This is a genomic window from Desulforhopalus sp. IMCC35007 (assembly GCF_005116575.1).
GTDB lineage: Bacteria > Desulfobacterota > Desulfobulbia > Desulfobulbales > Desulfocapsaceae > Desulforhopalus_A.
Map to the genome: position 1 here is coordinate 115,344 of NZ_SWCN01000013.1, position 47,059 is coordinate 162,402.

A 47,059-nucleotide genomic window follows, 5' to 3' on the forward strand; every position below is an offset into this window, starting at 1 on the left:
ACGGGAGAAGAAAATGGGCACATCCTGATCCGGAAGATGAACGACAACCTTGTTGTTTAAAACCTCTTTTGCCGGTTTACCAAAAAGCCGTTCGAGAGCAGGTCCACGTATATAAAGGTCGGTTTGTTTTTCCATCTGTGGCCCCAGCTGAACGTGGGCGACAGTAAGTGCTGCGGAGGAGACGCCGGCAATAAGGCAGAGCACGACGACCATGCGTACTATATCATTCATTGTTTGCTCCCTTCACTTTTGGTTTGATCATATCCAGAAGGGGTGAACAGAGATTGGCCAGCAGTACAGCAAAGACAATCCCATCCACATGTTTCGAATAGCCTCTGATCAGCATCAGCAGTATGCCTGCTATCATGCCATAGAGAAACATCGGCACCTTGTTCACCGGCGATGTCGTGTGATCGGAAACAAGAAAAAATCCCATGAACAGGGTTCCACCGCTGAGCAGGTAGAATAGAGGTGAAGCTATAGCCTCTGGATTAAGTGTCCGTAAAAGGTAAGCAGTCGCAAGCAGGCTGATGATAAAACCTGCAGGCAGCTGCCATTGTATTTCGCGCATTGCGAGGAGAAAAATGCCACCAATAAGGATGAAGATAACCATGCCGCAAGCGGTACCGGAAACCTGCTGACCTATCAATAAATCCCAGATGTGGTATTGGGATTCAGCGCTCGCTCCTATAGATTTGAGCAGTCTGAGTGGTTCAACCATTGAAGTTGTCCAGTCCATGGAGCTAAGAGCTGCGGTGTAATCCATTCGGTGCGGCCATGAGAGTTGCAGCATCGCCACGGTGAGGACGGCCGGTTGAGCAGGATAGGAGCCTACACCACCAAAGAACTTCTTCCCCACAACCACCATGAAAAAACAGCCAATCAAAATCAACCACCAGGGTGCATTAACCGGGAGCATAAAGGCCAGGAGCAGTGCCAGGCTGACGCTGGACCAGTTGGAAGTCAGGTCACGGGAGGGTGCGAGTTTTTCCGCCATGAAATCGATGGCAACAGCAAAGCTTACCGAGAGTCCAAAGACCCTGAGGGCGTCAGAACCGAAATAATAAAGACTGGCGGCAATCGCCGGTATCAGCGCGATAACCCAGCGTTGATAAATTTCTGCAAGCCCTGAGCCGACTCTGTAATGAGGACCGACTGCCACATTGAGCATTCGGGGCTCAGCGCCTGCGGACTGTTCGTACATTTTTAATTCTTTCATGATTCATTGTCTCCGGTGATCCAGTTGTAACGCTCCCCGTGAACCATTTCATGGTTGCAGAAATGAAGGAGTTGAACGATGGGACGTTGTGCAGGGCAGACGTCGGCACATAAACCACACTCATGACAGGCTTCGGGTTGCAGGGCCCTTGCGTTTTTAAGCTCGCCGAATTCAATAATCCGGTTCACCAGGTGAACCTGGATGCCAACCGGACACACTCGGGTGCAGCGCCCGCAGTTAATGCAGGGGGCCAGGGGGTCAAAAGGGTTGACATCTTCTGCGATGAGGTGGAGCCCGTTATTGTAGGTAAGTGGCGTGGTGTCAGAAAATTGCGCGAAACCCATCATGGGGCCACCCACAACCGGTCGGGTGTAGTCGTCGATCTTCAAACCCTGGCTGGCCAGGATATGCCGGATTGAACTGCCAAGAGGGAAACGGACGGTCACGGCCTTGTCTAAACCGCTGCCGCTTATAGTCAGACACTTCTGGGTAAACGGAGATGTACCGTTCAGAGCATCGACCATGGCCAGCAGGTATTCAACGTCGAGGACAGCGATACCATGAAAGCGGTAACTCTCGCGGTTTGGGATTCGGCGGCCAAGAAAACGGGAAACAACTTCTCGTTCAATACGGCCGGTGTAATGTTCTGGTAAAAAGACAACCTCGGCCAGGCCCTCAAACTTTGTTGCAGCCCAGTTACGGTGAGCTTCAGGAGCTGTGAGGCAGATTCGGGCATCGGGAAGTAGCTCGCCAATGCATCTTAAGCCCTCGGTGACCTTATCCGCCTGTTGTTCCAGAAGAAGCTGGGAGGTGAGGATGGTTGTTTCCTGACGTACACCGGTAATTACCACGGTCGTAACGGGAGGGAGTTCTGGAAGCTTTTCCTCCTCGAGATACTCACGTCCGGACATGGCCCAAGGGGGGGCAACTCCTGCGGAACGCAGCCTGTCCATGGCTGCTTTAAGATCGTTGGTTGAGACCGGACCATCGAAACGTTCATACGCTGGCATGCCAGGGCTGCCATCATTTTCGATGACAATTGCCGCCGAATAAAAACTCTGGGCGGTCCAGATGCTGGTCATTTCTGTGACCTTGCCACTGATCGAGGCGCAAACACAGTTACCGATTCTAGATTTGCCGATAACCTGACCTTTGCTGACGAAGTCGCCAACTTCCACGGTGGGTTGGTACCGAACCCGTCCCGGGTAGACCAGAGGGATGACGACGTGATCCGGGTCGCTTAGCTGGTGAATTTCTGGATCATAGTCAGCCAGAAGAGGTACCAGCGGTTTTTTACTAAATAATTTCAACAGTCCCTGCATGACAACATCCTCATCGTAAATGACATGCCCCGCAGGACACGTCTCCACCTTTAGTGGTGAATCTGTCCGGAAGGGTCTCTAAGTGGCAGTTTATGCAATTTGTATGGTAAACCTCAGATACAGCTTGCGGTGTATGGCATCCCAGACAGGTGTGGTCTTCAATTTCAAGATACTCGTCATGCGCCATCATATCCGGGGTAAAGCTGTCATCGTGGCATTGGCTGCATTGGTTGGTATGGGTCTCGCTGGGCTGTGCTCCAGGGTGACATTCTCTACAGGATACCGGTTCAGGGCTCGCGGGATTTTCGGCGTGGCACTTACTGCAATCACGGCTATGGATTTCTTTGAGTTCCGCATGCTTGTACTCGCTGGGTACCACATCATCACCGTGGCACTCCTGACAGCTGGTTGCCTGGGCGGCAGAATAGAGGTCATGATGACATTTGGCACAGGATTCAGCGGAACCGCTATGCTGTCCATGGTCAAAGAGTACAGAGCCCGCCGTGTTTCTGAAATAGTGGCGGTCTGTTGTTGGCACATCCTTTTTGGCCATGCAGCCAATAACGGCCCCGATGACTGCGACAAGCATGACCATTGTCAGTGATCTTGTCCAGTTTTTACGATTATGATTATTACCACTCATGACTATCCCTTAAAATAAGTCGTTCATTGTCCTCATCACTCATTTTGTACCATCGGCAGGTACGACGAACGCAGACAACGAGGTTTAATTTTTTTGAATCTGAGACGGAAACGTTAAAGGCCATCATCTTGCAGTTATCCTGGATGCAGATTTCACCCGGCACGATAAATGAGGTGTCACAATGGGGGCATTGCACGTTGGCCAGCTCTTCGTGATCTTCTACCTGCATGGCGGTTTCCCGGTCCAGAACGTTGAGATACGGAGACATTCTGCTGATGCCGACCTCGCCGCTCTTACTGGTTATTTTGAAAACCGCCTTGTTACCCTCATTGAGAGCTTTTCCGCAATGGGGACACCAGCAACTGAGGTAGGTGTCCTTATTGATATGGGAGCGCTTCATCAGTGAATTCTCACTCCTAATCTCGTCTTTCATGCGGTTCTTTGCATCCGAATCTTTGTCTTTCATCGTGAACTCCGTAACTTGGTGTTTGCTGACTCTGATTGGTTAACTCGATAAACTAAAAAATAATAAAAGATTAAATCTGTAATATGTTGGTGATTTTTGTTCAAATGCACTGAAAGAGATGTCTTGAAAAGCAGATTTGTCACACCAGTTTAATCATCTAAAGTCGACGAACTTAGTCAATCCAAGCGATCAAAGCAACTTATTTTTTAAAGGCCAACTTGTTTTCGTTCCTTGGTTTTATTGAGTTAGCGGAGTGAATGAGAGTTTTTCTTTATACCATTCATGTAACTACCTGACTGGTAATATTTTGAATAGATTTATGACGGTACATTCTATCCTTGGGGCGTTAAATTCAACTCGAATAATGGCAAGAGCAAGGGAAACAAAATAGAAGAGATTATTATAGTGGTGCGGTTTATTCTTGTCAGGCTAAGCTGGCTGACAGTTCCGCAAATCATGTGCGTAATCTGCAGAAACAGAAAAAGGGATATCACTTTTACGGTGATATCCCTTTTAGCTGATTAATAAAATAATCCTTAATTACGGTAAATTAATCGTGTAGGCAGCGTTTACAGTCGTAGTTGTTGAGGCGTTTGGCCAGGCTGAACCGTTTGCGTCAGTATACTGCCTGAAGTTCCCTTTTTCAGCATCTGCTTCACCGTCGACCATGGTATCAATTGCGATTGCGAGGTCTGTAGGCATGCCGGTAAAGTAGAGCGCATTACGATATCTTAATTCTCTATGACTGTAGAGATAATATAAATGCATAGTCATGGTTGCGGACCCGGAGTAGGTGCCTGTGTAGGTGTACTGACCATTACTGGTGACGTTGCTGACAATCTCAGTGAGACCGACGGCTTTTAAGGCGTTGTTGATATTTGTAAAATCGGTTCCCGCTACATTGTCAAACTGGCCATTTTTTGTAGCTACAGATCCACCGTTGGCAGTACCGTCGCCTAGAAGATTTCCTGTGCGGTCAAAGTAGGAGGCTATGGATAGTTCCCACTCTTTCACAAATGTGGTGTAAAACTTTTTCTGTTTTGCGCTGTTGAGTACGTCTTTGCCTTTAATAACTGCACCAAGTATCAAGCCGATAATGACCAATACAATTGCCATTTCAATAAGGGTAAAGCCCTTATCATTTTTGAGTATTTTTGCTCGCATTTTTTCCCCCTGAAATTTTCATACTAAATGTTTGATCGAGCAGCAACCCGGCTATCCATTTCTGGACCCGTGGCTTTCCGTCCCCACTTTACAATGGGTTTGGCTTTTTCCGACACAGAGTAAATCCTGAAAGTATTATAGCACAAATGATGCCAGTAGTAGAGGAAGGAGGAAATAAAAAAACAAATGCTGTAAATACAGAACGATATTGGGTGTAATTGAACTGTTGGTTCCTGGCCAGGTAAAGAAATGGTAAAAAAATGTGAGTGTCTGTAGTAACTTATAATAGGAATAACGTAATTGTAATTACGAGAAAGTGAGTGATTGTAATTACCTTAATCCTCAGCCAGCGTGCATGAGGGGGGAACCTGCAAAAGCTTTATTCTTCCGTCCTGGTCACCATCAACAAGAAGGGCCGTGTCATAGTCAATTTCGCAGGTGGCATCAACGGTTACGCAGTTGTCTGTGGTTGAACCAAGGCTGAATTGCTGATTGTAATTAATAATTCCGACATCAGTATCATTGTCTATGGCTGCACCGTATGAGCATATGGTCTGTCCTGTCTGGTTGTCGAGGACAATTGTGCAGCTTATAAGTTGAGCGAGTTCGTCCACAGTAACATACTGTACGATATCATCAAATTGTTGCGTTGGATCGTTGAGGTCTACGGTGTACAGGTCAATTTCTGTTCCGTAATTGTAAATTCTCACCTCGAGATCTGCCCCGTTGCCGTCAACATTTACTGGTGCCTCCAGCTGTCTGTTGAAGTTGTGACCAACAGAGGAGATAACAAAGGCAATATTGTCTTTTTTCTTGCTGGTACAATCCCCGTCAAGACAAACGGCAAGTCCGGTCTGATCGGTGCCCCCGGCAAGCCAGGTGCAGATATCCTGACCTGCGAGCAGCGGTGACGGGATATAGACAAGGTTGTTCTGCCAGGGATCAATGGTGTGTCCGATCTCATTCAGGTTTACAGCAAGTGTCCGATTCTGGACAAAATCACCCTTTAGTTCGTCTCTTGCGGTGAGAACTATCTGTCGTCCTTCGGAGAGCTTGTTTTTCTTGGTCATCGAAATGATAAGTGGTGCGATTGTACCAAGGATCAGGCCCAGAATGACCAGGACGATGGACAGTTCAATAAGTGTAAAGCCTTGTTTATTTGTTGATTTCATAGATGAGTATGCTTTTGCTGGTGGCCCGGCAGAGATCGTCCCCGCCTGAACAATCCCATAGAGTTGTTGTTGAGCTGATGGTTATGGTTCCATCCGGCCCGCCGCTGGCGAGTATCCAGGCTGTATCTGGATGGTCGCCAGTTTCGTCTCTGAGCGTTTTTGTCGTAACCGCAGATACCTCCTGGTTATCGCCAGTGTTGTAGTAAATGATACTGTTGCCCCATGGGTCCAGTACCGCGCAGTGTCTGGTAAAGTATGCCTGGGGTGGGATAGTCCCCGAATGAATGACGTAATTACTCAGACAATCGGATACCGATGTGAGTGTGGTTTTCACAGCTGAGATCTGTTGAGATGTTTTCATGGACATCCAGGCTACAAGGCCAAAGCTGAGCAGCAACCCCATAATAGTTATCACCAAGGCAAGTTCGATAAGAGTGAACCCACGTTGTTGGTGATTTTGTGTGTCTGTTACTGAGAAATTATACAACAGTTTGCTCCCATCTAAAAGAAGTGTAGGCTCAGGTTGGGGTACAATGTACTCATTTACGGGACAACATCTGTTGAATTATACTGAGGTTAAGCCTGATATCACGGTCTTCAGGGGCTGCAATGCTTCCCGCTTTAAGTATTTCAAGAGCCTCTTCGGGGCGGTCGATCTCCATTAAGGCTGCCGCAAGATTGTTGGCAACATTGGGGTCTTTTGAGGTCTCCCATACTTTTCGATAGAGGGTAATTGCCCCTTCCCACTCTCCTTCATGGCGATACAGCTCAGCCTGGTGGAGCCACCTGCTCACCTTGGCCTTATCGTCGGCAAGTGCAGCAAGTCTTTGAGTCGGGAGAGGAGAGGGCTCGTCGAATATCTCCTCATCTGTAATTGCTTCAGCGATCTCAAGTTCATGAATATAAACGGTGGCACTACCTCCAGAAGGGTGCCTGGTAATTTCCACCTGAATTGAGGAGGGGTGTTTCTTGAGATCGTTGATGATATTTTCAAGGTTCATCACGATCGCATCTTGATTGGCGACATCAACACTCGTCAGGGCTGGCTGAGGGGCAACAAGTGCGGTCAGACTCTCTGTATTACCTGAAGTGACAGTGACCGCGGGTTGTTCTGGGCTGACGGGTGTCGTCTCCTCTTGTGCAGGGACAGGGGGGGGCGGAATAACAGGTTGCTCAACCGAGATTGGCGGTGTCGTGGATTGGCTAACTTTTGCCTGGTTTGTCGGTGGGATTGTGGGCGAGGTGTCTCTGGTAAACCAGTTCTGCCACCAGGCGGTAAGAGCGACGGCAATACCGCCAAGAACCACGAGGGCAAGGGCCAACAGCACGATTCTCAGCCACGGGGAACGGTTTTTTTTGTTAACCGTCTCGTCGCCTGCCAGGATAAATACAGGTTCCTGTTCATCCTGGGCTGCGACCTCCTCCAGGCGGCTTATGACATCGTAGAGTTTACTCATGATTCAATAACGTCAATTTTTAAAATGATAACCATCTCCACTGTCTCCTTGGATGTACTTGTTTCCTTGAAAAGCCGGCCAAGAAAAGGAAGGTCTCCGAGGATGGGCAGTCCTGTTTCCTCCTCCTGCTCCCGTTCCATGATCAGGCCGCCAAGGACAACAATATTTTTAGGATGAACATTGACTATGGTTGAGATCTCACGCAGGTTCACCGAGGGAAGGGTTATGCTGTACGAGTCGGTCTCACCGAGTTGCTGCTGATCTAAAGAGACGATTTCACTCTTTATCGGTACGATATGCAGGGTAACGGAGTTGTCATTTTTAATGATAGGTGTGACTCCCAGCAGGATACCATCAAAAATCGAACCGATCTCGGTGCTGATATCCTCAGTCTGGGTGTCCCCGCTTCCTTCAGTGGTTTTTGTCACACTTTTTAAATAAGATACTGATTGTCCGACACTTATTACGGCAGATTGGCCGTTCATAGCTTTTAGACGCGGATTGGAGAGAACTTTCAGGTTACCATATTTTTTCAGGGCACTGAAAACGGCATCGATTGAATAATCCTCGGTGTCTATGGCGATATTGTACAGAGATTCAGAGGCGTTGCCACTGACGTTAACCAGGGTCTGGGCAACATCGAGTATCGGTTCTGTACTTGTGTACAAAGAGAGGTTTTGCCAGTCAATTCCAAGTTTTTGGCTTTCGTTGAGGTCCACTTCGATTATCTGGGCCTCGATAACCACCTGCTTGGAATATTTTTTACGCAGGGTGTCAAGGTAGGCCTCCAGTTCGTAAATCAGGCGTGGGCGGGCTCTCATCATAATAGTACCCGTCTGCCTGTTAAGGAGAAACTCACCATTGTCTTTGAGTCGCTGGCCCACGGTTGTTTCAATGTTGGTGTAGATATCGGTGACCGACTCACTGATTGCACCCTGGACCTCGAATTTTCCGGTCAGGGGGCTTTGAACATCCTCACTGGAGCCACTGCTCCCACCAAGTACGTCTCCTCCTACGCTGAAGCTAGACTGGTTGATACCGGCAGCAAAATCCAAATGAACGGTTTTGGTAAGATACGGTTCGATAAAAAGGGTGGAGTTATCCTCTCTCCAGCCGACATTGAAAATTGTGCAGATCGCATCAAGTATGGTTCTGACTTTAATTTCCTGATATTCTGCTGTGAGTTTATTGTTGCCAAGAAGAGATTCCAGTTCGGGGTCAAGCACAAGATTGAGTCCTGCAGCCCGTGCCAGGATTTGAAAAATGGGTCGATAGCCCTCTTCGGTAAAGCTTGCACTGATACGTTCACTGTCTAGAGGCGACAGTTCTTTGAATTTTGGTTTCAGAATAATCTTTTCTGGCTCATCGATGGGGGTTGCGTATCTTTTCTTCGGCTTGGCTGAGGCCGGTTGCTCCTGACTGAAAAGGGAGGGCTCGCTTTCCGGGTAAATAGACGGTACAGGCTCTGCTTGAGGCACAGCTTGTTTTTGTGAACAACCCTGCATGAGCAACAGGATTACAATGAGCAGGAGGCTCCGCAGAATCCAGTTAGTGCAGAGTGCTGTACCATGAGACAACCGGAAAGGTTTGAAAAGCAGACAGCGTTTAGACCGATGATTCATAATGTGATCGTTCTCAGGTTATAATAATATTGTATGACAGAGGATGCAGTCGTGGCGGATTGTTCATTGCCTGCCTGCGTCTGGATTTTTCATACCAGCCTCTGTTGTTTTGTCGTCTCTGTGGATTAATTTACCCGATTCCAGGGTAACCTTTTTTCCTGGGGCCAGGTGAAAGGTCTGTATTGGAGTTGAAAAGACGACTTCTCGCTCATTTATTTTTTCTACCGTAAAGCCTTCTCCCTGTTGTCCTTCGTGGTAAATTTTACCATTGATAAGACAGTAGTTGCCAAGTTTTCCCTGGGCTATGGTTGTTAAATGTATGTCCTGAAGAATGGCCGTTATTGGATTGTCGACTGTTTCTACCGGATCAAGAGGCTGTGGGGTGGCAGGCCGGAAAAATGGATCCCGTCCCGCGGACATGACCTTTGGCAGGAAACTTTTGAGTTGAGCTGTTGTATCCTCTTCTGGAATGTTCATCAGTGCCTGATGTACGTGAAGTCTGGTTCCTGTGGAAAAAGGTCTGCTTTTACTGTTGAACCAGACTGCGACACAGACAGCTACCACTAAAAGGAGCAGTGGCAGTCCGGCAAGGACACTGGCGCGGATATTGTTTACTGGCATGGACATAGATAGTAACCCTGAAGATGGAAGATAAGTCTTCTGCTTTTCTGCTCCACCATGTTTTCTTGTGTCAGTTGTTCGTTATTCTGGATCTGGCTGTCTTCTGTTTTGATTGCCGCAGAAAAATAGTCAAGGATAAACGGCCTGTCTTGCCGGTAGAGGCTGCTCAGACGCTGCACCAGTTTATCGTAAGCGAGGTCATCCCATGTTTCATCAACTTTTTCCCATTGCGGTTCACCGAGATTTTTTTGGTAATATGGGCTTGAGTCAATAAATTTCATATACCTATCGACCTGTTCATACGCATGGTTAAGTTGTTGTTTTCTTTCCTGCAGATCTTTGAGGGCTACCGTATAATGCTTGTTTGTCTGAAATGCCATGATAAACAGATAAAGGCAGACTGCAAAGGCAATCATACAGGCGCATTGAATGCAAAGTGCAAGTGGTGATGGCTTTGGAAGTTCATAACTCATGGTTTAACCCTTTTGAGCTGAGGGAGAAGGCTGCCATGGAGGAACCCTGTTTGTTCAGCCTCCCGGTAATTCCAGGTAAGTTCTCCTACACCAAAGCTTTCGTTTAAGCTCGATGCTGTTTTTTCAAATCTGGTTGTCACCTCCGCATAACTCCCCTGACTGCTGCAGGTAAGAGCAAGGAGAAAAGCCTTATCCTGGATCTTTTCAGGAATACTTAATTCCTCTGTAGCCGAGCGTTCCTGGCCTGTTATAGGGTCGGGGCCGGGTGGCAGGGCGAGGGTATCTTCTGCCCCAAGTGCCTGACGCTGTATTTTTAACTCTGTAACGTGGACATTGGGCGGTAGGGCGTCGGAGAGTTGTTTGGCCAGGAGATCCAAGCGATAATCTTCGAGGGCTTTGGCCCGGATGTTTACCAGGCGCTCAAAATTATTGAGCATTGTGGTCTGGGGCATTCTCTGGGTGATATGCTCCCGAAGCTGGTTGAGTTCAGTGGTCGTAGAGCGGTAGCTGTTTTCCTGCTTCTTGAGTATGGGCTGGTAATACAACCAGCTGGCCAACAGACCCGTTGCCAGGACTCCAGCGCAGAGGGCTACAGTTTTTGATACGGATTGGAGCTGCCAGATTTTCCTGAAATCTTCTGGGACAAAATTGTAGGCAGGGTCTGCAAAATATACCCCGAAAAGCTGAGGGTTGTCTAAGACCGCCTCAGGGTCTGGAGTCTGTATGACTTTGCTGAAATCAGCTTGCCATTCATCTATCCCCAAATTTTTCAGGTTGATGGTGTTTCGTCTGGAGCCAAGGCAGAGGATGTTAAACTCCTCTATATTGTGCTCTTTTCTCAGGGTCACACGAGCAAAATCTACGGCATTTGGGATAAGTGCCTCTTCAACCTGTCCGGGGCCGGTCTGGGCAAGGGATTGGTTATAAACAGGGATACCGTTTTTTACTACGAGGAGCTGGCTATACCGCATGCCAATTACAAAGATGAGGACTGCTTTTGCTGTCAGAGTTTTTATAAGGCCTGCTATGGCTGTAGCGGCCGGCACAACAGAACAGGTTTTGACACCGGTAAGAGCACTGATCTGCGGGAGGCTTGCATTCAGGTCTTCTTCGTGGATGAAGATAGAATTGACAATGTTGTCCTTGCCTGCCATTGCACAGCTTTTATGGATCAGGCTTGAGGTATCCATGGCAATGCCAAGATCGGTGAATCTTTTCTTTACCTGCAGGGCAAGCAGCTCGGGTTTGAGTTTTGGAAAGCTGTCGGTATAGATGTGGTAGTCTTCCGGGGTGAACGTGTAGTGGATGTTGCCGTTATATTTCCTGCCGATGGTTTCGCTCTTAAAAAACCTGCTAAACCTGACTGTATCCTTTGTTTGAGAGAGCATCTGGGTTATGAAGTATCCCCCCTCAGGTCGTTGTTGAATACACCAATTTCTTGCGCGGATCATGAGGCGGTTCCTTGGGGTGGAAAGGAGAATATAAATTTTTCTGTCATTCTGGCGTAGCAGATGGTCGGAATATTGAGTTGCACTTTTTCTTGTATTGTCGAGGGAACAGTCGTAGTTATTCCGGGGAGAACTCCGCTGGCTCTATTAAAAACTAAAATGTAGATCAGGGCAGCTACAACGAAAAAAAACACAACGACAAGAGGAACGGCAATTAATTTATTTTTACGCCTGGTTTCATTGATATCCTTCATAGTGGTGATCGCAGTCTTCACATGTCTTTTAGAAAGACGTCTGGTTGCATCAAGGCTTGCGAGCAGCAGGGTGCGATCCATTATTCTGTTGATGAGCCTGGGGATACCATGACTGGCCTTGTGGAGCAACCTGCAACCTGATGTGGAGAGTTGGATTCCACGGCCTCCTGCGTGTTTGAGTCGATATGTAACATAATCTGCAACCTGGCTCCTGTTTAATGGCTCCAGCTGCTCGTGAACCACTATGCGCTGGACGAGTTGCCCCAGATTGGGAGCGGTCAGGACTTTTTCAAGGCCGGTCTGGCCTATGAGCAGAATCTGCATCAGTTTGCGTTTACCTGTCTCAAGATTCGAGAGCATTCGTAACTGCTCAAGGGTCTGGGGCGGCATATTCTGTGCTTCATCAACAATAATAAACAGTTCTCTGTTTTCTTCTGCCATTTTGAGAACATGGCTCTGGAAGCTTTGTAACAGCTCAGCCATTGATGTCTGGCTGTTGAATTCCAGTCCCATTTCGCCCAGAAGAAGCTGAAGAAGACCAGTTGCATTAACGGCTGGACTGAGGATAAGAACAGGAGTCTTCCTCTCGTCGAGGCCTTCAAGGAGCCGTCGCAGGATCAGGGTCTTGCCGAGCCCGGCTCTGCCTGTCAGCACCATGAAGCCTTCTCCGTTGTTGATGGCATGCTTGAGAATCTTGGCTGCGGCCTGGTGGGATGGGGCGGGATAAAAACATTCCGGATTAGGGCTAAGGCCAAATGGTGCCGTTCGAAGACCATAAAGGCTGAGATATTGAGCTGTTGGTTGTTTGGTTGCAGCCATTGTTATCCCAGTTGTGAAATCATATTATATACTGGACCAAGTAATCCCATGGCGATGATGGCAAAGATGAAGCCTGCCACAACAATGATAAGCGGCTCAATTGTCTTGGACATTGCCGAAACCAGCTTATCCACCTGTTTCATGTAGTGACTTGCCAGAAGTGCGAACTGTTCCGGCATGTTTCCGGTCTGTTCTCCCACTCGTACCATTCGTAAAACAAAGGGTTCAAAAAAGGCAAAGGATTTGATCGCCTCAGACATGGGATTCCCTTCACTGATCTCTTTACGCATCAGGCGAACACCGTTTTTAAGAATCTGGTTGGAGACCGATTGCTCCATCAGTTCCATAGAACGGAGAATATTAACACCGGCATCTGTGAGCATCGCCGTATATTCAAAAAAGAAGGCGAGTTGGGAGGCACGGATAACGTTTTTTATAAGAGGGACGTGGTTCCACATCTGATCCCAGATATACTGTATTTTGGGATTACGCTTTGTTAAAAGGTAAAAAATGACAAAGATTGAAATGAACAGTGGAATTACAGGCCACCAGCGGTCAAAAAAGTCCGTTGTTGCGATGAGAATTCTGGTGGGAAGCGGCAGGTCTTCAATGCCCATGGAGGCAAAAAGATCCATGAGCTGGGGCAGGACAAAAAGCATCCAGAAGGCGAGAGCACCGAACATCGCCAGGAGAACCACGATGGGATAGATCAGCGCTCGACGGGTTGAACTGATAATATAATCCACCCGGTCGATATGGTTCGCTCCATCTCTTAAGGTTCGATCGAGATTACCGGTTTCTTCTCCGATAGAGATGAGCGGCAGCATAATTTTGGGGATGATCGGTGGGGCTTCCCGCAGTGCTTCTGAAAAAAGTAAACCATCGTCTATACGCTTGTTGATGGCATTAAAGGTGTCACCAAGTACCGGGTGACAGGGCGGCTTGGTCATATCGTCCAGTGCTTCACGCAGAGGAACACCACCCTGGATCAGCAGCGCAAGGTTTCTGAAAAATTCTGCAAGGATCGGTCGTTTAAGAGCTCTGCCTGGACGAGGAAGTGGTGGAAACAGTTTTTTCCTGTAATCAACAAGGATTTCCCCTTTTCTTTCTACGGTGCCGAACAGATCCTCAAGAGACGAGAACTTCCCCTGATTTCGGGTCACCTCTCCAGCACTGTCCATGGTCTGGTAGCTGAAATGTGGCATTAGCCGATCACCCTGATGAGTTCCTCAATACTGGTGATACCGTTGCGAACCTTATTAATCCCCGAGGTGCGAAGATCGGTAAAACCCTCCTGCCTGCAGGCATCCTCAATGACATCCAGTGAGGCGTCTTTTGCAATGAGGCGCATGAGCTGATCAGTTACAGGAATCACCTCCGAGATGGCATCGCGGCCAAGATAGCCGGTGTCCTGGCAGTGAGAACAGCGCCCTGCCTTATAGTACTGCCCGGCGGGGTCGAGGCCGAATTCCTGAGCTGCTTCGGGGAGAATTGTGGTCGGCTCCTTACAGAAAGTACAAAGTCTTCTGATCAGTCGCTGGGCCATGATGCCTTTGAGTGAGGTGGACATCAGGTAGGGGGAAATTCCAAGATCTTTAAGCCTGGCAAGAGCCGCAATGGCGCTGTTTGAGTGCAGTGTTGACAGCACAAGGTGGCCTGTCAGCGCAGCTCTCACAGCCAGCATAGCGGTTTCTTCATCCCTGATCTCACCAATGAGCATTACGTCAGGATCCTGGCGGAGAAAGGTGCGTATGGCAGAGGCGAAGGTGTACCCGGCGCGGGCATTCACCTGGGTCTGGCGGATCATCAGGAGTTCATACTCGATGGGATCTTCAACGGTTAGTATGTTTTTGCCGATAGCGTCCTGTTCACGAAGAGCTGCATAGAGAGTGGTCGTCTTACCTGAGCCTGTGGGCCCGGTAATGAGGACCATGCCGTGGGGGAGTTGGAAGGTTTTACGCAGCACCTGTTGTTTTGCTTCTCCAAATCCGAGCTCATGGAGGTTAAAGGTGGAGGAGCCGCGCGACGGTAAAAGGCGCAGTACCAGGTTTTCTCCAAAATTTGTCCGAACAGAAGAGACCCTGATATCAAAGGTGTCTCCAAAAAAATCAAAGGACATTCTGCCATCCTGAGGTTTGCGCTGTTCGGCAATGTCCATTCCGGAATTCACCTTGATGTTGGTGGTCAGACGGCTGTGGAGGCTGACAGGAAAAACATAGATTGGTTTGAGTACCCCGTCGACCCGGTACATAACCCTTGATGAGATGTCACTGGGGGTGATATGGATATCTGTTACCCGGTAACTGATGGCGGAACCGATCAGGTTGTCGACAAGTTTCTGGACATCTACATCAAGGTTGGGGTTGATCCGGAGTTTATTGGTGATCGATTTGATCTCGTCTTCAATGGGATGTTCGATGAGATAGTAAAAACGTTCGATCATTCGTTGCAGCTGGTTGGCCCCGGCGACATGGACGTGGACGATCAACCCGGTGATCCTGTAGGCCTGTTCTTCCGCCAATTTGGAAAATGGATCAGCAATAGCGATATGGAGTTGGTTTTCCCGTTTTTCTATCACAAGAAACTGGTAATGGGCTGCCACCTTACCTGGGACAAGTGCAAGGAGTTTGGGGTCAGGCAGAAAGTTACGCAAGTCAATAAAAGGAATATTTCCCTGCTTTGCAAGCACGAGGGCGAGGTCAGAATCGGTGATAAGCCCCAGGCGCATGAGACACTCACCCATACGTTCTCCGGTTGCATTCTGTTCGCGGAGAGAAAAATCAAGTTGATCGTGGGTGATAAAACCCTGATCTATGAGCAGGTCTCCAAGTCTAGGTGATGCCCCCATTTGTACTGTTCCTGTTGGTTAAAAGTTTTGTGTATCTTGACCATTTTCCAGAAAAATGATCAGATGAAAACAACTCAAAATAAACATATCATAGCTCTCATGAAATGTAAAACGTATGGCTCTATTTTTAGACAAGAATTACAATGTGTTGTAAGTATGGGCGGGGCTGTGCTTTTGAGTAGGCAATGACCTGCCTTATTTTAGTAGTTATAAACAATGTTGTGAGAAGAAACGAGGAGTTACGATGCTTCAGAAGCTGAAAAGTGGTAAAATTGTCGCTGCGATTTTTTGTTCACTTTGTGTTTATTTAATTTTTTCAACTATTTGCCTGGCCCAGATGGTGACCATCCCCCTGACTCTGGACGAACAGCTTCTTACCTCGATTCTCGTGGAATCCTCCTTTAAAGGTGAAGGCAAAAGTGTTGATATCTATGGTAGGAAAGGTGATTGTACCCATATAAAACTCGAAGACCCCCACTACCGGATTGAGAACAATCTTCTGAGGTTGGAGGTAGCCCTGTCTATCCATGGTGGCACGGAAATGGGCGACAACTGCCTCTTCCCCATGGAGTGGAGTGGTTACCTTGTTCTGCTGCAAAAACCTGTTTTTGTAAAGAGCGAATTCGCCCTTTCATTCAAGGTGGTTGACTCCAAACTGCTTGGAAAAAATAAGGAACCCGCAGCCATTGCCGGAGTTCTCTGGGATCTGGTGAAAACGAATGTTTACGGCTACCTGGAGCGTGCTCAGGTGGATCTTGCCCCTCCTGTTGGGCACCTGCAGTCTTTTCTGAAGCCTCTTTTTAAAAAAGAAGTCCAAACGGCGACAACCGCCATGCTTGAATCTCTGCATAGGGGGAAGGTCTATGTCCAGGATGATAAACTCATTGTTGAACTGGTGGCTGAAGTAGAGGAGGTGTATCAGGCCGAAGCTGAACCCGTTCCTTTTACCCCGGAACAGCGTGCCCAGATCGTGGAATTATGGGAGCGGTGGGATTCGTTTTTGGTCAATTTCATCAGTTTGATTGCGCATGGCTTTCTACCGCCGGATGATCGTCAGCTCCTCATGGACAGCCTGCTTGAGTCTCGTTATACATTTGCCGCGGCCCTCGAAAAGCCAGAACTTGAAGGTGATCTTGTCCGCCTGCAGTTTTTGGAGGTCTGGAAAAATCTTTCTCCTCTTTTTCGGCGGCGACTCCAGAGCCAATCACCGGGAAACAGCCTCGGATTTCTTGCATTTTTAACGGCAGCCGATGCCCTGACCATGTTTGATGGGATGGGCCCTACTTTTGGAATTGAACTGAGCCAGCAGGGACTGCTGATGCTTGCCGAAATGTTATCAGGCCATGCAACGCCACTCCCGTACCTGTTTGCTCCTGATGAAAATTTGCGAAAGTTGTTTGAAATGCAGCCTGAGGGTGACGGTGACGTTCCCCTCAATGACCTCCAGGAAATTGATCTGGAACCAGCCAAGGAACCGCTCTCCTTGTTTCTGAATTTTTTCGTGAGTCCTGCCTACGCAGCCGAGTCTAAAGCCTCGCCTGATTATTCTGAAATCCTCAAGTGGCAGGTTCCTGAGGAACCCTATCCTGATTACATTGATAAAGTTCGTGCCGTACTTGATCAAGCCGCGGGTCGAATCGTCTCTCAACAGAAAATCCCGGCTTCGCTGGATAAGATGTTTGTGGAGATGATTTCTGCCGTAGCCTGGCAGGAAAGTTGTTTTCGCCAGTTTATTGTGAAAAATAAGAAACTGACTTATCTCCTCTCCTACAACGGTAGTTCTGTAGGTCTGATGCAGATAAATCAGCGCATCTGGCGGGGGCTGTATGATTCCAATCGTCTGCGCTGGGATATTAATTATAACGCTATGGCTGGTTCTGAAATCGTTACCCTTTACTTGAATCGTTATGCCTTAAAGGATGCGTCATGGGTGAAGAAAGGCAGGTCCGAACTGCTCGCGCGTCTTCTCTATTCCATGTATAACGGTGGGCCGGGGGAGTATAAGAAATTTCTTCAACGGGAAAAGACAGGAAAACACTATAAAAGTGATAAGCTCTTTGCTCAGAAACTGGAATGGGTGAAAAATAAAGACTGGCAAAAAGTCCGTCTCTGTCTGATTGGAGGATAATTCCGTCTTCGTCCTATGCTCCTGTTCCCGTGTATATGGTTCAGGAGCATGCTCTTTACCCCCATTTTATAATCATTTAGGATTGTACAATCTCCAGGACAGTCCAAGGACAGGTCCGTTCTGGCTCACGTCGTAAATAAAACCATCGTTATCATAATCAACAGCGAGGTAGCGGTAACCAACCTTCTTCAGTCCTTTTGCCCCGATCATAGGGTCGTACCCGTCCTCCTTGTTCTCTGTGCTGGCGAATCCTAAACCTCCTGACAGTAGCCGCTGTCATTGTCCCACCCTGCTGTTTCAGATAAAGGGAGCCGCGTCCGGGATGATCTAGGCCAGAGCAGATATTCTTTACCGTAATTTTTATCGTGGTGTTGTATTTATCGAGCATCTCCTGGTTTGTCAGGAAGTGCTCTTTTTTTACAGTTTTTGTCCTGGATACCGACCGTTTCCGGTGTGTTGATCTTTGTTTTTCCCTGTTTGTTATAACGTCATCGATTGGAGGTATTTTTGTCTGTATCGGATGGGAATTATTGTTTGAAGCTTCGAAGTGCATTGACAAAACAAAATGTAAATGTACAATACGGATAAGGAGTAATGTAAATGTACATTTGGTCGGACAGGTCAACGTAGAACTGGTTTTTTTAACAACACTATCAACCGGAAACATTCAAAGACTATTAAAGCTATGGAACTTACAGATAAGCAAAAACAGTTTTTTGAGTATTTAGAAGAACGTATGGATGAAGATGGGCGCATTCCCAGCCTGCGGGAGGCGGCTGTGGATCTTGGTGTCAGCCATACTGCAGTGGCACAGATGATAAACCAGCTGGAGAAAAAGAAGGTTATCAAAAGGGAAGGGCGCTACGGCAGGACAATTCGTCTCTATGGGACGTCCCGGGAAAATCAGCGGTTCCGGAGTGGGCGTGAGTTGCCGGTTATCGGTCAGATTACAGCAGGGCTTCCCATGTACGCCCAGCAGGAGTGGGAAGGAACGGTGGTTGTGGACGAATCCATTTTTACAGGTGACAATCTTTTTTGTCTGCGCATCAAAGGGCAGTCCATGAAAGATGCGGGGATTTTTGATGGCGATCTTGTTGTCTGTGAACCCCGTCAATATGCGGAAAATGGTGAAATTGTAGCTGTGCTGGTCAAGGGTGAAGAGGCAACCGTGAAGCGCTTTTTTCTCTTTTCCGACCATATTGAACTGCGGCCTGCAAACGATGCCTATCCGGTTATGTGTTACCCCTTTAATGAGCTGCTGGTACAGGGAAAAATCGTTGGAGTCATCCGTGGCAAACACAGGGAATTTGATGGCAAATAGTTTTCATACGTCGCCACCGGGGGTGGTTGAGCTGCCGGGTCTTCAAAGTGCAAGCGGCCTGGAACAACTGTGCCGGATTTCTGTCGGGACCTGTGGCTATTCCTACACCGAGTGGGTGGATAATGGTTTTTATCCCAGAGGCACCAGGGCATCGGATATGCTGCAACTCTACAGCCGCTGCTTTTCTGTGGTGGAGCTGAATTACACCTGGTATCAGATGGCCAGGGCAGATGCGCTTTCGCGGATGTTGGAAAATGCTCCGGAGCATCTCTTTTTTGCAGCAAAATTGACCAGAACAATGACCCACGATCCTGCCAGCAACTGGAAAGAGCAGTTAGTCGCCTACAGAGAGGGAATTGCCCCTTTAAAAGAAAGGCTGGTGGCAATCCTCATCCAGCTTCCCCCTGATTTTGACAGAACCGTTGCACACCGCAAATATCTGGCAAGCCTGCTGGGGGGCCTGGAAGGTCTGCCACTGGCGGTTGAATTTCGTCATGTATCCTGGGCGGTTGACGCGGTTTTTGCCGAACTTGAACGAAGAGAGATAAGCCTTGTTGCAGTCGATGAACCCGAACTCCCCGGACTTTTTCCTTTTCTGGATGTGGTGACAAATCCGAATCTCTTCTATGTCCGCTTCCACGGGCGTAACAGGGTAGGCTGGCGCTCTGGGAATATGCAGAAAAAATTCAACTATGATTATTTAGGGGAAGAACTGGCAGAGGTGCGGGATAGGCATCTTCTGAAAATGGCAAGCTCGTCAAATCGTGGAGTCATTTTTTTTAACAACCATGTCCGTGCAAGGGCTCCTGAAAATGCAAGACGACTGGTGCTGATGCTTGCGAGGCAGGGACAGGTCTCTGAATGTTTTCATGGGTAAAGGGTTTGTTGTCCGAGATCGGTCGATTCTCCATTTTAACGTGGCGGATTTTGCCGTAGCCGTAGAACGAATAGAAGATTCGAGCCTGCGGGAGAAACCGTTGATCATTGCACCAATGCAGGCAAGCCGTGCCCTGGTCTATGATATGAGTGAGGAGGCCTATGGTGACGGGGTGCGTAAAGGGATGTCAATCAGGCAGGCGCAACGCCTGTGTAAAAGTGCAGTGCTTCTTCCACCCAGACCCCAGCTGTATCAGAAGGCCATGGGGGCCTTTGTAAAAGAATTACAGGGCTATTCTCCGCTTATCGAATCGGGGCAGGCAGATGGACACTTTTTTGTCGATGTGACCGGCACTCACAGGTTGTATGGTCCGGCACCTGATGTTGGCTGGCGGGTACGGCGGGATGTGCGCCGGCAGCTTGGTATTAATCCGATCTGGGCCCTTGGGACTAACAGGCTTATCTCCAAGGTGGCCTCCCGGCTGGTAAAGCCTGTGGGGGAATATATTGTCAATCCGGGGGAGGAGGCGAGTTTTCTGGCACCTCTTCCCATCGAAATTCTTCCAGGACTTGAGGCAAAAGAGCTGGAAAAAATGCGTGAATTTCGCTTAACCACCATAGGCTCGCTTGCCCGTTTGAGTCCAGGACAGTTGATGGTACCCTTTGGCAGACGCTGTGAGATTCTTCATGCCCTCAGTCTTGGCATTGATGATACCCGGATCAATAAACCGTCTATGGAAACCGATGTTGTGGCCGCTGACTATAATTTTGCCACTGACACCAGTGATAGGGAAGAGGTTGACGCCGTTCTTGCGGCTCTTGTTGGCCGCTTGGGTCTTGCCCTGCGCAGTCAGAAAAAGGTGACGAGACGGGTCGGAGTCTGGCTGCGTTACAGTGATGGTGGCCAGGTAGTACGCCAGGCTTCAGATAAATCAGGAACCTCTTCCGAGTTTATCCTGCAGAGCCTTGCCCAGCTGGCATTAACGCGCTGCTGGCAGAGACGGACCAGGATCAGGTACTGCCGTCTGGTCTGTGATCGGTTGCAGCGCGAATCCCCGCAACTCGGCCTCTTTGCAGCAGGTGATGCCAGAGCTTCTGAACAAAAACAGGTCGAAACCGCCATGGACCGGATTCGTCTGCGTTTTGGCAGTGACAGTATCGGAGTAGGACGAAAGTATGTCTCTTCCGTATCGATGGGCACGCTGCTGGTCACCAACTGACATTTCTTGCCGTGCTTCCCCGGCAAATCAGATAACTGTAACATATTGGTGTGCTATTGTTTCCACTTCGTGTTCGTTCCTCTTATTCCCTGATGCAGGGAACCTCCTGTCCTGAAGCTCTTTGCCAGAGAGCAAGAGAACTCGGCTACAAAGGCCTCGCCTTAACCGATCGGAATAATCTGTATGGTCTTTGGAGATTTTTAAAAGGTTGCAGGGAAAATGGCCTCAAAGCCATTATAGGCGCAGAGATTTCTGAGCCGAATTCGAAGCGGCTGATCACCTGCCTTGTTCAAAATGAAAAGGGCTATAAAAACCTGTGCCAGCTCATTTCGGCCCGTCAGCTCAAAAAAGACTTTTGTTTGACAACAGATGTCCCCAGCCTGGCTGAAGGGTTGGTCATTTTATCTTCGGATGTGGAGCTTATCAGGGGATACCTGGCAGCGCGGCTTCTGGTGGCTGCAGATCTTGGCTGCAGACCGACGGCAAACGGTCGCCTGTTACGCCTCTTTGCAGAAAAGCATAGGATTTTGGCCGTGGTTACGGTGGACAGCGACCTCGGTCAAAAAAAGGAGAGAGATCTTCACCGGCTGGTGCAGGCCATTGCAGAAGGGCGTTGTCTTGATCCGCGGAAAAAAACAGACAAAAACGATGAGGTCAACTATCTCCGTTGCCAGAAGGACTATAGCGATATCTTTTCAGTCTGGCCGGAGGCCCTTGGTGCAACTGAAAAACTGGCGGCTCTCTGTCCGTTTACAGGACCGGATTTTGGTGTTGTGATGCCACCCTGGCGAGGGGCGAGAACAGATGATGCGGTGGCTGCCCTGAGAGAAAAGGCCTATAATGGTGCCCGGCAAAGATACGGAGATGATCTCGGTGAAGAGGTGGTGGAGCGGCTCGAACATGAACTGCGCATCATCAAGGACATGGGATTTTCATCATATTTTCTTGTGGTACGCGATATTGTACACCGCAAAAAAAAAGATGGAACACGGGAGATGCGCAGAATCTGCGGGCGCGGGTCAGGGGCGGCATCCCTTGTTGCCTACAGCCTTATGATCACCAATGTTTGTCCTGTAAAATATAACCTCTACTTCGAGCGCTTTCTCAATCCAGAACGAAAAGATCCACCCGATATCGATATTGATTTTTCCTGGGACGAGCGTGACGAAGTGATACAGGATGTTTTGGCCGATTTTAAGGGGCATGCAGCAATGGTCTGTAACCATGTGTTTTTTCAGCCTCGAATGGCAATCAGGGAAACAGCCAAGGTATTCGGGCTGCCCGGTTACGAAATCTCCCGCTTTACCGGGAAAATACCCTACATGCACAACAGCGGTGGGGAAAACTTACATGAAAAATTATCCTGCCTACCGGCTTTAAGGGATCAGGACCTGTCGGAACCATGGCCTGAAGTACTTCGGCTGGCAGAAGAGCTGATCGGTCTGCCTCGTTATCTCTCTGTCCATCCCGGTGGGGTGGTGATAACTCCAGCTCCTATTGACCACTATGTTCCCGTGCAGATGGCCGAAAAAGGAGTGCCGATCATTCAATGGGAAAAAGATGCAACAGAAGAGGCGGGACTGGTAAAGATTGATCTTTTGGGCAATAGAAGTCTTGGCGTTATCCGTGATGCCGTGGCTGCAGTACAGCAAAAAGGCGTGGTCCTGGAAGAAAATCTCTGGCACCCCGAAGAGGACAGGGAAACAAAGCTTGCAGTTGCAGCAGGCAAAACCATGGGCTGCTTTTATATTGAAAGCCCTGCCATGCGGCTGCTTGAACAAAAGGCAGGAACCGGGGATTTTGAACAGCTGGTGATTCAGTCATCGATTATCCGACCTGCGGCCAATGAGTTTGTGCGGGAATATGTTCGTAGGCTGCATGGCGGGACGTGGCAGCCCCTGTGCCAAGAGATTGGCGATATTCTCGATGAGACCTTCGGCCTGATGGTCTACCAGGAAGATGTTTCAAAAGTCGCTGTGGCGCTTGCAGGGTTTAGCCATGGAGAAGGCGACGGCCTGCGTAAAGTCCTTTCAAAAAAAGATAAGGTTGTTCGGCTGCGTGAGTATAAGGATAAGTTTTTTGCAGGGTGTCGTCGCAACAGCGTTGCAGAACAAGAGATTGAGCGTATGTGGGAGATGATGATGAGTTTTGATGGCTACTCATTTTGTAAGCCGCATTCTGCCTCCTATGCGAGGGTCTCTTTCCAGGCAGCGTACCTGAAATGTCACTACCCTGCTCAGTTTATGGCTGCTGTCATCTCAAATGGTGGAGGCTATTACTCGATCTTTGCCTACGTCTCTGAGGCAAAAAGAATGGGGCTTAAAGTGTTGCCTCCAAGTGTTGTGCACAGTGAGTTGTGCTGGAGTGGTGAAGGGGATGAAATACGGGTGGGCTTAATGGCTGTTCACGGTTTGTCAGAGAAGTTTCTTGGTCGCATCCTCAGCAGAAGAAAGCAAAGGATTTTTCAGTCCGAGTATGACTTTTTCCTCAGAACATCTCCTGCAGACAATGAGGCCCGTGCCCTTATTCATGCTGGGGCTCTGGATGATCTTGCTGTTGGTCAAAACCGTACCGTTCTACTGTGGCAATGGGCAAGTTTTCTTCACCAGAAGATGAACAGGTCCTCGGACATGCTGTTTCAGGCCCCTCTGTCTGAGGCTCCAGTACTACCGGCTCCCGATCGTAGAACACTTTTACGGCGAGAATACAGGGTACTGGGCTTTCTCTGCGGCCATCATCCCCTGGAGTTTTTACATCCAGCAAACGTGAAGAGAGGTCAGACGGCTGGCAAGTTTGTGAGGATACAGGATTTGCAAAAACGTATTGGTCAAAGAGTTTTCATCGCCGCCTGGTTATTGACCGGGAAATTAATTTCGACCAAAACCGGTGAGGTGATGGAGTTTCTCACCTTTGAGGATGAGACAGCCATTGTTGAGGCGACTTTTTTTCCTGACATCTATAAAAAATATGCCAATATACTGCAAAGTGGCCGTGGCTATCGTCTGTTGGGATTAGTTGAAGAGGATTTTGGTGCTCTTACTTTCACTGTGGAGGCACTGCAACCAATAACTGTTTCGTCGTTTTAAGTTGAAAAATTTTCTGTGGCTGTATACACTTTTTGTATATCTTATAAATTTCTACCAGTTGGTGCCATGAGTAAAAAACAGCGTATCCTCGTGATAGATGACGAGCCGACGGCTCTGGATGTCATATGCAAAATCCTTGTACACTCAGGCTATGATGTGCTGGTTGCAAAAAATGGACAGGAAGGGGTTGATCTTTTCAAAGAGCAGCCCTGTGACCTGGTGATAACAGATATGGTCATGCCTGTAAAAGATGGACTGCAGACCATTCTGGACCTGCGTACTGATTATCCGGATCTCCCCATTATTGCGATCTCAGGCGGGGGAAATATCTCAAAAGAAAGATATCTGGCCGTAGCCAGTTACCTTGAAAAAGTTGTCACGGTGGGTAAGCCCTTCACCGTGGACACCCTTACCCGTGCTGTAAAAAAACTGCTCGATGAGCGTGCCGCCGATTTGCAGGAATAACTATACTCTGAAATTTTTATTTCTATCCGCCTCGAACATCTTTCATCTTTGTTTTTTTCTATTGGACGCCAATTTCCCCTATTTGTAGCATCTCAAGGCCCTGAACCCGGGCCATGAAGATTGACCCACAGGTGACTTTTGTGTACATTCATTTTTCTGTCCTTGTGTGATGACTTGCCCTGCCAAGAGATGCTGGGATTTCATCCAGGCAAAAGGGAAGAAAGCCTGGATAGGTAGCGTGAGACAGACGTTAAAATAATCAGCAGGAACTAAAGTGTAAGTTTTGAGGTGATATATGAATGCAGTTGTTGAAGTCGGCATGACTTTGAACTACGTGGTCGATTCGAGCTGTGCAAAATACAAAGATCTCCCGGCCATAGGCATGGCCCTGGAAGAACCGCTCACATATGGGACCTTCCATAAAAGAATCTATGCCCTTGCTGCCCGTCTGCAGAAAGAAGGGATCAGAAAGGGAGATCACATTGCAATTCTCAGCGAAAACTCCCATAACTGGGGTATTGCCTATCTGGCTATCGTACGGGTCGGGGCCATCGCTGTTCCTATTCTTCCAGACCTGCCGGAAAGTGATGTGCATCATATTCTCAACGAGATGCAGGTCAAGGCCCTGTTCATTACCCAGAAGCAGATCGAAAAAATATATGAACGGCAAAACGAGCTTTCGGGTTTTGTTGTGACCCTTGATGACTATACAGCCGACATCAGTATCGTTCCCGTCATAACCTTTGCCACTTTTTTGGCCGAAGCAATTGTTGCTTTTGAGGAAAATCCCGAAGACCCTGCATTTCCAATGGTTGCAGAGGACGATCTGGCATCGATCCTTTATACTTCAGGGACTTCCGGGTATTCAAAGGCGGTTATGCTCAGTCATAAAAATCTGACGGCCAACGCCTATGCGGCATCGGACCTTATGGATATTCCGCCTGGCTCTGTCTGGCTCTCTATTTTACCCATGTCGCACACCTATGAGTTCACCTGTGGCTTTATTTTGCCAATTCTCTGTGGTGGCCGTATTGCCTATGCGGGCAAGACGCCGACCCCTGCCATTCTCCAGAAGATCTGCAGCCAGGAAAAACCGTTTGCCATTTTCGCGGTGCCCCTCGTATTGGAAAAAATTTATAAAAAACGAGTGTTACCACAGATTGAAAAAAGCGCGGCCTTGAAGTTGATGTGCAAAGTCGGTGTGAGTCGGAAACTGATTTATCGAAAAATTGGCAAAAAGCTCATTGGTTTTTTTGGTGGTAATCTCAAACTGATGGGAATTGGGGGGGCAGCCCTTAATCCCGAGGTTGAAAGATTTCTCAACGAGGCCAACTTTCCTTATCTGATTGGTTATGGGATGACCGAAGCATCGCCTCTTATTGCAGGAGGGCCCGCCGGAGATTCCTCCATTGCCATCGGCTCCACAGGTAAGCCCATATCAGGAGTGGAAGTGAAAATAGTTCATCCAGATCCGGAGAGTGGGATTGGAGAAATATCAGTCTGTGGACCAAATGTGATGCGGGGCTACTACGATGACAAGGAGAGTACTGAGGCTGTTCTGAGCAATGATGGCTGGTTGCTCACCGGCGACCTTGGCCGTATGGATAAGCGTGGAAATTTATATGTATGTGGTCGGTCGAAAAATGTAATCGTCCTGGCGAATGGAGAAAACGTCTATCCAGAGGCAATAGAACACAAGATCAACAGTTACGGCTGGGTGCTGGAGAGTCTGGTTGTTGATAATGACGGTAAAGTAGAGGCCTGGGTGTATCCCGACTATGAGTTTATTGATGAGCAGACTTCTGGCAGATCGCGCTCGGAACGGCGGGAATACAAGGCAAAACTGTTAGAGGACATGCGTATTGAACTCAACACACAGTTGCCTAAATACTCCCATCTCGTAAAAGTTTATGAACGTCGTGAGCCATTTATCAAGACTGCAACACATAAAATCAAACGTTATCTGTATAGTGGTCATGCCATGCTCGGATAATACAAGTCACGCAGGCTTTCGCTTTCTTAAGAAAAGCCCCCCCAATACAATTGCAGGTCTCTGACCTTTGTCAGAACATGTGCAATGGGGGGTGAATAAAAGCTACTCGAAACTGCCTCCCAGAGCCAGGTGCAAACCGGTTCTGTTTAACAGACGCTGGGTTTCTACATCCACGAGGGCAATCTTTGCCTGAATCCACTTGTTCTGGACAGAGAGAAGGTCGAGCATATCTATTTTCCCTACATCGTACTGGGTTTTGACCAGCCCATAGGCTTTAAAATTCTCTTCAACCACTGTTTGCAGGTACTCCTGGCGTTTTGCAAGATGTTCTTCGCCTGCAAGTGCTGTTTCCACCTCTTTAAAAGCCGTGAGGGCTGTCTGCCCATAGCTGGCGATGGCCTCTTTCTGAACTGCCGTAGCCCTTTCAACCTCCGCTTCAATTGCTCCACCGGTATAGAGGGGTGCAAATATTCCTGCAGCAAGATTGCTGATCGCGTTGGTGAGATTGTTGATTGACAGACCGATTGAAAAATTAAACCGGGGGAGATGGAGAAGCTCTGCTTCCTGTTGTTTGTAGAATGCCGCAGCAACCCGGCTTTCTGCGGCGATAAGATCGGGACGTCTCTCTAATATTTCTGAAGGAATACCTGCGGCAACTGGTGGTGGCACAGCTGTGATCGTAGCTGCTGTTTCAAGTTCGGCTGCAGGATAACGTCCAAGAAGGAGTTCTAAACTTCGTTTGGCATTTTCCTGGGCAGAGAGGGCCTTGCGCTCAGCTTCCTGGGCTGATGCAAGGTCGGCCTTTGCCAGATGGACACTCTGCATGGTACCTTGACCAACACTTTCCTTTGTCATGGCAATTTTCACGGTCTGCTCAAGCAATTGCACAACCTCACCCGCGTAATCAGTCAAAACTTTACTGCCAGTGGCAAGAAACCAGCCGTTGGCAGTGGCTGCAGCCAGAGATTGTCTGGCAAACTCAAAATCAGCTTGTGATGCTTCTGCGGCTTCCTCGGCTCCAGCCACTGCGGAGCCAACCCGGCCCCAGACATCAGCCTCCCAGGATACCTTCAGGCCGCCGCCATAGAGTTCGCCCAAGGCGTCGCTGTTCCTGTCTGAATATGCACCGGAGAGGCCAACGCTCGGTTTGAGAGCTGCACCTGCCTGCCTGGCAAGGGCTTCGGCCTGCTGCAATCTGGCTGCAGAAATTTTCAGACCAAAATTGTTTGCTTCCGCTTCGCTTACCAGTTCAAGCAGCTGTGGGTCATTAAAGCCCTGAATCCAGCCGTCATCGACAAGCCCTCCGGATTCGGCGGCAGACCAACTGTTGGCCACGCGTTTGTCGTTTTGAGTTGCTGATTTAATTGATTGAACAGCCTCATCATGGCTTGCAACATGACCGCTACAGCCGGAAAGTGAAATGGCCATACCCAGCATGAGTGCCATGGTGGTTGAGTATTTTTTCATCTGATATCCTCTGTGAATCCTTGTCAGACCGGAGCAGAATTAGTGAAATTTGGCAAAATTCTGCCAGCTCTTCATGCGCATGAGCATTTTTCTGATAATGGTTACGTGATGCCATTTTTCGCTGTACACCGCAACAGTCCCCACACTGCCCATGGGCAGGAAAAATTCTGACATATCGTCATCAAATTCGATGAAAACAGGTATAAGACCTTCCGGTATATGGGCATTGACATTGACCATTGCAAGAGATGGCGAAAGCTGTCCTTCTGCCAGGGCTCCCAGAATATTTTTGACATGGGCCTGAAAGATCCTGCCTGGAATTCCCGGAAAAATAACTTCAGCGTGGTTGCCCTGCTTGATGTTTTGCATGGGCTGTTGACCAAAGCCTGCAACAAAGATCGGTTCGTCGGTGTTGACAAAGGTCATGATCGGAGCAAGGGGAAGGGGGACGGCCATCATGCCGGGCTTAAGACGCAGGTGGGTTACAAACCCGGAGGTCGGGGCGGTAATGACAGTTGAGTCCAGGTTAAACTGCGCGGCAATGAGCTGGGCCTCAAGGCTTTTGACTTCTTTTTCAAAAGACTCTACATCGTAGATACTGCCGGCAGATGCTGCTGCAAGGGTTTTTGATTCTTCCAGCCGTTTTTGGGCAAAATCTAACTGGGAGGTGATGTTGTCGACCTGGGCCTGAAAGGGTACAGGGTCAATTTTACAGAGAATGTCTCCCTTTTGTAGCTGCTCATTTGGGGTAACGTTTACCTCAATTACCTTTCCCCTGACGTTGGAAACGATGGGAGTGGTTATAAAATATGAGCGGGCTGTCACTGAGGCAGGGTGATAGTATGCCATCCCGGCCAGAATGGTTGCCATCATGAGAACGCCACCAAGGACGACGGTGGTCAGTGACCATTTATTGACAGGAATCTTGAAAATCTTAAATATGAGCCAGCAGACGGATGAGTAGGTGAGAATCAGCAGGGTTTCCATTTAGGCATTCTCTCCTTTGGTCTGAATGTTGCGAAGTTTTTGAAATTCCAGAGTCAATTCTTTGAGGTGCTGTGCGTAACTGAGCTCTTCCGACTTTTTTTGCTGTTCAAGACTTGTGAGCCGAATTTCCAACTGAGCAATCTGTTCCGTTAATATTGATGAAGGCTGTACCGGCTCTGTCTGCTCCTTATGTCCGCTAAGCCCCCAGCCTTTATCGGGTTTGTACAGGGTTGCCCAGATCCAGAGAAAAGGCCAGATGGTATGCATGAGAAACAGACTGACCCAACCCGCGGTGTGAATTGCATCCTGATGTGGATGGTTCCTTTTCTTTGCAATTTCATATGGGATATCATGGATATAGATAATTCCATATATTATTGTCAGAATGACAAAGACAAGAATGCAGAGTGCTACATAGTCGAGGGTTCTATCACCCATTGGCGCCTCCTGTAGGTTTTGAAAATCTATTGCGTTTTTTCTCTTTGCAGACCAATATCACAATATCATGGGTTTTTTATACCAATTGTTTATTTATATATTTTAATGGCTGCTGTTACAAGATAGGAAAGAAGAAAAGAACAATAAAAATGAACTCTTCCATATAGTGGTCTCAAATAATTATCTCTACATGATAGAAAAAATGGAAAAACTACATACGCTAAAATCAATTTGTCCTTTGGATTGTCCTGATACCTGTGGGATTGTGGCCTCGATTGAGAATGGTAAAATCGTCTCTCTTTCAGGGGATAAGGATCATCCCTATACAAACGGATTTATCTGTCGCAAAATGCGGGGCTACCTCGATCGTTTTTACTCGCCTGAGCGGATACTCTTTCCTCAGCTGCGTGTGGGGAGAAAAGGAGAGGGAAAATTCAAAAGAATCAGTTGGCAAGAGGCTTTGCAGCTTTGTGCGGAACGGCTGTTGGAAGTAAAAAAAGAGTATGGTGGAGAGGCTATTCTGCCCTATTCCTATGCCGGTAATATGGGGGCGGTCAACCGCTTGGCAGGTTATCCTTTGTTTCATAAACTTGGCACTTCGCAGCTTGAGCAGACCATCTGCTCTGCCGCATCCGGTGCGGGCTGGAAAAAGCAGTGTGGTCCCCTTGCCGGATGCCCGCCAGAAAATGCTGCCGATGCTCGGCTGATAATAGCCTGGGGGATAAATATCAAGGTCAGTAATGTTCATTTCTGGCCATATGTGAGGCAGGCAAGAAAAAAGGGCGCACGTCTTGTGGTCATTGACCCCTATCGCAATGAAACTGCACAGGCAGCCGATGAGTATGTTCAGGTGAACATCGGTGGTGACACGGCTCTTGCTCTTGGAATTTTGCAGGTGTTACTCGAGTCCGACGGGGTTGATAATCAGTTTATACAAGAACAGACGACGGGGTTTGCAGATCTTAAGGCCTATGTCTGTGGCAGGGAGTTGGCTGAGTTTGCACGTATCAGTGGAGTGTCGGAAACGGTGATTCGCATGCTGGCCCGGGAAATCGTCAAAACTCCGAAGACCTTTATCAGAATAGGGGTCGGGATTTCCAGAAACAGCAGAGGTGCGATGAGCATCCGTGCAATTTCTTCACTTGCTGCAGCCCTTGGTCTGTTTGCTGGCGGTACCGGGCGTGGAGTGTTGCTCTCTGCGGGGGCCTTTAAGGGGGAGACGGAAATCCTCACCGGTGAATCTCTTCGTACCGAGTCGACAAGATCGATAAACATGATTCATTTGGGTTATGCCCTCACGGGCATGGAGCAACCGGTCAAAGCTCTGGTTGTTTATAACAGTAATCCTGCCTCCGTTAACCCTGACAGCAGTTCCGTGCGTTTTGGTCTGGCAAGAGATGATCTCTTTACTGTTGTCCACGAACAGGTTATGACTCCGACGGCCCGTTTTGCCGACCTCCTGCTACCCGCGACTACATTTCTTGAAAACCTGGATGTTTATACGGGATATGGACATTTTTATATGGGGGTTGCCAAGCCTGTTGTAGAACCTGCCGGAGAAGCCAAAAGTAATTTTGATTTTTTCCAGGCCCTGGCCCTTGCCTGCGGTTTTAATGATGCCACGTTTCATGAGACTTGCAGGGAAAGGCTAAAGAGGTATCTGGCGACCATGGGAGGTGTTCCGCAGGATATAGGGGTTGAAGAGATTATTGAGGGACGGCTGGTTCATTCAACAAAGAGCTGCGCTTCCGGTGAGGTCTTGAAGAGTTCAGGGCTTAAATTTCATTTTTCTTCGCCCGGTTACGCCCCCGAACCCCCAATTGCCTGTCTTACAGATGCGGGAGAATTTGTCGATCCGGATCTTCTGGCCAGGTTTCCCCTGCAGCTCATCACGCCGCCGCATCCCGATCTGCTTAACAGCACCTTTGGTGAAAAATATCAGGGTGAGTGTGGCAGCGTTCTCATTCATCCAGATGATGCTGCTCGTTTTAATGTCAAAGACGGCGCTATGGTCATTATTGCCAATAACCGTGGACGCAGCACCAGAAAGGCTACAGTGAGCCAGAACACTAAAAAAGGCGTATTGGTAGCGGAAGGGTTGTTCTGGATTCCAGTTGAAGACAGTTCGGGAGTTGCTGCCGGTGGAATCAATGATCTCACCTCTCAAAAACTTGCTGATATGGGAGGGGGCGCAACTTTTCATGAGTGCATGGTAACCCTCATTGCCAGGTAAGAGCAGTTGTTGGAGTCCTGCTATTTGCTGAGGAGGCAAAAATATAAAAAGAATGTACAGGTTGCATTCGTGGAAAATAATTATGAACAATGTCAATGGAATGCTTGCTGCTGCCTGTGCCTTCGCCTTTTGGGGAATACTTCCGGTCTATTGGAAGGCCCTTGAGGGTCTACCTGCCTATGAAATTTTATGTCACCGGATGGCCTGGTCGCTGGTGTTGACCCTTGGGCTCGTTCAGCTGACCGGCGGAATGAAGGTTTTTCGCAAGGTGCTTCGCGTAAAGAAAAATATCGCAATGTATACCGTGACCGGGGTGTTGCTTGCAATTAACTGGCTGTTATATATCTGGGCCGTTAATGCGGGGTTTATTATTGAAGCAAGTCTTGGTTATTTTATTAATCCGCTTCTCAATGTATTTTTTGGCATGGTGTTCTTTAAAGAAAGGATGCGGCCGATCCAGTGGCTTGCCCTGCTGCTGGCCTTTTTGGGTGTGCTGTATTTAACCCTTTATTATGGCAGGTTTCCCTGGATTGCTCTGGTTCTGGCATTGAGTTTTGCGACCTATGGGTTGCTCCATAAAAAGAGTGAGCTCGGCGCGCTGGATGCGTTGTGTCTTGAAACCGGTATTCTTTTTCTTCCGGCGACTGCAGTTCTTGTGTATCTGGGCAGTGCAGGCGGAGGAGCCTTTGGCAGAGTTGAACTCTCACAAACCCTTCTGTTGATAGGTGCAGGGGTTGTGACCACAATACCTCTACTTCTTTTCGGCTATGCAGCAAAGAGGATTCCATTGTCCACTTTAGGGCTCATGCAGTATCTGGCGCCGACAATTAATCTGCTTCTCGGGGCACTTGTTTACAATGAAGACTTTCCCCAGGCAAGGTTTATCGGTTTCTCCCTGGTGTGGTCGGGATTGGTCCTGTTTGTCGCTGAAAACCTGTTTCGACGCTACAGGAAGAACAAACAGATTCTTCAGGCATGAGTGTTTGTGTTGTTTGTCTATTCTTTTAAGATCCCGAAATCATCAAGATGAACGAAAGTTATTTTTAAAACAATAGGGTGCGAGATCGTTGAAAATGTCCAGACCAAAGCCGCAAACAACAGCCGGACCGCTTCCGCAGACCGGACGTATCTCACACGAAGTGCAGGCAGAACTGCCCATTCGGTCGCGTTCTGCAAGGGAGCTATGATAAATTTTCGTCAGAGATGAATGGAAAAGATTTCCGGGCAGGGAGGGGAGTTTAGGTCAAGCATGGACTTTTCCAGCAGGCAGGACAGATACAAAATTTAAGGCGGCACCGCAGCCATAGCCTGCACAGCCACCCTTAAGCGGCGCCTTCTCTTGGTAAAGGTGGAGGTTGCAGAAATTATCTTTGAGGCTGATTATCGGATTGTCAGCTGCTGTATGCACCAAACGTTTGAGAAAATCCACTTACTGACTCGGTCCCACCGATCCAAGCGCTGCGCCTTTGCCCATCATGGCCAGTCGATTGAAGGTGAAGAGATCTGGTTTATCCTGTAAGATTTCAGCTAAGGCGAGTACCTGTGCCATATTCTCTCTGGTGAGAGTGAGCATCACCATGCTGTATATCTTCATCTCCTTTAATAATAGAAGAAAGTCCAGAACACGCTTTAAATATCCAGTTCCCCGGATATAGCCATTGTGTTCCTGTAATTTCTCAAGATCTTGCTGATGAGGGTTCACGGCGCCTGTTTTATTTGCACCCCAGCTACTGCCCGAGGCATGGGCTCCGGGTACGATTTCACCTGCACTGATCAGGCTTGCAACACTAAGACCTGCCAGTAATTTTTTCACATACTCCTTTTAGAGTATTCTACGTGTCTTGTATGGGTCAGGTTATATTCTTTTCCCCCAGAAAGCCCACACAACATTTGACAGTGGTATTGATTGCAACCGGTTCTATGACTTACGGTTGAGCTGTTTGGGTGATGTAACGGCAGGTCGTACCATCAGAATAGAACATATTGTCTGCAAGGTTGTGTCATGAGAGGAGCAAACCGTTGGCGAAACTGATAAGCGGCATGATAACCTTGGAGAGCACCCCGGAGAAAGCCAGAATGAGCACAAGGATAAAGCCGTAACGTTCGTATTTCATGTAGCTGGCGGCCATGCGTATGGGCAGCAGACCTATCAGTATGCGACTGCCGTCAAGGGGCGGGATGGGGAGAAAGTTGAAAATACAAAGGACCAGATTAATCCATACACTGGCAATCAGCATGGCGTTTAAGGGAACCAGGATTGCCTCTGCAAGGCTTGAGTAGGGGAGCTTAGAGGCAAGAAACCATATGCCTTTGACGCTGACAGCACTGATAATTGCAAGAATGAGGTTTGTAGCAGGTCCTGCAAGAGCCACCCAGAGCATATCCTTTTTAGGATCCTTGAAATAGGCCGGGTTTACCGGAACGGGCTTAGCCCAGCCAAATTTAATTATGAAAAAGGCGATTGTGCCGAGAGGGTCGAGATGTTTTAGGGGATTGAGAGATAAGCGGCCGAGGCTTTTTGCGGTGGGGTCACCAAGACGGAAGGCTACGTAGCCGTGGGCGAATTCGTGAAGGGTCAGAGCCATTAAAATGGGCGGGGCAAGCACGACAATTTCGGTAATAAACTGGTTCATAATCTTTTAGGATTTTGTATTGGGTTGGAGAGTTAGCGGGATGAAGTAGACAGTTTTGGGATTATTGCAGAGGATAGCGCTGTTGTAGGAGTTCCCGTTCGTCCTCTGCTGTTTTGATCCGTTTGTCAAGTTTAGCATTTTTTAAAAAAGTAAGTATTTCCCGAAATTGAGGCCCTGGCTTGTAACCCATTGTGATGAGGTCTTTCCCACTGAGTTCCGGCTCGATGTGGCGGAGGGTGGTCACATAGAGAGAAATCGCCTTTTTTACGTGGTTTTTTCTCGCTATGGCCATCATGTAGAGTAAGCCTTCTATTTCTATTCCCTTAAAATGGGTGACAATATGGCTTTGGGGCATAGCAAGGTTTCTTGCAAAAATATGAATTTTGGCATCCACAAGCTCCTTTTGCTCCAGTAGAAACGCGGTATCCTTGATGCTCTCTTCGAATCGGAGGCAGAACTCAGAGAGTTGACCCACACTTGATCTGGACATAATCGCCAGCAGATAGACCATCCAGTGGCTGCATTTCTCATCAAGGTAGAGTAGTTCGAACCAGGAGAGGGCAAGTTGTGCCTGATTAAGGACATGGGACATCCGCCTGTCCATCTTATAATGGGGGCGAAGATCGGGCCAGAGAAATTGAAAGAGGTCAAATTCAGCAAGTTTCTGCAGGGCAGGCAACGGATTTTCTTCCGAGAGGATGTGTTTGAGTTCGGACAGAAACCGGACATCGTTGGTTTTACCAAATAACTCCATGGAGACTGCATTGGTTATAAGACGTTTTGTATGGGGGGAAATCTGAAAGCCCATTCGCGCCTCAAAGCGGATTGCCCGGAATATCCTGCTGGGGTCTTCAACAAAACTGAGATTATGAAGAACTTTGATAACCTTTTTTTTGAGGTCGTTCTGACTGTTGAAAAAATCGAGCAGGGTGCCGAATTGATTGGGGTTAAGCTGGATTGCCATGGCATTTATCGTGAAGTCTCGGCGGCTTAAGTCAAGTTTTATAGAAGAAAGCTCCACCGTTGGCATAGCTGCAGGGTATTCGTAATATTCCAGCCTGGCAGTGGCGATATCAATTTTAAAATCATTTGGCATTACCACCATAGCTGTTTTAAAACGTTCATGGGTCTTATATCGGCCACCCAGTCGCTGTGCAAGTGCCTTGGCAAATAGAATTCCGTCTCCTTCAATGACTATATCGAGGTCGAAATTAGGCTTTTTCAGGAGAAGGTCCCGGACAAAGCCACCAACAGCAAAGGCGTTACAATGGTGGGCGCTGGCGACGACACCAATGGTCTGTAACAGTTGGATCATCTCCCGGTTGAGAGAGTCTACAATAAGGCTGTTGAGGTTTCTGGTCCGTTCCAGCGAGGGGTTGTCGGATTCATACAACAGGTTTTTCGGAAGGTGTGCAGGATCATTGACCAGGCGGTTGAGCAGATCTGTTCTGGTGATTACTCCAACAAGCTTTTCATTATCCAGGATTGGAATAATGCGTTGTCTGTTTTCTATGATTAACTCTTGAATGTCCGCAAGTGTCGCTGCAAGAGGTAGGGTTCGAACCTCGCTGCTCATATAGTCGCTTACCGGCCGGTGTCCGAGGTTATGGTGGGCCGCTTTTTCCACAATACGCAGGGTGATAATTCCAAGGATCGGCGGGTTTGGTTCAGACTCTGTGGGACGCTGCTGCACAGGAGCTGCAGTAATATTATATCTGGTAAGAATCTCCTTGGTCTCATTGATTGAAGTCGCCGGAATAATATTAATCGCAGGAGTCGACATCATTTCAGAGGCAATGGCCTGAGGGTGAATGTGTCTGTGCAGGGTACGGATTAACTTCTCCTCGGACTCGATAAGTGTCATCTCTTTTAAAGTGGCCGAAGCTGCGGTTGCATGGCCACCGCCACCAAGATCCCGGGCAATGATACCGACATTTACATCGGCGATCCTGCTTCTGGCAATCAGGTAGATACGCCCCCCCATGGAGATCAGGGCAAACAGGACGTTGAGGTTTTCCATCGCCATGAAGCGTCTGACGATGAGAGCAAACTCGTCCACGTATTCATGTATGGAATGGGTGACGACAACGACTGGGATATCCTGAATCGTATATTTTTTGGCACTTTTTATCAGTTCGTGAAGAATGCTGATCTGTTTGGATGTCAATTCATGACTGATAAATTGAGCGACCTGGTCGAGCTGTGCTCCCTGTTCTAAAAGCCAGGCTGCAGCAATAAGGTCTGCTGGTGTGGTTGTTAAATGGGTGAGCGAGCCCGTGTCTTCATATATGCCAAGGGCAAAGAGTGTCGCCTCTTCTGTGCTGATTGAGATATTTTTCTTGCGGATCTCTTCTACAATAAGAGTGGTCGTCGATCCGAAATCTTCGATGACTTCAAGTTCTCCGTCTATATCGCCACCGTTTTGCGGGTGATGATCATAAATGTGGAGCTTGATGTTTGGGTTTTGCAGACAGCTTTTAAAACCTCCAATGCGTTTTGAATCGCGGGTATCGACCAGAATGAGGGTGTCTACTGTATCTAAATCTATGTCTTTGGTTTTGAGAAAGTTATAGGTGTAGATAAGATTCTGGGCAATAAAGTCCCTGACGTTTTTTTCCTGTGAACCAGGAAAGGCAAGGGCTGCGTCAGGATAGAGTTTTTGCGCTGCAATCATGGAGGCAAGGCCGTCGAAATCAGCGTTTTGATGTGTAGTGATGAGACGCATGGCCGGGGCTGCAATCCTTTGCTTTGGAGATAAATGTTTACCTGCAGCTGTGTCGCGCAAGTGAAAACGATGTGAAATTAAAAGGATAGATTCTCGCAGGACTTTTGTAAAGCAACAATACGCCAAGAATTAAAGAATTACAGGTCAGTGAAGCTGGATTCTGGTGTCTAACCTTGTCAACCCGTGTCGGCTTCTCCGTCAGTTCCTTGGATGAAATTTTTTGTGGATGTTTTTCAGACGGTCCTGATCCACATGGGTGTAGATTTGTGTGGTTGCAATGTCCGCATGTCCCAGCATCATCTGCACCGCTCTCAGGTCTGCGCCGTGGCTGAGAAGATGAGTGGCAAAAGAGTGGCGCAGCATATGCGGAGAGATCGGTTTATCGATCCCGGCCCCAAGTGCTGTTTTTTTCACTATCTGCCAGAAGCGCAGGCGGGTCATACAGGTACCTCTGTTGGTGACAAAGAGATAGTTACTGCGTTTGTTTTTGAGAATAAAAGGACGGGCCGTTTGAAGGTAGCCGTCTATCTTCTCTTTGGCCTGCTGGCCAAAAGGGATAAGCCGTTCTTTGTTGCCTTTGCCAATCACGCGAATAAATCCTGCTCCCATATTGCATGCTGAAAGTGGCAGTTGTACCAGTTCAGACACCCGTAGACCGGTTGAGTAGAGGACATACAGCATCGTGTTGTCTCTTTTGGCGACCGGGTTTTCTCGCAGAGGGGGCTTAAGCAGGGCCTCTACTTCAGTCTGGCTGAGAGCCTTGGGCAGAGTCCGCCCGCTGCGGGGCAGGTCAATTGCTGCGAAAGGATTTTGCCTGACGTGCTCTTCCCGGAGGAGGAAACTGAAAAATGATTTTAAAACGGAGATTCGTCTTGCGTTGGTGCGGTGGCAAACGTGTTTGAGACTGCGACAGTTTTCCAGATAATCGTGGATGAGAGACACATCGACCTTGTTGAGGTCACTTTTTTTGCTGAAGATGAGAAATTCTAAAAAAAAGGTAATATCGGCGGAATACGCCTCTATGCTGTTCTCAGCAAGTCTCCTTTCGGAGATGAGGTAATGGAGATACAACTCATGTAAAGTTGTTAATTGGGGTGGGAGAGAGATGGCTTATATACCTTAGCCCCTATGAGCATCTTAAAAGTTCAAAGGTAATAAATAGCCTGAAAACCATACAGGCTATTTATAAAAGGCAGCCCAGATCGATTGTTACATCGATTTTTTCATTCTGTTGAACTTGCGGAGTTTTCTGCGAGCTTCTGCCTGCTTCCGGCGTTTTTTGACACTCGGTTTCTCGTAGTACTCACGACGCTTTAATTCTCTTTTAATGCCGTCTATCTGCAGCTTTTTTTTCAGCTGTCGGATCGCGTACTCAAGATCTCCTCGAACTTCAACTTCTATCATTTCTGGCTCCGTTTAACGAATTATTTAGTTATTTTGTAAAAAGATCAATGTGTTACGTGACTTTTCATTAAGTATCTGTAATTTCAATACAACAATCTGACTTATATAATAAATAGAGAGTGGCTTTGTCAATAATTTTTTACGGTGGTTGCAGGCTATTCGTTTCATCTTTTTACAAATGTCGTGTGTAACAGCCGTCTGATAATGAGGTGAGGTAGAGGATGTAATTCTGATTTCTGTGTTATAGGGGCCTGGTATCTCGATCAATACTTTATCATATAAAAGACTTGTTGTATCGGCGCCTAACTATTAGAATATGCAATGGGCTTGGCTTTTTGCTGCTGTTGCGGGTTTACAGGTAATAGCAGGCGGATTTTCGTTGATCAAAACTAATGGCCTTATCAAGATTTTGACAGAGGCTGGTTGTGTGGGTTGGACGGACTTTCTCTGAGCTTGTCAAACGTGAGAGGATATTTACTATGAACAGTTAAAAAGAGCATCATGGGTGCACAGACTCATTGATGAATTTTTTAATAAAAAAGCCCTGCGTTTTGTATTTTTACGAGAGCAAGCACTGGGTTAAAGAAATAGTTTGGCAGGCTTGCCTTGATAATTAGATGTATTAGCGTGATAATAAATTAAGTAATTAGCATCAAAATCTCAACCTGTTCAGGAGGAGACAGATGACTGACCAGAAAAAAAACACCCTCAACCATCATATCAGTTCTGTAAAAAAAGGTGAGCGCGTCTTTGAAAATGCCTTTCAGAGTGTCAGCCGCATGGTTCTTGGCGGTGACATTGACAAGGTTGTTGTAAATGGCAAGTCGACCTTTGATTTCAGGGTGTTCCGGGAAGGAAAGAAGCATATTGTCGGCATGTATGATGAAATTAACTCTTTTGTCTCCTTTGTAAAAGACGCATCCCAGGGAGGGTCTTCCAAAGAAATGGCCTTTGTTCTGGTTGGTGAACCCGGGAACGGCAAGACCTTTCTTGTGGAATATCTTTGCTCCATGTACCGTGATTTTCTCTCAATTGCGCAAAATCGAAAATACACCTTCCGCTTTGTCGGGCTCGACAAGCTTGCTAGTTACGGCAACATCAAAACAATTGAGTCGCAAACCTATGAGGACCCCATTGTTCTTGCAATGAACCTGCACGAGACAAAAGATGATTCGTTCAACTTTCTGGAAAGAAAACATCGGGTCGCAACTGAGACCCTTGAAATATGGAGGGAAAACTATCGTCCTCTTGGGGCTTGCTCAGCCTATATCTGGAATAATATAAGAGAACATTGTGACGGTAAACTTGACGATATGCTTGAGTTTATCGAGATCATTCCTGTGCCACTTGTGGAGAGCCTTGGCACGGTCACCGGCAAATACCCGGCAAAAGATAAAATCACCTCATCCGCCGTCGATCTCCTTGGGGAAGAATCTATTCAGCGGCTGCTCCATATTACCGATACCAACAACCCCTATCGCTTTGACCTGCGCAGAGGTGCCCTGGCAAGGGTGGCCGGTGGCGGTATTCACTTCAGTGATGAAATATTTAAGAATAAACGGGACCTGGTGCAGGTGTATCTGGGCATCATTCAAAACCGCAGTATCGAGATTGATGGCTATAAATGGCCCATCGACAGCCTTATCATTGCAACCAGTAATAATTCAGAATTTAACCGTTTTCTTGAAGAAAAAGAGGAGGCGCCCATTATTGACAGGTGCCGTATCTGCTACGTCTCGCACAATACCAACTATGTTCTGCAAAGGGATCTGACGGCCTATGCCATAGGCAATGAATCGAAGACCACGCTGACAGGTGATGTCATGCATCAGGACCCTAACCTTAATTACGCGGCATCTGTAGGCACGGTGCTCACCCGACTACCGCGCTCGGAAAAACTTACCCCCATTGAAACCATGAAGCTTGCAGCCGGAGAGGTGGCAGGGGAAAAAAGTCTGAAGACCCTGTCTGAGGTGATAGATACCCTCAGTCAGGAGCACGATATAACGAAACGTTTTGGTCAGAAAGGTCTGGGCCAGAGGAACCTTGGTCGTTCCATCCAGCTTATGCTTGAGAGTTCGGAAACAAATGAAGGCAAGTGCATGTTTGGCTACGATGTCTTCCACGCTCTGGAGAGGATCATTCTCGATTACGTCTCTGAGGCAAAGGACAGGGCGAAGTTTTTAGATGATCTTAAGATAGCCAAAGGGCTGTATCGTGAACGGATAATGACGGAGATGTTTAACGCCTACATGGATGAACCCCTGGCAATCAGAAAAGATGTGATGAATTACGTCAACATGATCATCGGGATCGATGCGGAGAATCTCGGGGGAGACAAGATGTGGAAATATAAAAATCCCCAGACCGGAGAACTCCAGGCCTTAAAGATTGATGAGCGTCACATAAACTCAGTTGAGGACTGTCTGGGCCTGAAAACCATCGAGCAGAAAGATTCGTTCCGCACCTCTATTCGTAAGATTTACGGGCAGAAAATTTCTGTAACTCCGGGGTACGATTTCATGGATAATCTGGAGCTGGTAAAGGCTGTCACCGACGTGCGGCTCAAGTCTGATATTGCGGGATCAGGAAGTCTGATTGGTGCACTGGCCAATCGTACCAATGAGGAGAATCAGAAGCTTTATGATCGCATGATACAGACAATGCTCGGCAAACTGGGCTACTGTACAACCTGTGCGCAAAAGACCATAGAATATTTCTGTACCCAGGTTGACGAAAATTAGGGGGGTGGGATATGTCGATAAATCCATATATGTTGTCTCCCCCGCCTCAGTGGAGTGTGCGATGAAGACCGATCTTCAGTCTTTGTATCAGGAGCAGAAGGAAAAAGGACTTACCCCGCAACAGGATAAGATGATCCGGCGTGAGCTGGAGCTGTCTGAAGCTGGGGCTTTTCATCACACAGCCGTTGTTTCCGGAGGTAAAAGTCTATACGGGTACAATGATCTGGAGATGCTCCATAATGGTTCACCACCAAACCTTATCGCGCTTACGACGGTCCACTCTCTGGATTACCTTCTTGAAAAGGATAAACAGCGGCAGAAAGACGGTTTCCCACGGAAAATAAGGGTGGGAAAGATGGTAAAGCCGAGCAAGGACGGGGACGACAAGATCGTCATTGTTCCGACGACGGTTGAAGAAAAATTATTCCACGATAAGATTCGGATAAATGAAGAGGGGGAAGGTGGGGATGGAGATCCTTCTTCAGGGCAAGGGGGGGCCGGCGATGGTGAGGAAGGTGAGGTTATTGGTGAGGAGTCCGTACGCCCGGATAGTGGAGGTCAGGGAGGGGCAGGAAAGGGCGAAGGTGGAGAACATGATGTCGAGTCAAATGCCTATGATCTTGGTCGTATCCTCACAGAGCAGTTTGAACTCCCTAATCTTAAAGACAAAGGCAAGAAAAAATCCCTGACAAAATACACCTACGATCTGACAGATAGAAACCGTGGATTCGGCCAGATTCTCGATAAAAAGGCAACCCTGCGAAGGATCATGCAGACCAATATTGCTTTGCAGAGGATTAAAGCGGGTGAAATGGTCGATAGTCAGGGACTTATCATTTCACCGAAAGACAGGGTGTATAGGATTTTATCCAAAGAAAAGGATTATGAATCCCAGGCCGTCGTTTTTTTTGTCCGGGATTATTCCGGCTCTATGGGCGGGAAGCCCACGGAACTGATCGTCAACCAGCATGTGCTCATCTATTCGTGGTTGATCTACCAGTATAAAAATCAGGTGGATACCCGCTTTATCCTCCACGATACCGAAGCCAAAGAGGTTGAAAATTTTTCAATCTACTACAATTCCAGTGTTGCCGGGGGGACCCAGGTGGCAACCGCATATAAACTCGTCAATTCTATTGTCGAAGAAGAGTCATTGGCGAAAGACAACAATATCTATGTCTTTCATGGTACCGATGGGGATGACTGGGACACCAAGGGTGATAAGGCCATTCCCGAACTCAAAAAAATTCTCGGCTATGCCAGTCGGGTCGGTGTGACCATCGCGGAAAATGGCTATGGCATTTCCGGCCAGACCGAGGTCGAGAGATATTTGAAGCGATCCGGTCTTCTTGAGGAAAGAAAGGAGGTGTTGAGACTGGATGTGATCACCCGGGAGAGTACCGAAGCGCGCTTGATTGATGGTATCAGGGAGCTTATTTCAGAGTAATATAGTCTTGCGAGGCCCTATGGAACTTATCAGCCAACATGCAAAAAAGATCATGGAAGGGTGTAAGGAGCGGGCATGGGATGCAGGTTTGCAATTTCAGGACGAGAGTCTTGAATATATTGTCACCAACAGGGATTTTGTGCAACTCTCTCCCAAAAACATGATCCCCACTCTCTACGATTATTGGGTTCAGGATGTGGAGGTGTTAAAAGAGCAGGGCCAGTATGAACTCTACCCCAATAATCCCTATGAGACAGTGATCAACACCAGGCCGCCTATTTCCTACTACAACGATAATAACCCGGATTGGCTCAATGTCATGATTTTCTATCATGTATTGGGGCATATCGATTTTTTTCAGAATAATCTCTATTTCAGGCACACCTGGGACTATGATTTTGCAAGTAAGGCGCTGTCTGACAAACGTCTCATCGCCAAACTGAGGTCCGAGAAGGGTCGATGGGTTGACTATATTATTGAGTTCTCCCGCTCCATAGATAATCTGGTGGGATATTTTGATTTACTCTCCTCCTATACAACCAAACCAGAAAAGCTGACACGCTTAGACTATTATTTTGATGTTTTTCTGCAGGAGGATAAAGAGCATAGTATCAGCCGCTACGTAAGCGAAATTGAGAGCTATAATACATTCATGCGTGATTATCCCGATGACTACCAGAACCATTTTCTTGATCGGGTGAAATCCAAATACGCTGAGTTTGAATCCCATTACAAAAAGGCGGTAAAGGCAAGAAAGGCGAAGAACCAGAAACTGGACCTTCTCCAGTTTTTAATGGCCCATTCCGATTTTCTCAACAGGGAAGAAAACAAATGGATGCTATCAGTCATTGAGATGGTGCGATCGACCTCTCTGTATTTTCAGCCGCAGATCAGAACGAAGATCCTCAACGAAGGCTGGGCAAGTTATTGGCATGAAACTCTTTTTCTGCAAGATGACAGGATTCGTGGTCATGAAGTGGATTATGGGGTGATCAATGCCAAGGTCACTTCCATGCCCCGAGTGGGCCTGAACCCGTATGCCCTTGGCATGAGACTTTTTTATTATCTTGAAGAGATGACCAATAAAGGCAAGATTTCTTACGCTTACCAGCGTCTCCACAATCTGCAGAATCGAGAACAGTTCGACAGTAAAACTTGCCTTGGCAGGGATTATATTTTCTCTATCCGGGAAAATTATTGTGATGCAATGTTTATCAACACCTTTATCGATCAAGATTTTGTCGATCTGCATAAGCTATTTGTGGTGGACAAGCGATTGAACAAACAGCGTATGACCTGGGAGTATTATGTTAAATCACGAAAGGCGGAGCATTACAAGAAGATGGTTGCCGATTCCCTGTATCATCCTCCCGCTGTTAAGATTGACGTCGATGATGACGGCACCCTTGTCATAAATCATATTTTTGAAGGAAAACCCTTGCATCGAGATTATATCGGCGGCTCTCTCATGGGAATAGAATTTTTGTGGGGGAGGAAGGTGGTTCTTTTCACCCATGAACCGGATCCGGTAAAAACAGAGGACGCGGCACCCGATATTCCAGAGGAAGTGGAGAGCAGAGAACTCGTCTGGAAAAGGGTGAAATATACCATGGCTGAAAAAAAACTTGCACGAAGGGTGATAGACTGAAAGCGGACTGAACAGTTGAGGGTTCTTTCTGGTACTGCGTTTCTATGAGCCATTATCTGAGTCCAGATTCGTTTTTGAAAAAAGTAGAGGAATGGTGAAAGGGGGAAAAGATGCATGATCTGAGTAAAGCCATGGCACATTTTAACGTCTTAAAGGACGGCCTGGATCAGTCCCCGATTTTGACCTTTAATCAATTCCTGCAGGAAGCAGCGGCAAATCCTCAACGGGTTGTCCGGGATGTGTATCAGATCTATGGGGACATGATCAATACCTTTGTCGATGATGGGTATGACGAATATGGCAACGACCCTGAATCCATTCAGTTTTTAAAATATGATTGTAGTAGACTCTTTGTAGAAGGCTCAGACAGACCGTTTTTTGCGGACAGGCTTTTTTCCAACAGGCTGATACGCCATGCGGAAAGCTTTAAAGTTGGTGCCAAGCAGAACAAGATTTACATTTTTGAAGGCCCCCACGGCAGCGGTAAGTCAACTTTTTTGAACAACCTGCTGCGCAAATTTGAAGAATACGCCAACTCACCTGAAGGGAGGAGGTTTGAAGTGGTCTGGCGTCTCAAACATGATTCCTCTGAGAAAGGTGCATCCGACCATCTCAACGATCTGAAAAAAAAGCTTGTCAGAGTCCTGGTAAATGAAGGACAAAACGCTCTCGTCCAAGAGCTTGAAAATGGTTGTCTGGAGGAAATCGATCCAGGTGGGTATTTCAATGTTCCCTGTCCAAGCCATGATCACCCGCTTCTGCTCGTGCCAAAGGATATTCGACGAAAATTTTTTGATGATCTCTTTGAGGACGGAGAGTTCAAATGGCAGCTCTTCACGGAGAAAAAATATGAATGGCTTTTTCATGACGAGCCCTGCACCATCTGCGTGTCGCTCTTTGAGGAGCTTCTTAAAAAAATTAAAGATCCATTTAAGGTCATGGAATGCATCCATGCCCGCCCCTACAGCTTTAACCGGCGACTCGGTGAGGGCGTTTCCGTATTTAATCCAGGGGATAAGCCTCTCTCTAAAACGGTTATGACCAATCCCAATATCCAGCGCAGTCTTGATGGCCTGTTTTGTGGACAGAATCCGGTAAGCTATGTCTATTCCCGTTACGCCAAGACCAATAACGGTATCTATGCCCTGATGGATATTAAGTCCCATAACAGTGATCGTTTGATGGAACTGCACAATATTATCAGTGATGGTGTGCATAAGGTTGAGGATACCGAGGAAAAAGTGACCTCACTCCTCTTTGCCCTGATGAATCCAGAGGATAAAAAGCTCCTCAGTGATCTTCATGCCTTCACCGACAGAATTGAATATATCAACATACCTTACGTTCTTGATCTGCAGACGGAGGTGGAAATCTACAGGGAGAATTTTGGTAAACACATCGATGAGAGCTTTTTACCAAGGGTTCTTCATAATTTTGCCCGGGTCATTATCGCAACACGGCTGCGAACACAATCTGAGGCCATGCAGAGCTGGATACGTACCCCAGAAAAGTACCAACTCTACTGCGATACCAATCTGCAACTGCTTAAAATGGAGATTTACACAGGTTATATTCCCGAGTGGTTGTCTGAAGATGATGTGAATAATTTTACGGCAAAAAAAAGACAGAAAATTATTGCGGAATCAGAGGGTGATGGCTGGAAAGGTTTTTCAGGCCGTGATTCCATCAGGCTATTCAACGAGTTTTATTCGATGTATGCAGGGGAAGATAAGTTGATCGATATGTCCATGCTGGGCACTTTTTTTCGTAAGTATTGCAAGCTGGACCCAGATATCCTGCCCAAGGGGTTTTTGGATTCTTTGTTGAGGATGCATAACTTTACCGTTCTGCAGGAAGTAAAGGAGTCCCTCTATTATTATAACGAGGAGCAGATTGCCAAAGATATCATTAACTATGTTTTCGCCGTAAATTTTGAACCGGATACTGTGGAGTTTTGTGAATTTACACGAGAAAAACTTGAAATTACTGAGAGCTTTTTCAGGCGCTTTGAAGGCAGAGTTCAAATTGATGAGGCTGCGGCCAAGGGATTTCGCAGCAGCGTGCAAAAGGCCTATACGACCAATGCCTTACCCCAGGAAATGCTGCGAGACGGCCGGAAGATATCCGACACCAGTCTCTTTAAAACGCTCCATGAAAAGTATGTTTATAATCTCAAGGAAAAAGTGCTTGAACCTTTTATGAAAAATGAAAACTTTCGTAGAGCGATAAAAGATTATGATCTTGAAGGATTTAAGACATACGACAAGAGGATTCAGAGTGATGTGACCTTCATGATAGAAAATTTACAGCACAAATTTCGTTACTCCAGACAGGGTGCGAAAGAGATCTGTATCTATGTGGTTGATAATAACCTCGCCAGGATTTTTTCAAATACCTGATATTTTATCAGAGTTGTCTGGCCAGGTAGGTGGAGAAGTGTGACTGGGGGCCAGATATAACCTCCTTGTTTCCAGGTAAATGATGTAGCCCGTTCAGAGAGCTTGCAGCAGGCCTCTGCCGCGTCAGGGTGTGGCCTTTCCTTTTAATTTTTTATGAAATTCAAGAAAAAAGGTACAATCAGATTTACAGCCTGAGTTCCCGGAATTGTGTAACGATGAAAATACAGTAACCCTATAATAATGTGTTAAATAATACGATTTTCCTTGCATAAAACATCGTTACAATATATATTATTGTAACGAGAAAAAGGAGGATT

At 47.5% G+C, this 47,059-nt stretch carries 38 protein-coding genes and 1 riboswitch (1 of these 39 running past the window's edge); of the genes, 13 read left to right on the forward strand and 25 right to left on the reverse strand.

All coding sequences use genetic code 11. The features are described from left to right. From FCL48_RS14670 to FCL48_RS14745, 16 genes are all read right to left on the reverse strand, one after another. Nucleotides 1–231: the 5' portion of an FMN-binding protein gene (locus FCL48_RS14670; RefSeq protein ID WP_136873037.1), read on the reverse strand. It extends 357 nt beyond the left edge of the window; 231 of the gene's 588 nt are visible here — the first part of the coding sequence; the start codon lies at nt 229–231; the stop codon falls past the left edge of the window. Beyond that, nucleotides 224–1,219 carry an RnfABCDGE type electron transport complex subunit D gene (locus tag FCL48_RS14675; protein ID WP_136873038.1) on the reverse strand — a complete coding sequence of 332 codons (996 nt, stop codon included), beginning with the start codon at nt 1,217–1,219 and terminating at the stop codon, nt 224–226. The genes FCL48_RS14670 and FCL48_RS14675 overlap by 8 nt, the downstream gene beginning before the upstream one ends. Next, a complete protein-coding gene (locus FCL48_RS14680; protein WP_136873039.1) occupies nt 1,216–2,541 on the reverse strand; it encodes a 4Fe-4S dicluster domain-containing protein in 1,326 nt (441 codons plus the stop codon). Before FCL48_RS14680 ends, FCL48_RS14675 begins: the two co-directional genes overlap by 4 nt. A 10-nt stretch (nt 2,542–2,551) precedes the next feature. Further along, nucleotides 2,552–3,184, reverse strand: a complete 633-nt coding sequence (locus FCL48_RS14685) for a cytochrome c3 family protein (protein ID WP_136873040.1) — start codon at nt 3,182–3,184, stop codon at nt 2,552–2,554. Next, entirely contained in the window at nt 3,174–3,650 is a 477-nt protein-coding gene (locus FCL48_RS14690; RefSeq protein ID WP_136873041.1) for a hypothetical protein, read from the reverse strand. Before FCL48_RS14690 ends, FCL48_RS14685 begins: the two co-directional genes overlap by 11 nt. 540 nt (nt 3,651–4,190) lie before the next feature. Further along, nucleotides 4,191–4,814, reverse strand: coding sequence for a type II secretion system protein (locus tag FCL48_RS14695; RefSeq protein ID WP_205747726.1), 624 nt, complete (start codon nt 4,812–4,814; stop codon nt 4,191–4,193). Between the two features lie 38 nt (nt 4,815–4,852). Continuing rightward, nucleotides 4,853–4,928, reverse strand: a riboswitch (cyclic di-GMP riboswitch). Nucleotides 4,929–5,149: 221 nt separating this feature from the next. Beyond that, nucleotides 5,150–5,986 carry a type IV pilin protein gene (locus FCL48_RS14700; protein WP_136873042.1) on the reverse strand — a complete coding sequence of 279 codons (837 nt, stop codon included), beginning with the start codon at nt 5,984–5,986 and terminating at the stop codon, nt 5,150–5,152. After that, entirely contained in the window at nt 5,970–6,473 is a 504-nt protein-coding gene (locus tag FCL48_RS14705; RefSeq protein ID WP_169309235.1) for a type II secretion system protein, read from the reverse strand. The genes FCL48_RS14700 and FCL48_RS14705 overlap by 17 nt, the downstream gene beginning before the upstream one ends. A gap of 52 nt (nt 6,474–6,525) precedes the next feature. Beyond that, nucleotides 6,526–7,443 (reverse strand): tetratricopeptide repeat protein, encoded by a 918-nt coding sequence (locus FCL48_RS14710; RefSeq protein WP_136873044.1) that lies wholly within the window; start codon nt 7,441–7,443, stop codon nt 6,526–6,528. Continuing rightward, the gene (gene mshL / locus FCL48_RS14715) at nt 7,440–9,065 is read right to left on the reverse strand and encodes a pilus (MSHA type) biogenesis protein MshL (protein WP_136873045.1); all 1,626 of its coding nucleotides are present in this window, start codon (nt 9,063–9,065) and stop codon (nt 7,440–7,442) included. Before mshL ends, FCL48_RS14710 begins: the two co-directional genes overlap by 4 nt. A gap of 63 nt (nt 9,066–9,128) precedes the next feature. Beyond that, a complete protein-coding gene (locus tag FCL48_RS14720; RefSeq protein ID WP_136873046.1) occupies nt 9,129–9,692 on the reverse strand; it encodes a hypothetical protein in 564 nt (187 codons plus the stop codon). Beyond that, nucleotides 9,677–10,159, reverse strand: a complete 483-nt coding sequence (locus FCL48_RS14725; RefSeq protein WP_136873047.1) for a hypothetical protein — start codon at nt 10,157–10,159, stop codon at nt 9,677–9,679. The genes FCL48_RS14720 and FCL48_RS14725 overlap by 16 nt, the downstream gene beginning before the upstream one ends. Further along, on the reverse strand, nt 10,156–11,610 hold the full coding sequence (locus tag FCL48_RS14730; protein ID WP_136873048.1) for a hypothetical protein: 1,455 nt from the start codon (nt 11,608–11,610) through the stop codon (nt 10,156–10,158). The genes FCL48_RS14725 and FCL48_RS14730 overlap by 4 nt, the downstream gene beginning before the upstream one ends. Then, nucleotides 11,607–12,680, reverse strand: a complete 1,074-nt coding sequence (locus FCL48_RS14735) for an ExeA family protein (RefSeq protein ID WP_136873049.1) — start codon at nt 12,678–12,680, stop codon at nt 11,607–11,609. The genes FCL48_RS14730 and FCL48_RS14735 overlap by 4 nt, the downstream gene beginning before the upstream one ends. A gap of 2 nt (nt 12,681–12,682) precedes the next feature. Beyond that, a complete protein-coding gene (locus FCL48_RS14740; RefSeq protein ID WP_136873050.1) occupies nt 12,683–13,885 on the reverse strand; it encodes a type II secretion system F family protein in 1,203 nt (400 codons plus the stop codon). After that, nucleotides 13,885–15,528: a GspE/PulE family protein gene (locus FCL48_RS14745; protein WP_136873051.1), complete on the reverse strand. Its 1,644-nt coding sequence runs from the start codon at nt 15,526–15,528 to the stop codon at nt 13,885–13,887. The genes FCL48_RS14740 and FCL48_RS14745 overlap by 1 nt, the downstream gene beginning before the upstream one ends. 244 nt (nt 15,529–15,772) lie before the next feature. Here FCL48_RS14745 and FCL48_RS14750 point away from each other — a divergent pair, with 244 nt between their 5' ends. Beyond that, nucleotides 15,773–17,656, forward strand: a complete 1,884-nt coding sequence (locus FCL48_RS14750) for a lytic transglycosylase domain-containing protein (protein WP_136873052.1) — start codon at nt 15,773–15,775, stop codon at nt 17,654–17,656. A 72-nt stretch (nt 17,657–17,728) separates the two neighbouring features. On the opposite strand, the gene FCL48_RS25010 is transcribed toward FCL48_RS14750, so the two are convergent. Further along, nucleotides 17,729–17,866, reverse strand: coding sequence for a hypothetical protein (locus tag FCL48_RS25010; protein WP_169309229.1), 138 nt, complete (start codon nt 17,864–17,866; stop codon nt 17,729–17,731). Between the two features lie 475 nt (nt 17,867–18,341). Here FCL48_RS25010 and lexA point away from each other — a divergent pair, with 475 nt between their 5' ends. The 6 genes from lexA to FCL48_RS14780 all read left to right on the forward strand — a co-directional run bounded on the left by lexA (nt 18,342) and on the right by FCL48_RS14780 (nt 26,617). Next, nucleotides 18,342–18,977, forward strand: a complete 636-nt coding sequence (lexA, locus tag FCL48_RS14755; protein ID WP_136873053.1) for a transcriptional repressor LexA — start codon at nt 18,342–18,344, stop codon at nt 18,975–18,977. Then, on the forward strand, nt 18,967–19,854 hold the full coding sequence (locus tag FCL48_RS14760) for a DUF72 domain-containing protein (RefSeq protein WP_136873054.1): 888 nt from the start codon (nt 18,967–18,969) through the stop codon (nt 19,852–19,854). Before lexA ends, FCL48_RS14760 begins: the two co-directional genes overlap by 11 nt. After that, a complete protein-coding gene (locus FCL48_RS14765) occupies nt 19,847–21,073 on the forward strand; it encodes a hypothetical protein (RefSeq protein WP_136873055.1) in 1,227 nt (408 codons plus the stop codon). The genes FCL48_RS14760 and FCL48_RS14765 overlap by 8 nt, the downstream gene beginning before the upstream one ends. 50 nt (nt 21,074–21,123) lie before the next feature. Next, nucleotides 21,124–24,159 (forward strand): DNA polymerase III subunit alpha, encoded by a 3,036-nt coding sequence (locus FCL48_RS14770; protein WP_240744854.1) that lies wholly within the window; start codon nt 21,124–21,126, stop codon nt 24,157–24,159. 66 nt (nt 24,160–24,225) lie between these two features. Next, on the forward strand, nt 24,226–24,624 hold the full coding sequence (locus FCL48_RS14775) for a response regulator (RefSeq protein ID WP_136873056.1): 399 nt from the start codon (nt 24,226–24,228) through the stop codon (nt 24,622–24,624). Between the two features lie 295 nt (nt 24,625–24,919). After that, nucleotides 24,920–26,617, forward strand: a complete 1,698-nt coding sequence (locus tag FCL48_RS14780; protein ID WP_136873057.1) for an AMP-binding protein — start codon at nt 24,920–24,922, stop codon at nt 26,615–26,617. A gap of 102 nt (nt 26,618–26,719) precedes the next feature. Here the strand turns inward: FCL48_RS14780 and FCL48_RS14785 are convergent, their stop codons facing one another. The 3 genes from FCL48_RS14785 to FCL48_RS14795 are packed head-to-tail and all read right to left on the reverse strand — an operon-like array spanning nt 26,720 to nt 29,509. After that, a complete protein-coding gene (locus tag FCL48_RS14785; protein WP_136873058.1) occupies nt 26,720–28,084 on the reverse strand; it encodes a TolC family protein in 1,365 nt (454 codons plus the stop codon). 39 nt (nt 28,085–28,123) lie between these two features. Continuing rightward, on the reverse strand, nt 28,124–29,071 hold the full coding sequence (locus tag FCL48_RS14790; protein ID WP_136873059.1) for an HlyD family secretion protein: 948 nt from the start codon (nt 29,069–29,071) through the stop codon (nt 28,124–28,126). After that, a complete protein-coding gene (locus FCL48_RS14795; RefSeq protein ID WP_136873060.1) occupies nt 29,072–29,509 on the reverse strand; it encodes a DUF3302 domain-containing protein in 438 nt (145 codons plus the stop codon). Between the two features lie 202 nt (nt 29,510–29,711). Here FCL48_RS14795 and FCL48_RS14800 point away from each other — a divergent pair, with 202 nt between their 5' ends. Beyond that, on the forward strand, nt 29,712–31,742 hold the full coding sequence (locus FCL48_RS14800; RefSeq protein ID WP_169309236.1) for a molybdopterin-dependent oxidoreductase: 2,031 nt from the start codon (nt 29,712–29,714) through the stop codon (nt 31,740–31,742). An 82-nt stretch (nt 31,743–31,824) separates the two neighbouring features. Next, a complete protein-coding gene (gene rarD / locus FCL48_RS14805) occupies nt 31,825–32,721 on the forward strand; it encodes an EamA family transporter RarD (RefSeq protein WP_136873062.1) in 897 nt (298 codons plus the stop codon). A gap of 450 nt (nt 32,722–33,171) precedes the next feature. Here the strand turns inward: rarD and FCL48_RS25915 are convergent, their stop codons facing one another. From FCL48_RS25915 to rpsU, 5 genes are all read right to left on the reverse strand, one after another. Next, nucleotides 33,172–33,555 (reverse strand): selenobiotic family radical SAM modification target peptide, encoded by a 384-nt coding sequence (locus FCL48_RS25915; RefSeq protein ID WP_136873063.1) that lies wholly within the window; start codon nt 33,553–33,555, stop codon nt 33,172–33,174. A 187-nt stretch (nt 33,556–33,742) separates the two neighbouring features. Next, entirely contained in the window at nt 33,743–34,375 is a 633-nt protein-coding gene (locus FCL48_RS14815; RefSeq protein WP_136873064.1) for a site-2 protease family protein, read from the reverse strand. 61 nt (nt 34,376–34,436) lie between these two features. Further along, a complete protein-coding gene (locus FCL48_RS14820; RefSeq protein ID WP_136873065.1) occupies nt 34,437–37,100 on the reverse strand; it encodes a CBS domain-containing protein in 2,664 nt (887 codons plus the stop codon). Between the two features lie 198 nt (nt 37,101–37,298). Continuing rightward, the gene (xerD, locus tag FCL48_RS14825) at nt 37,299–38,171 is read right to left on the reverse strand and encodes a site-specific tyrosine recombinase XerD (protein WP_240744855.1); all 873 of its coding nucleotides are present in this window, start codon (nt 38,169–38,171) and stop codon (nt 37,299–37,301) included. Nucleotides 38,172–38,309: 138 nt separating this feature from the next. Then, on the reverse strand, nt 38,310–38,501 hold the full coding sequence (rpsU, locus tag FCL48_RS14830; RefSeq protein WP_371418680.1) for a 30S ribosomal protein S21: 192 nt from the start codon (nt 38,499–38,501) through the stop codon (nt 38,310–38,312). 686 nt (nt 38,502–39,187) lie between these two features. Between rpsU and FCL48_RS14835 the strand changes: the two genes are divergently transcribed. The 4 genes from FCL48_RS14835 (at nt 39,188) to FCL48_RS14850 (ending at nt 46,742) form a co-directional block, all read left to right on the forward strand. Next, complete coding sequence (locus tag FCL48_RS14835; protein WP_136873068.1) at nt 39,188–41,248, forward strand: serine protein kinase PrkA; 2,061 nt, start codon at nt 39,188–39,190, stop codon at nt 41,246–41,248. Between the two features lie 61 nt (nt 41,249–41,309). Next, nucleotides 41,310–42,695, forward strand: coding sequence for a DUF444 family protein (locus tag FCL48_RS14840; RefSeq protein WP_136873069.1), 1,386 nt, complete (start codon nt 41,310–41,312; stop codon nt 42,693–42,695). A gap of 19 nt (nt 42,696–42,714) precedes the next feature. Then, nucleotides 42,715–44,343, forward strand: a complete 1,629-nt coding sequence (locus FCL48_RS14845; protein WP_136873070.1) for a SpoVR family protein — start codon at nt 42,715–42,717, stop codon at nt 44,341–44,343. Nucleotides 44,344–44,453: 110 nt separating this feature from the next. Continuing rightward, nucleotides 44,454–46,742 carry a serine protein kinase PrkA gene (locus FCL48_RS14850; protein WP_136873071.1) on the forward strand — a complete coding sequence of 763 codons (2,289 nt, stop codon included), beginning with the start codon at nt 44,454–44,456 and terminating at the stop codon, nt 46,740–46,742. Nucleotides 46,743–47,059 lie beyond the last annotated feature (317 nt).

Coding starts and splice junctions, on each gene's coding strand:
- FCL48_RS14765 (WP_136873055.1), top strand. CDS start 19,847: ATGGGTAAAGGGTTTGTTGTCCGAGATCGGTCGATTCTCCATTTTAAC.
- FCL48_RS14845 (WP_136873070.1), top strand. CDS start 42,715: ATGGAACTTATCAGCCAACATGCAAAAAAGATCATGGAAGGGTGTAAG.
- FCL48_RS14760 (WP_136873054.1), top strand. CDS start 18,967: ATGGCAAATAGTTTTCATACGTCGCCACCGGGGGTGGTTGAGCTGCCG.
- FCL48_RS14835 (WP_136873068.1), top strand. CDS start 39,188: ATGACTGACCAGAAAAAAAACACCCTCAACCATCATATCAGTTCTGTA.
- FCL48_RS14815 (WP_136873064.1), bottom strand. CDS start 34,375: ATGAACCAGTTTATTACCGAAATTGTCGTGCTTGCCCCGCCCATTTTA.
- FCL48_RS14700 (WP_136873042.1), bottom strand. CDS start 5,986: ATGAAATCAACAAATAAACAAGGCTTTACACTTATTGAACTGTCCATC.
- FCL48_RS14795 (WP_136873060.1), bottom strand. CDS start 29,509: ATGGGTGATAGAACCCTCGACTATGTAGCACTCTGCATTCTTGTCTTT.
- FCL48_RS14750 (WP_136873052.1), top strand. CDS start 15,773: ATGCTTCAGAAGCTGAAAAGTGGTAAAATTGTCGCTGCGATTTTTTGT.
- rarD (WP_136873062.1), top strand. CDS start 31,825: ATGAACAATGTCAATGGAATGCTTGCTGCTGCCTGTGCCTTCGCCTTT.
- FCL48_RS14850 (WP_136873071.1), top strand. CDS start 44,454: ATGCATGATCTGAGTAAAGCCATGGCACATTTTAACGTCTTAAAGGAC.
- lexA (WP_136873053.1), top strand. CDS start 18,342: ATGGAACTTACAGATAAGCAAAAACAGTTTTTTGAGTATTTAGAAGAA.
- FCL48_RS14685 (WP_136873040.1), bottom strand. CDS start 3,184: ATGAGTGGTAATAATCATAATCGTAAAAACTGGACAAGATCACTGACA.
- FCL48_RS14690 (WP_136873041.1), bottom strand. CDS start 3,650: ATGAAAGACAAAGATTCGGATGCAAAGAACCGCATGAAAGACGAGATT.
- FCL48_RS14745 (WP_136873051.1), bottom strand. CDS start 15,528: ATGGGGGCATCACCTAGACTTGGAGACCTGCTCATAGATCAGGGTTTT.
- FCL48_RS14790 (WP_136873059.1), bottom strand. CDS start 29,071: ATGGAAACCCTGCTGATTCTCACCTACTCATCCGTCTGCTGGCTCATA.
- FCL48_RS14735 (WP_136873049.1), bottom strand. CDS start 12,680: ATGGCTGCAACCAAACAACCAACAGCTCAATATCTCAGCCTTTATGGT.
- FCL48_RS14695 (WP_205747726.1), bottom strand. CDS start 4,814: ATGCGAGCAAAAATACTCAAAAATGATAAGGGCTTTACCCTTATTGAA.
- FCL48_RS14730 (WP_136873048.1), bottom strand. CDS start 11,610: ATGATCCGCGCAAGAAATTGGTGTATTCAACAACGACCTGAGGGGGGA.
- FCL48_RS25010 (WP_169309229.1), bottom strand. CDS start 17,866: ATGATCGGGGCAAAAGGACTGAAGAAGGTTGGTTACCGCTACCTCGCT.
- FCL48_RS14785 (WP_136873058.1), bottom strand. CDS start 28,084: ATGAAAAAATACTCAACCACCATGGCACTCATGCTGGGTATGGCCATT.
- FCL48_RS14820 (WP_136873065.1), bottom strand. CDS start 37,100: ATGCGTCTCATCACTACACATCAAAACGCTGATTTCGACGGCCTTGCC.
- FCL48_RS14840 (WP_136873069.1), top strand. CDS start 41,310: ATGAAGACCGATCTTCAGTCTTTGTATCAGGAGCAGAAGGAAAAAGGA.
- FCL48_RS14775 (WP_136873056.1), top strand. CDS start 24,226: ATGAGTAAAAAACAGCGTATCCTCGTGATAGATGACGAGCCGACGGCT.
- mshL (WP_136873045.1), bottom strand. CDS start 9,065: ATGAATCATCGGTCTAAACGCTGTCTGCTTTTCAAACCTTTCCGGTTG.
- FCL48_RS14740 (WP_136873050.1), bottom strand. CDS start 13,885: ATGCCACATTTCAGCTACCAGACCATGGACAGTGCTGGAGAGGTGACC.
- FCL48_RS14720 (WP_136873046.1), bottom strand. CDS start 9,692: ATGTCCATGCCAGTAAACAATATCCGCGCCAGTGTCCTTGCCGGACTG.
- FCL48_RS14710 (WP_136873044.1), bottom strand. CDS start 7,443: ATGAGTAAACTCTACGATGTCATAAGCCGCCTGGAGGAGGTCGCAGCC.
- FCL48_RS14725 (WP_136873047.1), bottom strand. CDS start 10,159: ATGAGTTATGAACTTCCAAAGCCATCACCACTTGCACTTTGCATTCAA.
- FCL48_RS14780 (WP_136873057.1), top strand. CDS start 24,920: ATGAATGCAGTTGTTGAAGTCGGCATGACTTTGAACTACGTGGTCGAT.
- FCL48_RS14680 (WP_136873039.1), bottom strand. CDS start 2,541: ATGCAGGGACTGTTGAAATTATTTAGTAAAAAACCGCTGGTACCTCTT.
- FCL48_RS14675 (WP_136873038.1), bottom strand. CDS start 1,219: ATGAAAGAATTAAAAATGTACGAACAGTCCGCAGGCGCTGAGCCCCGA.
- FCL48_RS14800 (WP_169309236.1), top strand. CDS start 29,712: ATGGAAAAACTACATACGCTAAAATCAATTTGTCCTTTGGATTGTCCT.